Below are 54,932 nucleotides of genomic sequence, written 5' to 3' on the forward strand. Positions count from 1 at the left end.
AGGCCGTGGTCAAGATCGGCGACAAGACCATCGAGGCGCCGGTCGGCAATGTGGCCAACCACAAGTTCGACGAGGCTTCGAGCAAGGAGATCGCCGCCTTCAAGAAGGGCGTCGCCGACGACCTGAAGGCCGCGGGCTATCCCGCCAAGGCCGATCCCGCCAAGATGAACAAGCTGATGGTGGTGCTGCTGCTGACCTACCTAGTGATCCTGGTCACCATGGTCTACGGCCCGATCGCGGCCATGCTGGTCGAGCTGTTCCCGACGCGTATCCGCTACACCTCGATGAGCCTGCCCTACCACATCGGCAACGGCTGGTTCGGCGGCCTGCTGCCGACCACCGCGTTCGCGATCGTCGCCTCCACCGGCAACATGTACAACGGCCTCTGGTACCCGGTCGTCATTGCGGCCATGACCCTCGTGGTGGGCACGCTGTTCATCCGCGAAACCAAGGACGTGGACATCTACGCGAACGACTAGGCTCGCCAGCCGAGCCTGAACCGGACAAAGGGCCTCGCCCCTTCTCCGGGCAAGGAGGCCTCGCGCCGTGACCGCGGCGCGAGGCCTCAGCGTTTGAACATCCCGTCGCTGATGATCGAAAGGTCGGCGAAATCGATGCCCGAGTGGTCCTGCGGCGAGTAATTCACCTCCAGCCCGCCGCCGAGATCGAAGTTGCGCAGGCCTTCCAGCGCCGCCAGCACCCGGGCCCGCGTCGGCTTCGGGCCGGCGCGGCGCAGGGCCTCGACCAGGACCTTGGCCGAGGCGTAGCCTTCGAGCGCGGCCGGCGACAGCGCCTGCTGGCCCTTGGCGCGCGCCAGCGCCAATGCCTCCTTGACCATCGGATGGCCGATCGAACGCTCGCTCGGAAAGACCTGCGCCACGATCACGCCGCGGCTCTGATCGCCCAGCTGCTTGATGAAGCCCGAGGACGCGTTGTTGGACAGCGTGACCACCTGGGCCGACGAACCCGCCGCGCGCAGCGCCTTGACGCCGTCGGCCACGGCAGTGCTGGAGGCGATCCACACCACGGCCTGGACCCGCGCGGCCGCGAGCTGCGGCACGATGGCCGCGTAGTCGGGCTTGTCGCGGTCGGTCGGCACCACCAGCGCCGGCTTGACCCTGGCCTTGCCGAAGCCGGTCATCGCCCCTTCCAGGCCGTCCTTGCCGAAGGAGTCGGACACATGCACCACCGCGATCCGCTCGAGGCCGATGGTCAGCAGGTGGGCCACGGCCTTCTCGGCCTCGCGCTGGTAGGTGGAGCGCACGTTGAACACATGCTTTTGCAACGGCCGGTGCAGCACCATGGCGCCGGTGGAAGGGCCGATGAGCGCCACGCCGTATTTGTCGAGCCACGGGATGATGGCCTGCGAGTGCGGCGTGCCGCGGCTCATGAAGAGCGCCACCACCTTCTTGTCCTCGATCAGCACGCGTGCGTTCTCGCCGGCGCGCTTGACGTCGAAGCCGTCGTCCAAGCGCAGCATCTCGATCTTCTCGCCGTGGACCCCGCCCTGCGCGTTGGCCGCATCGATCGCCAACTGCGCACCGAAGATGGTTTCGTTGACGCCGGTTGCGGCCGAGCCGGTGATGCCGGCGGTCTGCCCGACCAGGACCTGGGCGGCGGCATGGACGCTGGCCAGTGCCAACAGGGCGGCCACGCAGAGCGCGCGCATGTGCATGAGAATTTCTCCTGAGTACGATCAATAGGGGCGAAGGTGCCGCTGATTGAGTCACGTCCGGCATCCGGTTTTCTCCAGGTAAACCCCTGCCGAACGGCCGGCCATGTGAACCTTTGCACGTTGTCGGCCGCCGGTTTCTAGAATGTCTGCCCCACCCCAAGGCACGCATGACACAGGGCTTCATCCGGATACGCGGTGCACGTCAGCACAATCTCCAGAATCTCGACCTCGACATCCGCACCGGCGAGATGACCGTGGTCACCGGCCCGAGCGGTTCGGGCAAGTCGAGCCTCGTGTTCGACACGCTCTATGCCGAAGGCCAGCGGCGCTATGTCGAAACCTTCTCGGCCTATGCGCGGCAGTTCCTCGATCGCATGGACAAGCCGGCCGTCGACAAGGTGGAAGGCGTACCGCCCGCCATCGCCATCGACCAGACCAACCCGGTGCGCTCCTCGCGCTCGACCGTCGGCACGATGACCGAGCTCAACGACCACCTGAAGCTGCTGTACGCGCGCGCCGCCCAGCTCTTCGACCGCGAGACGGCGCTGCCGGTGCGGCACGATTCCCCGGACTCCATCTATGCCGAGCTGATGTCTCGTGCCGCCTCGGCGGGCGATCTGCGGCTGGTGCTGACCTTCCCGGTCGAGCTGCCGGCCGGCACCAGCGCCGACGAGGTGCAGCAATGGTTGTCGGCCAGCGGCTTCACGCGGGTGCAGGGCGAGCGCGAGGTCGCCACGCCCACCGGGCCGCGCAAGGTGCTGGACGTGGTGGCCGACCGCTTCCGCATCGCGAACACCGAGCGCGTGCGGGTGATCGAGGCAATCGAGGTGGCCCTGAAGCGCGGCAGCGGGCGGCTCACCGTGCATGCGTTGCCTTCCGAAGAGGGCGGCGAGCCGGAAGCCTGGAAATTCTCGACCGGCCTGCATTGCCCCGACACCGACATCCGCTACGGGGACCCGATCCCCTCGATGTTCTCCTTCAACTCGGCGGTGGGCGCCTGCGAGACCTGCCGCGGGTTCGGCCGAGTGATCGGCGTCGATCTCGGTCTGGTGATCCCCAACGACAGGCTCACGCTGCGCGCCGGCGCCATCAAGACCATCCAGACGCCGGCCTGGAAGGAAGCGCAGGACGACCTGATGCGCCATGCCGAAGCGGCAGGCATTCCGCGCGACACGCCCTGGAACAAGCTCACCGCCGAGCAGCAAGCCTGGGTGATCGAGGGCTCGCCGCACTGGAACGGCAAGTGGAACCAGCAGTGGTATGGCGTGCGCCGCTTCTTCGGCTACCTGGAGAGCAAGGCCTACAAGATGCACATCCGCGTGCTCTTGTCGAAGTACCGCAGTTACACGCCCTGCCCGGCCTGCGGGGGAGCGCGGCTCAAGCTGGAGAGTCTGCTGTGGCGCATCGGAAGCAAGCAGGACGCGGATGCGGTGCTGGCACCGTCGAAGCGCTTCATGCCGGTAGGCGTGAAGTGGTCGCGCGAGCAGCTGGAGGCGCTGCCGGGGCTGTGCCTGCATGACTTGATGATGTTGCCGATCGAAAGATTGAGGCAGTTCTTCGATGGGCAGCAGCCTTCGCCCCAACCCTTTCCCGCCAGCGGGAGCGGGGGGCCACAGCCGGGCGCAGGGGATGTGCGCCCGCTCCCGCCTGGAGAAGCCCGGGGCGATGGCGAGACCCAGGCGCTCAAGCTTCTCTTCGATGAGATCACCACCCGCCTGCGCTATCTCCACGACGTGGGCATCGGCTATCTCACGCTCGACCGCCAGAGCCGCACCCTGAGCGGCGGCGAGGTGCAGCGCATCAACCTCACGACGGCGCTCGGCACCTCGCTGGTCAACACGCTGTTCGTGCTCGACGAGCCCAGCATCGGCCTGCATCCGCGCGACATGAACCGCATCACCGAGGCCATGCTGCGCCTGCGCGACGCCGGCAACACGCTGGTGGTGGTGGAGCACGACCCGGCCGTGATGCTGGCGGCCGACCGTGTGATCGACATGGGCCCCGGGCCTGGCGCGCGCGGCGGGCAGATCGTGTTCGATGGCAGCACCGCCGAGCTGCGCCACGCCGACACGCTGACCGGCCAGTACCTGGGCGGGCGCAAGCAGATCGGGATGGGCTTCAAGCGCATGGTGAGCGACAACACGCCGCGGCTCATCCTCGAAGGCGTGCGCGAGCACAACCTGCGCGACATCACCGTCGAGTTCCCGCTCGCGCGGCTGGTCTGCGTCACCGGTGTCAGCGGCTCGGGCAAGTCGACGCTGATCCAGGACGTGCTGGCCCCCGCGCTGATGCGCCATTTCGGCAAGGCCACCGAGACCCCCGGCGCGCACGACCGGATGCTGGGCGCCGATCATCTGAGCGAGGTCGTGTTCGTCGACCAGTCGCCGATCGGCAAGACGGCGCGCTCCAACCCCGCGAGCTACGTGGGCGCCTGGGACGCCATCCGCGAGATCTTCGCCACCGCGACGCTGTCGCGGCAGCGTGGCTACACCGCGTCGAAGTTCAGCTTCAACAGCGGCGACGGGCGTTGCCCGACCTGCGGCGGCTCGGGCTTCGAGCACGTGGAGATGCAGTTTCTCTCCGACGTCTACCTGCGCTGCCCCGACTGCGACGGCAAGCGCTATCGTCCCGAAATCCTGGAAGTGAAGATCGAGCGCGGCGGCCGCAGCCACAACGTCGCCGGCATCCTCGAACTCACGGTGGCCGAGGCCGCGGCGCTGTTCGCGGGCGACCGCGAGGTGCTGCGTGCGCTGCAGCCCATCGTCGATGTCGGCCTGGACTACGTGAAGCTGGGCCAGCCCGTGCCGACCTTGTCGGGCGGCGAGGCGCAGCGCCTCAAGCTCGCAGGCTTCCTGGCCGAGGCGGCGAAGAACGCCAGCGCCAGCAAGCAGCCGCTGGCGCGCAAGGGCACGCTGTTCCTGTTCGACGAGCCGACCACCGGCCTGCACTTCGACGACATCGCGCGCCTCATGCGCGCGCTGCGCAAGCTGCTCGATGCCGGCCACTCGCTGGTGGTGATCGAGCACAACCTCGACGTGATCCGCGCCAGCGACTGGCTGATCGACCTCGGCCCCGAAGGCGGCGAGGGCGGGGGGCAGGTGGTGGCCGTGGGCACGCCCGAGCAGGTGCGCGAGAACCGCGCCTCGCTGACCGGGGCCGCCCTGATCGACTACGAGCGCGCCATCGGCCCCGGCGCCTACAAGCTCGCGGAGCGCGCCGCGCGCTCGTACGCGGCACGCACGCAGCAGCAGGTCGGCCGCGATGCGATCCAGATCGTTCATGCGCGCGAGCACAACCTCAAGAACCTGTCGGTCGACATCCCGCGCGGCAAGTTCAGCGTGGTGACCGGCGTCAGCGGTTCGGGCAAGTCCACGCTGGCCTTCGACATCCTGTTCAACGAGGGACAGCGTCGCTACCTCGAATCGCTCAACGCCTACGCACGCAGCATCGTGCAGCCGGCGGGGCGGCCGGAGGTGGACGCGGTCTATGGCATCCCGCCCACGGTCGCGATCGAGCAGCGGCTGTCGCGCGGCGGTCGCAAGAGCACGGTGGGCACCACCACCGAGGTCTGGCACTTCCTGCGCCTGCTCTACGTCAAGCTGGGCATCCAGCATTGCATCCACGACGGCGCGGCGGTGCAGCCGCAGACGCCCGACAGCATCGCGGCGCAGCTGCTGAAGAATTTCAGGGGCCAGCACATCGGCCTGCTGGCGCCGCTGGTGAGCAACCGCAAGGGCGTCTATACCGAGCTGGCCGACTGGGCGCGGCCACGTGGCTTCACGCACCTGCGGGTCGATGGCGAGTTCCTGCCGACCACCGGCTTCCCGCGTCTCGATCGCTTCAAGGAACACAGCATCGAGCTGCCGGTGGCCAGCCTCGACGTGGAGCCGGCGAAGGAGGCCGAGCTGCGCGAGGCGCTGGCCCGCGCGCTGGAACACGGCAAGGGCGTGGTGCACGTGCTGAGCGAGCTCACCGGCCTGCGCGGCGCCATGATGGCGGCGGCGCCCACCGTGGGCATCGGCCGCGTGCAGGTGTTCTCGACGCTGCGCGCCTGCCCGGTATGCAGCACCAGCTATGCCGAGCTGGACCCGCGGCTGTTCTCGTACAACAGCAAGCACGGCTGGTGCCCGGACTGCGTGGGCACCGGCGTCAAGCTCACGAAGGAGCAGCGCAAGGTCTACGACGATTCGACGATGGCGGAGGACAACCGCGGCAGGGAGCAGACCTTCGCGGAGCCCGAGGTGGAGGACGTGGGCGATGTGGCGTGCCCGGCCTGCCAGGGCACGCGGCTGAATCCCACGGCGCGGGCGGTGGTGTTCGGCGGCGACATCGCTCGCCCCGGCCCGTTGCCCGCAGAGGAGGGAAAGCCGATCCTCGGGGCGGATGCCGGCCCGGCGGCGGACGCCGATCTGCCCTCACACGAGTCCCCCGCCACCGCGACGGACCCTGATCTGCTCCCTCTCCCCCCCGCAGGAAAGGGCTGGGGCGAGGGCGGCATCGCCATCACGCAACTCGCCCGCATGAGCGTCACCGACATTCGCATCTGGTTCGACCACATCGCGCTCACCGGCCGGCAAGCCGAGATCGCGCGCGACCTGGTCCCCGAGATCCGCAGCCGCCTCGAGTTCCTCGAGGAGGTCGGCCTCGGCTACCTCACCCTGGACCGCGGCGCCCCGACGCTCTCGGGCGGCGAGGCGCAGCGCATCCGTCTGGCGGCGCAGCTGGGCAGCAACCTGCAGGGCGTGTGCTACGTGCTGGACGAACCCACCATCGGCCTGCACGCGCGCGACAACCAGATCCTGCTGGACGCGCTGCACAAGCTGGGCGAGAAGGGCAACACGCTGGTGGTGGTGGAGCACGACGAGGACACCATCCGCCGCGCCGATCACATCATCGACATCGGCCCGAGCGCGGGCAAGCGCGGCGGGCGGCTGGTGGCCGAGGGCAGCGTGGCCGATCTGGAGCGCGCGAGCGATTCGCAGACCGGGCGTTACCTGCGCGATGCCATTCGACATCCTCTTCAGCCCAGGCGGGCTGTCTTCCTGCCTCCCGCCCCCGCGGAGACCGGGGCCGTGGCCACGGCGCCTCCAAAGCCGCAGCGCAACAAGGCCGCCGCGCGCCCCCACGCCAACCCTTCCCCGGAGGCGGAGGGAGCGCTGCGCTGGCTGACCGTGCGCGGCGCGAACCTGCACAACCTGCAGCAGGTCACGGTGACCCTGCCGCTCAACCGCCTGGTCGCGGTCACCGGCGTCAGCGGCTCCGGCAAGTCCACCCTCGCGCGCGACGTGCTGCTCGCCAACGTCCATGCCATCGTCGCGCAGCGCATGACCAAGGCCGGCCGCGACGCCGACGCCGCGGGCAAGCGCCCCGCATGGACCGGCTGCGCCGCCGTCGACGGCTACGAGCCCATCGACCGGGTGCTCGAAGTCGATCAGACGCCCATCGGCAAGACCCCGCGCAGCTGCCCCGCCACCTACATCGGCTTCTGGGACACCATCCGCAAGCTCTTCGCCGACACGCTGGAGGCCAAGGCACGCGGCTATGGTCCGGGCCGCTTCAGCTTCAACACCGGCGAGGGCCGCTGCCCCGGCTGCGAGGGCGCCGGCGTGCGGACCATCGAGATGAGCTTCCTGCCCGACGTCAAGGTCCCTTGCGAGGTCTGCCATGGCGCGCGCTTCAATCCCGAGACGCTGGCCGTGAGCTGGCGCGGCAAGAGCATCGGCGACGTGCTGCAGATGGAGGTGGACGAGGCCGTCGAGTTCTTCGCCTCCATGCCCCACATCAGCCATCCGCTGCAGCTGCTCAAGGACGTGGGACTGGGCTACCTCACATTGGGCCAGCCCTCGCCGACGCTCTCGGGCGGCGAGGCGCAGCGCATCAAGCTGGTGACCGAGCTCAGCAAGGTGCGCGACGACGTCACGCGGCGCGGCAACAAATCGCCGCACACGCTCTACGTGCTCGACGAGCCGACGGTGGGCCTGCACATGGCCGATGTCGAAAAGCTGATCCACGTGCTGCACCGGCTGGTGAACGGCGGGCACAGCGTGGTGGTGATCGAGCACGACCTCGACGTCATCGCCGAGGCCGACTGGCTGATCGACCTCGGCCCCGAGGGCGGCGACGGCGGCGGCCGCGTGGTGGCGTCCGCGCCGCCGGAAGAGGTGGTGCGCCTGCGCACGCACACCGGCGTCGCGCTGGCGCCGGTGCTGGCGCGCGGAGCCGGCCGGCACGAGGTGGTGCAGCTGCCGGTCACGGCGACGCCGGTGCCGATGCGGCGCGAGGCCTGATCACTTCTGCAACGCCCCTGACGCTCCCGCGACAGGCCGGGGGTCAGCCCCGATTGCCGGGATTGCCGCCGCGCGGCCAAATGGCGGCCTTTCGCAGTCCTGGAGCCCTCTCATGTTTCGCCGATCCTTCCTGTGCGCCGCCCTCGGCCTCGCGGCCGTCGCTGCCCATGCCCAGACGTTTCCCGCCAAGCCGATCAAGCTGGTGATCGCTTTCCCGGCCGGTGGGCCGACCGACATCACGATGCGGCAACTGGCCGACAACGCCTCGAAGATCATCGGCCAGCCGGTCGTGGTGGAGAACAAGCCCGGTGCCGGCGGCACGCTGCCCGCGCAGGCCCTGCAAACCGCACCCGCCGACGGCTACACCATCGCCCAGATCCCGCTGGGCGTGTTCCGCCTGCCCTACACGACCAAGATCAACTGGGACCCGGTGAAGGACATCAGCTACGTGATCAACGTCACCGGCTATGCCTTCGGCATCGTCGTGCCGGCCAACAGCCCGTTCAAGACCTGGCAGGACTTCGTGGCCTATGCCAAGGCCAACCCAGGCCGGCTGACCTATGGCTCGACCGGCAACCTGACCAGCCCCCACCTCACCACCGAGCTGATCGCGCAGAAGGCCGGCATCGAGCTGCAGCACGTGCCCTACAAGGGCAGCGCCGACCTGATGCTGGCGGTGATCAGCGGCCAGCTCATGGCCGCGGCCGACAGCACCGGCTTCGCGCCGCAGGTGGAGGCCGGCAAGCTGCGCGTGCTCAACACCTGGGGCGAGAAGCGGCTGGCCAAGTTCCCGGACGCGCCGACGCTGAAGGAGCTGGGCTACGACATCGTGCAGAACTCGCCCTTCGGCATCGGCGCACCCAAGGGCACGCCGCCTGAGGTGGTGAAGAAGCTGCACGATGCCTTCAAGCAGGCGATGGAAGAGCCGAGCTACGTGGCGGCGCTGGGCCGCTACGACATGCTGCCCAACTACATGAGCTCGGCCGACTACACGAAGTTCGCGCAGGCGACCTTCACGCGCGAGAAGGCGCTCATCGAGAAGCTGGGGCTGGCCAAGCCGCAGTGAGGGCCCGGGCGACTATCCGAGTTCGAAGCTCGTGATGCCATAGACCCGCTGCAGCTCGCAGGCCGGGGCCGGCCCGGCGTACATCCTCGCGGTCTCGAAGACGCACTGCAGGCCGAGGGCCTGCGTCAGCGCGGCGGCGGCGGCGTTGGGCAGCGGCACGTCGAGGTACACCGTGTCCCCGGCCGGCACCTGGGCACACAACGCGGCGTACAAGGCGCTCGCGATTTCGGGCGTGTCGGCGACCAGCGGGCCGATCTTGTGGCCCTCGCGACAGCGCCGGATCAGCCCCCAGCCGGCGACGGCTCCGTCGGCGACCCACGCCCGGCCGGTGGCGTCGGGCATCGCGGTCCAGCAGCGCAGGAAAGCGTCGCGCGGCGCGGGGAAGACGCGGCGGTCGTCGGCGCACAGTGACTCGAAGGGAACGCCGGCGAGCGGCACGATCGAGGGGGTCGGGGCCTGCGCCGCGCGGCCGGCCGGACCGGCGAAGCGGGCGTTGTTCCAGGCCAGCGCAAAGCCGCTCCTGCGGTAGTTGTCCTGCTGCGCGGGCACGCCGTCGAGGCCCACCACGTGGTCCTTCAGTCGGCGCATGCCGGCGGTCCATAGCCGAAGGCCGATGCCGCGCCCCCGCCATTCGGGCCGCACGATGTACAGGCCGATGAAGCCGAAGCGGCCGGCGTAGGACACGGCGGAGATGCAGCCCACCGGCTCGTCGCCGCATTCGGCGAGCAGGAAGCCCCCGGGGTCGGCGGCGTGGAAGCAGGCGGCATCGTGCAGGCCGGGATTCCAGCCCTCGTTCGCGGCCCATTCGATCGCGAGCGCGACTTCGGCCTCGCGCATGGGGCGGATGGTGCATTTCATGTGCGGCATTGTGGCGCGGCATGACCGGCTTGCATTCGCCGCGCCCGGCCCCAGTTCCGGGGGAATGACCGCGCCGGAGTCCCCCATGAACGAATCGTTGCACGTCGTCTGCCCCCATTGCCACACCACCAACCGCGTGCGCCAGGCGCAACTGGGCAGCGCGCCCGACTGCGGCAGTTGCCACCGCGCGCTCTTCACCGGCCATTCGACCGCGCTCGACCAGGCGGCCTTCGAGCGCCACATCGGCCGCAACGAGATACCGGTGCTGGTGGATTTCTGGGCGCCCTGGTGCGGCCCCTGCCGGCAGATGGCGCCCGGCTTCGAGCAGGCCGCGGCGCAGCTCGAGCCGCAGGTGCGGCTGGCAAAGGTCGACACCGAGGCCGTGCCGGCGCTGGGCGCGCGCTTCAACATCCGAAGCATCCCGACCTTGGCCTTGTTCCGCGGCGGCCGCGAGATCGCGCGTCAGGCCGGCGCCATGGGCGCGGCCGACATCGTGCGCTGGGCCCGCGCGCAGCTGGGCTGAGCCGTCGTTCCCCGACGCTGGCGCTGCGCGCGCCGGTGGGCGTCACCGCGCGATGAACGAGATGAGGGTGCCCGCGGGCCTCAGGCGCGGCGCGCCTGGAGGATGGCCGCCGCCACTTCGGCGAAGCCCGCGCCGCGCTCGCTGGGCGCCACGTAGCGCGGCAGATGCTGCAGCGCGGCCTCGAAGCGGCGGACGTTGGCCACGCCCACACTGTGCGCGAAGTGCTCGAACATCAGCGCGTCGTTGGTCGAGTCGCCGACGTAGGCCCAGCGCTGCATCTCGTGGTCGAGCGAACGGGCCCAGAGTTCGCGCACGATCCAGCGTGCGCCTTCCAGCTTGTTGTGATCGCCGTACCAGCCGTTGATGTGGATGCTGCTGACGGTGGCGTGCATGCCCTCGCTGCGCATCAGGCCAGCCACCCGCGCGATGGTTGCATCGTCGAGCCGGGTGAACTCGCTGTGGTCGATGGCGATGTCGCATTCGCGCCCGGCCGAATCGGTGGCGCGCCGGGCCGCGGGGATCTCGCGCTCGATGCGCGCGAGCACCGCCTGCATGCGCTCGAAGTTGCGCGCACGCGTGGCGGCGTCCTGCTGGTAGCGCTTCTCGACCCGGCCCGCCCCCGTGCGCACCAGCGCGACGGCACCGTTCTCCGCCACGATCGCATCGACCGGCCACACGCGCGCGAAGGGCTCGCTCCAGCCGACCGGCCGGCCGGTGATGGCGACCAGGTTCAGCCCTGCGGCGTGAAGTTCGTGCATGGCCTGGAGCGCATCGGGCGTGATGGCGCCGTCGGTGGTCAGCGTGTCGTCGATGTCGGTGAACACGCCGATGAGCGCGCGGCGCGCCCCCGCGCTCCAGCGGTCGAGGCAGAGCAGAGGGGGCGGCAAGTCAGGCGGCGTGGACATGGACGGTATCGAGAAGGGACTGCCCTGCACGGGCCGGGCCGATCAACCGGCGTTCTGCAGCGCCAGGCCCGCGTGCTCGCGCAGCGGATGGAAGTGGATCTTCGGAAAGCGCTCCTGCGCCAGCCGCACGTCGTACGGCGAGGTGCACAGGTAGGCCAGCGTGTCGGCCGCGTCCTTGGCCATGCGCGCCGGGTAGGCGTTGACGAACTCGCGCAGCTCGGCCGGCGTGTCGGCCGTGATCCATCGCGCGCCGGTGTACTGGCAGCCCTCGAGCCGCACGTCGGCGTCGTATTCGGCCTTCAAGCGGTGCTGCACCACTTCGAACTGCAGCTGGCCGACGGCACCCAGCAGCATCGGGCCGCCCACTTCGGGGCGAAACACCTGGATGGCACCTTCCTCGCCGAGCTGGGCCAGGCCCTGCTGCAGCTGCTTGGTGCGCAGCGGGTTCTTCAGGATCACGGTCATGAAGAGCTCGGGCGCGAAGAAGGGCAGACCGGTGAACTGCAGGCTCGCGCCGTCGGTGATGGTGTCGCCCAGCTGTACGCCGCCGTGCGTGGTGAAGCCGACGATGTCGCCCGCATAGGCCTCTTCCACCGCCTCGCGCCGCTGGCTCATGAAGGTCACGACGCTGGTGGGGCGCAGCTCCTTCGACGTGCGCTGCACCTTGAGCTTCATGCCCGGCGTGTACTTGCCCGAGGCCATGCGCACGAAGGCGATGCGGTCCCGGTGGTTGGCGTCCATGTTGGCCTGCACCTTGAACACCACGCCGGCGAAGTCTTTGTCCTCGGGCCGGATTTCCTTCACCACCGGCTGGCGGTTGACCACGACGGTGCTGGTGCGCGAGCGCGGCGAGGGCGCCAGGTCGACCAGCGCATCGAGCACTTCCATCACGCCGAAGTTGTTCACGCCGGAACCGAAGAACACGGGCGTCTGCTTGCCGGCCAGAAAGGCCTCGCGGTCCCAGGCGGGCGAAGCGCCGGTGGCCAATTCCATGCTTTCCATGGCGCCGTCGAAGTCAGCGCCGAAGCGCCTGGCCAGTGCGTCGCGCTCGCTCAGGGCAAGAGTTTCGAAGTCCTGCGGCAGACGTTCGCTGCCCGATTCGAACACCGTCATCGCCTGCGTGCGCAGGTTCATGATCCCGCGAAAGGTCTTGCCCTGACCCACGGGCCAGGTCATCGGCACGCAAGGCATGCCGAGTTCGCGCTCCACCTCGTCGAGGATGTCGAGCGGTTCGCGCACCTCACGGTCCATCTTGTTGACGAAGGTGATGATGGGCGTGTCGCGCTGGCGGCAGACCTCGATCAGGCGCCGCGTCTGCGCCTCGACGCCGTTGGCCGCGTCGATCACCATCAAGGCCGAGTCGACGGCAGTCAGCACGCGGTAGGTGTCTTCGGAGAAGTCCTTGTGGCCGGGCGTGTCGAGCAGGTTGATCACGTGCTCGCGGTAGACCATCTGCATCACCGAGCTGGCCACCGAGATGCCGCGTTGCTTCTCGATCTCCATCCAGTCGGAGGTGGCATGGCGCGAGGCCTTGCGCGCCTTGACCGAGCCGGCGATCTGGATCGCGCCGGAGAAGAGCAGCAGCTTCTCGGTCAGCGTGGTCTTGCCGGCGTCGGGGTGGGAAATGATCGCGAAGGTGCGGCGGCGGCGGGTTTCGGAGGCGAAGGACATGAGGAGGCAGGAATCGAAAGCGGCCGCTGATGCCGGCCGAACCCGCAATTATCGATGCCGGTGGCGTCCGGGCGTCGCTCGGGTAAAATCCGCCGCTTCCGAGGAGCGTTGCAGCGCCGCCAGGCGTGAGGCTCGGACCCTATCGCAACCACGCTCAACCGCTGTTCTCGCGGTGAGTTCTTCCCCGACCGCAGCGGCATCATTCAAACTTGTTTGGAGTCCACATGAGCGCCGTTCTCAAGCCCACCGCCGACCAGGCGATCGCCGACCTGTCCCTTGCCGCCTGGGGCCGCAAGGAAATCCGGATTGCCGAAACCGAGATGCCCGGCCTGATGGCCATCCGCGACGAGTTCGCCAAGACCCAGCCGCTGAAGGGCGCGCGCATCACCGGCTCGCTGCACATGACCATCCAGACCGCGGTGCTGATCGAAACCCTGCAGGCCCTGGGCGCCACCGTGCGCTGGGCCTCGTGCAACATCTTCTCGACCCAGGACCACGCGGCCGCAGCCATCGCGGCCAGCGGCACGCCGGTGTTCGCCATCAAGGGCGAATCGCTGGAGGACTACTGGGACTACACGCACCGCATCTTCGACTTCGGCCCCAAGGGCGCCGCCGGCGAAGGCCCGAACATGATCCTGGACGACGGCGGCGACGCCACGCTGCTGATGCACCTCGGCCAGAAGGCCGAGAAAGACCCGGGCGTGCTGGCCAACCCGACCAGCGACGAGGAGCGCATCCTCTACGCCGCGATCAAGGCCAAGCTGGCCGTCGATCCCACCTGGTACACGCGCAAGTCGGCCGAGATCATCGGCGTGACCGAGGAGACCACCACCGGCGTGCACCGCCTCAACGAAATGAGCGCCAAGGGCACGCTGCTGTTCCGCGCGATCAACGTGAACGACTCGGTCACCAAGAGCAAGTTCGACAACCTCTACGGCTGCCGCGAGTCGCTGGTGGACGGCATCAAGCGCGCCACCGACGTGATGATCGCCGGCAAGGTGGCGCTGGTGGCGGGCTATGGCGACGTGGGCAAGGGCTCGGCCCAGGCCCTGCGCGCGCTGAGCGCCCAGGTGTGGGTGACCGAGATCGACCCGATCAACGCGCTGCAGGCCGCGATGGAAGGCTACCGCGTCGTGACCATGGACTACGCGGCCGACAAGGCCGACATCTTCGTCACCACCACCGGCAACAAGGACGTCATCACGCATGGCCACATGGCCGCAATGAAGGACCAGGCGATCGTCTGCAACATCGGCCATTTCGACAACGAGATCGAGGTCGCCTCGCTCGAGCAGTACGAGTGGGAAGAGATCAAGCCGCAGGTCGACCACGTGATCTTCCCCGACGGCAAGCGCATCATCCTGCTGGCCAAGGGCCGGCTGGTGAACCTGGGTTGCGGCACGGGCCATCCGAGCTACGTGATGAGCTCCTCCTTCGCCAACCAGACCATCGCCCAGATCGAGCTCTTCACCAAGCCCGACGCCTACCAGGCGGGCAAGGTCTACGTGCTGCCGAAACACCTGGACGAGAAGGTCGCGCGCCTGCAGCTGTCCAAGCTCGGTGCCCAGCTCACGGTGCTGACGGATGCGCAGGCCGCCTACATCGGCGTCGACAAGAACGGTCCGTACAAGCCGGACACCTACCGCTACTGAGCGCGGAGCCGCGCCGCATCGTGCGCGCTGACCAGTTGCTCGTCGAACGCGGCCTGGCTGCCTCGCGCTCGCAGGCCGTGAGATTGATCGCGGCCGGCCTGCGCTGGCGCGACGGTGCGCGCTGGCGCACGGTGGTCAAGAACGGCGAGCAGTTGCCCGAGGACGCCGAGCTCGAACTGCTCGACGCGGCCGAGGCGCGCTATGTCTCGCGCGGCGGCCTCAAGCTCGAAGGCGCGCTGGCCTCGGCCGGCATCGATGCGAGCGGCAGGCGCTGTCTCGATGTCGGCCAGTCGACCGGCGGCTTCACCGATTGCCTGCTGCAGCAAGGTGCTGCGCATGTGGTGGGCGTCGACGTCGGGCATGGCCAGCTGCATCCGCGCCTGCGCGCCGATGCGCGCGTCACGGCGGTCGAGGGCATCAATGCGCGGGCGCTCGATGCCTCGGCGTGGGCAGCGGACGCGCCGGCGGACACGCAGTTCGGCCTGATCGTCGGCGACTTGTCCTTCATCTCGCTCACGCTGGTATTGCCGGCTCTGTTACCTTTGCTCGCCCCGACGGGCGAACTTCTGATGCTGGTCAAGCCTCAGTTCGAATTGCAGCCGGCGCAGATCGGCAAGGGCGGCATCGTGCGCGATGCCTCGCTCTACCCAGTGGTCGAGCAGCGCCTGCGTGCGGCCTGCGAGGCGCTCGGCCTGCAGGTGCGGGGCTGGTTCGACAGTCCCATCGCGGGTGGCGACGGCAACCGCGAATTCTTCATCCATGCCGCTTTCGCGAGCGGCCCACCAGGAGCCGGCCGTGCGCCTTCCGTTGAGCTTTGAGTTCTTTCCGCCCAAGACGCCCGAGGGCGTGGCCAAGCTGCGCGCCGTGCGCCAGCAGCTCTATTCGCGCCGGCCCGAGTTCTGCTCGGTGACCTATGGTGCCGGTGGCTCCACGCATGAGGGCACGTTCGGCACCGTGCGCCAGATCCTTGAAGAAGGCGTCGACGCCGCCTGCCACTTCTCCTGCATCGGCGCGACCCGCGCGACGGTGCGCGAACAACTGAAGGAACTCAAGGCCATGGGCGTCAAGCGGCTCGTGGCCCTGCGCGGCGATCTGCCCAGCGGCTACGGCATGGGCGGCGAGTTCCATTACGCGAGCGACCTGGTCGCCTTCATCCGCGAAGAGAGCGGCCGCGACTTCCACATCGAGGTCGCCTGCTATCCCGAGGTGCATCCGCAGGCACGCTCGCCCGAGGCCGACCTGCAAGCCTTCGCGGCGAAGGTGCGCGCCGGCGCCGACTCGGCCATCACGCAGTACTTCTACAGCCCCGAGGCCTACTTCCGCTTCGTGGAGGAAGCTCGAAGGCTGGGACTCGACACGCCGATCGTGCCCGGCGTCATGCCGATCATCAGTTCCACCCAGCTGATGCGCTTCTCCGACGCCTGCGGCGCCGAGATCCCGCGCTGGATCCGGTTGCGGCTGCAGGGCTTCGGCGACGACACGACGTCGATCAAGGCCTTCGGCCTCGACGTGGTCACCGAGCTCTGCGAGCGCCTGGCCAGCGGCGGCGCGCCGGCCCTGCATTTCTACACCATGAACCAGTCTGTGGCGACGCTCGCGTTGCTGGAGCGGCTGGGCTGGGAAGGATGAGCGGGCGCTGGATCGCGACACGGGTCGCTCTGGTCCTGGTCGCCGCCGCACTTGCCGCCTGCACCACCCCGCCCGCTTCGCCTCCTGCGACCACGGAAAGCGGCACCGGCCTGCGCCCGCTGTCGCGCCAGCCCGCGCTGCCGCCCGGCGCACCGGCGCGCTCGCAAGTGCCCTCGGTGCGCTACGACCTCGCGGTGTCGGGCACGGCGGAAGACGATGGCGTGCCAGGCGACGAGGGGCCGCGCGAGATCTTCGAGCGTGGCGGCGCGTCCTGGTACGGCATCCAGTTCCATCAGCGCAAGACCGCCAACGGAGAGCGCTTCGACATGACGGCGCTGACCGCCGCCCACAAGACGCTGCCCTTCAACACGCGCGTTTGCGTGCGCAGCCTGGTGAATGGGCGCGAGGTGCTGGTGCGCATCAACGACCGCGGGCCCTATTCGGCCGGGCGCATCATCGACCTCAGCCGCGCAGCGGCGGATGCGCTGGGCATGCTGGGGCTGGGGATCAAGCAGGTGGCGCTGTCGATCGTGGACAAGAACACGACACACTGCGGCGACACGGCGATCGACCCCGCAGCGATCGACGCGCCGCCACCGGAAGCCGAGGTCGCGAAACCCGCCGGCAACCCGGCGCCCCGGCGTACCCGCTTGGTGCCACTGCGCCTGCGGCGCTGAAGATCACCGCTCAGCCGCCGCTGTCGAGCGAGAAGGCGGCGTGGCGGTCCTGCGCGAGGCGCTGCGCCATCTGCGGCAGGGCGGCCTCGAGCTGGGCCTTGAGGGTGTAGGGCGGGTTGATCAGGAACATGCCGCTCGCGGGCAGCCCGGGCCGGTGCGTGGTGCCGGACGCATCGGTCAGGATCTTGCTCGACTTGACCGTCAGCGTCGCATGCAGCCAGGGCTTGCCCGCCTTGGCGGCCAGGGTCTTGAGGCGGCGCGGAAGGTCGTGCGCTTCGGGCCGCGGAATGATCGGGTGCCAGATCGCGTAGCTGCCGGTCGCGAAGCGCTTGAGCGCCTCGGCCGTGAAGTCGAGCACGCGCGTGTAGTCGCTCTTGATCTCGTAGCTCGGGTCGCACAGCACCAGCGCGCGGCGCGACGGCGGCGGCAGGAACTTGGTGGCGCTGCCGAAGCCGTCCTCGCGCAGCACGGTGATCCGGCGGCCGGCCTCCAGCTGGGCGATGTTGGCGTCCAGCGTGCGTGCGTCGGTCGGATGCAGCTCGAACAGCTTGAGCTTGTCGTGGTCGCGCAGCAAGTGCTGCGCGATGAAGGGCGAGCCGGGATAGATGCGCGCGCCGCCCTTGGGATTGAAGTCGTGCACTACCGCGAGGTAGCGCGCCAGAGCGTCGGCGAGCGGCGGCTGGGCGGTGCCGGGCTGGGTCTCGGAGACCAGCCGCAGCACCCCTTGGGCCGCTTCGCCGCTGGTGCCGGCATAGTCGCCGTCGAGCCGGTAGAGCCCGGCGCCGGCGTGGGTGTCGACCACGGTGAGCGCCGCGTCCTTCTCGAGCAGGTGCTCGAGCGTGGCGATCAGCACCGTGTGCTTGAGCACGTCGGCGTGGTTGCCGGCATGGAAGGCGTGGCGGTAGCTGAACATGAGAAATGGTGCCTGGAAAAAGAACGTGTGAGGGCGAGGCTCCCGCGCCGTTACAAGCAATCACAGCGGGATCGAGGAAGGCGAGGAGCAACTGGCGATTCTCGGGCATGTGCGCATGCGCGGGTGTGCCGTTGATTCCGACGGGCTGCGCCCCGCGTTGCCGAACGCCATTGGCGGACTGCGTTCCTCCGGTGGCGCAGCCGGCGCCCGAGCCCACGCCCATCTCCGGAGCAGGCTGGTCGCCGCGGGGCCGGAGGTTCCATCAAAGGTGGCAATCGATCTCGCCCGCGTGTGCGCCAGCGACCGCGGGCGGATTTGCCTGCAGCCGCGCTTGTTTCATATAATCGAGGGCTTCGCAGCGTTTTAGTGGCCCCGCGGCGGAGTATTTCACCCACCTAAGAGATTCCCGTCAGAGGAACACCGACCGTGGAAAAGGGCCCGCCAAACCAATTTCCCTCCAAGGAAAGCTCATGACCAAAACGTTCAGCGCCAAGCCCGCTGACGTGAAGCACGAGTGGTTTGTGATTGACGCGACCGACAAGGTCCTCGGACGAGTAGCCAGCGAAGTTGCTCTCCGTTTGCGCGGCAAACACAAGGCCATTTACACGCCTCACGTCGATACCGGTGACTTCATCGTCATCATCAACGCAGCACAGCTGCGCGTCACCGGCGCCAAGCCGCTTGACAAGGTGTACTACCGCCACTCGGGCTATCCGGGCGGCATCACGGCCACCAACTTCCGCGACATGCAAGCCAAGCATCCGGGGCGCGCCCTCGAAAAGGCCGTCAAGGGCATGCTGCCCAAGGGTCCGCTGGGCTACGCCATGATCAAGAAACTCAAGGTGTACGGCGGTGCAGAGCATCCGCACACCGCCCAACAGCCCAAAGTGCTGGAACTCTAAGGAGCCTTGAGAATGATTGGTGAATGGAACAATGGCACCGGCCGTCGCAAATCCAGCGTCGCCCGCGTGTTTCTGAAAAAAGGCTCCGGCAAGATCACGGTCAACGGCAAGGACATCACTGAGTTCTTCGGCCGCGAGACCTCGATCATGATTGCCAAGCAACCGCTTTACCTGACCGACAACGTCGAGAGCTTCGACATCATGGTCAACGTGGCGGGCGGCGGCGAATCGGGCCAGGCCGGCGCGACGCGCCACGGCATCACCCGCGCGCTGATCGATTACGACGCATCGCTCAAGCCGGTGCTGAGCCAGGCCGGCTTTGTGACCCGCGACGCCCGCGAAGTGGAGCGCAAGAAGGTCGGCCTGCATTCCGCACGCCGCCGCAAGCAGTTCTCGAAGCGCTGATCGGTCCGCCGATTGGGCTTATTGCCCGAACTGTCAAAAAGCCGCCTTCGGGCGGTTTTTTGGTTATTGCAGTAGCATCTTTCAGTTGGCCGCTTCGTTCGGCCTCTCCACAGGAGTTCCCCTTCCATGAGTGCCGTTGCCGAAAACGTTCAAACCCAGATGCCCGACCCGATCGTCTTCACGGACAGCGCGGCCGCCAAGGTGGCCGACCTGATCGCCGAAGAGGGCAATCCCGACCTCAAGCTGCGCGTCTTCGTGCAGGGCGGCGGTTGCTCCGGCTTCCAGTACGGGTTCACCTTCGACGAGATCGTCAATGAAGACGACACGACCATGACCAAGAACGGCGTGTCCCTGTTGATCGATGCCATGAGCTACCAGTACCTGGTCGGCGCCGAGATCGACTACAAGGAAGACCTGCAAGGCGCCCAGTTCGTGATCAAGAACCCCAACGCCACCAGCACCTGCGGCTGCGGCTCCAGCTTCTCGGCCTGATCGCATCGACCGTCGCGTCCAAAGCCGCCCCCGGGCGGCTTTTTTATTGAGTGCCGCATTGGCACCTGCCTCACAGCCCTCGCATGCACGGGCAGCGGCCTGTGTGGCCGAGTCTCGGGGCCAGCGCCGGGGGGCGAGACGGTTCAGGCCGGGTAGATCGCGCCCAGAACGCGCGCCCCGCGCGCTCCCGTGACGCTCGCGAGATTGCCGGACTCGCGGCGCATGGTGCTGCGCGCCAGCCAGGCGAAAGCGGCGGCCTCGACCTGCTGGGGCGGCAGGCCGCGCTCGGCGGAAGAGAGCACCTGCACGGCGGGCAGCAAGGCTCGCAGGCGCGTCATCAGGTGGTCGTTGAGTGCGCCGCCGCCGCAGACGATCAGCAGGTGGATGCCCTCGCCGTGGCGTTGCAGCTCCGTGGCGCAGACCATGGCCGTGAGCTCGGCCAGCGTGGCTTGCACGTCGGCCGGCTGCGCGGCGGCGCCATCCAGGAGGCGCGCGGCCAGCCAGTCTGGATTGAACAGGTCCCGGCCGGTGCTCTTGGGCGGCGACTTTGCGAAGTAGGCGTCGGCGAGGCAGCGCGAGAGCAGGTCAGGCAGCACGCGGCCGGTGGCGGCCCAGCGGCCGCCGGTGTCGAAAGGCTGGCCGATGTGGCTCTGGCACCAGTGGTCGAGCAGCGCATTGCCGGGACCGCAGTCGAAGCCCAGCACCGTGCCGCTGCCGGCCGGCAGCAGGCTCAGGTTGGAGATCCCGCCGATGTTGAGCACCGCCACCGGCTGTTCGTCGCGGGCGAACAGCGCCCGGTGGAAGCCCGGGACCAGGGGCGCGCCCTGGCCGCCGGCCGCGAGGTCGCGGCTGCGGAAATCCGCGACCACGCAGATGCCGGTGAGCTCCGCGACCAGCGAGGGGTTGTTGATCTGCAAGGTGTAGCCGACGTCGTCGAACTCGCCGGGCCGGTGTCGCACCGTTTGCCCGTGCGCGCCGATAGCGGTGATGGCAGCGGCGGAAGTGCCGGTATCGGCAAGCAGTTGCTCGACCACGCCCGCATACACCCGCGCGAGCCCGTTGCCGGCCAGTGCGGCGCGGTGCAATTCGTTGTCGCCGCCGAGGGTGTTGAGCGCCAACAGCTCAGCGCGCAGCGAGACCGGGAAGGTCGCGGTCGCATGGGCACGCACCGCGAGGCGCTCGCCGGAGAAGTCGGCCAGGACGCCGTCGACGCCGTCGAGCGAGGTGCCGGACATCAGGCCGATGAAGAGTTCTTCAGCCATGCCGGAACGATGCGGACACGCCTAGTCGGCGCTGGCCTGGACGACGGAAAAGGCCGCCGCCAGCTCGGTGCGCGTGGCCAGTGCCAAGCGCTCGAAGGCCGGGCGCGCGGCCGCCGAAATCGGTGCCCCGCCGTCCTGCTGGGCGATGGTCGACGGGTCGTGGTACTCGCCGTTGATCCGGAACTCGAAGTGCAGGTGCGGCCCGGTGGCCCAGCCCGTCGAACCGACGGCACCCAGGGTCTGGCCCTGCGTCACGGTCTGGCCGGCCTTGACGTCGATGCGGCTGAGATGCGCATAGGCCGTCTGCTGGTTGTTGCGGTGGTTCACGATCACGATGTTCCCGTACCCGTTCTGCGTGCCCGCGAACTCCACCGTGCCGTCGCCGACCGTGCGCACGGCGGTGCCGGTAGGCGCCGCGTAGTCGATGCCGTTGTGCTGGCGCCAGCTGTTGAGGATCGGGTGCATGCGCATCGCGAAGCCGCTCGACACGCGCGTGAACTCGACCGGGAAGTTCAGGTAGGCGCGCCGCAGGCTGTCGCCGCTGGGGCGGTAGTACCCGCCTTTTTGGCCGGGCTCTTGGAACCACAAAGCCTGGTGAAGCTTGCCGTTGCTTTCGAACTCTGCCGACAGCACGCGGCCGGTGCGCAGCGTCTGGCCATCCGCGTCGAAGGTCTCGTAGACCACCGCGAAGCGATCGCCCTTGCGCAGCGCACGGAAGTCGACGTCGCCGGAGAAGATGTCCGCCAGCTGGCTGGCCACCGCATCGGGGATGCGGGCGTCGTCCGTTGCGGCGAACAGCGAGCTGCGGACGATGCCGCTGGCCAGCCGGGTGCCGGGGGTCAGGGCGTCGGCCTCGGTGCGGGCGCTGAAGCTGCCGCCGACCTTCTCGATGACCAGGCGCTTGAAGCCGCCATCGCCATCGGGCATCCAGCGGGCGCTGAGCTTTTGCAGGGCGTTGTGTTCCGTGGCCTCGGCGGTAACGGTGCGCCCGGCGCGGCCGAGCAGCGCCATGCGCGCCTCGGCATTGCCGCGCACGAAGGCGGCCGCGGCATCGTCAGCGATGCCCAGGCGACGCAGCAGCGCCTCGGCGGTGTCGCTCGAACGCGTGATCTCGGTGCGAAAGAGGGTGAAGCCATGGGTGTCGAGCGCTTCCACCTGGTCGGCGAAGGCGAGCGGCTTGACGGCCTCGAACACCTGCTGGACGGGAAGCTCGGACGCATCGGGCCCAAGCGAGGCGACGGCGAAGGCGCCGCCGCCGGCTGACAGCAGCAGGGCGGCAATGGCGGCCGTGATCTGCCGCGGGTATGTCCGAAATGTATGTGCCACCCGGGAAGCAAGCGCTTCCTCGGCGGCCAGAATGCCCTTGATCAAACTACGAATCCCAGCTCAGGTTCTGCAAATCCGCGCTGCAAAGGGCCGTGTCGGAACGGGCGGCAGGACGGTGCGAGGAAAAGCGCCGCTTAGAATCCGGCGCTTGAAAAAGTCGGGCCGAGTATAGCTTCTGACATACGGAAAACTGCCGCATTACTTCATGAAAACGGGTTTTGTTACATCCACAGCTCTGTCCGACGGTGTAGGACGAGCCCTCGAAATTTCGCTTCGTGGAACCGATGAATTGCTGCCCCAGGACGAGTGGGTGAAGAAGCTCCAGCGCTCGGAGTCCACCGGCCGGCCGCTGCGCATCAAGCTGGGCCTCGACCCCACCGCCCCGGACATCCATATCGGCCACACGGTGGTGCTCAACAAGATGCGCCAGCTGCAAGATCTGGGCCATACCGTCATCTTCCTGATCGGCGACTTCACCACGACCATCGGCGACCCCTCCGGCCGCAACAGCACCCGGCCGCCGCTCTCGCGCGAGCAGATCGAGGCCAACGCCCAGACCTACTACCGCCAGGCCAGCCTGGTGCTCGACCCCTCCAAGACCGAGATCCGCTACAACTCCGAATGGAGCGATCCGCTCGGCGCGCGCGGCATGATCCAGCTGGCGGCCAAGTACACGGTCGCGCGCATGATGGAGCGTGACGACTTCAGCAAGCGATTCAAGGCCGGGCAGTCGATCTCGGTGCACGAGTTCCTCTATCCGCTGATGCAGGGCTACGACTCCGTGGCGCTCCGATCCGACCTCGAACTGGGCGGCACCGACCAGAAGTTCAACCTGCTGGTCGGCCGCCATCTCCAGCAGGAGTACGGCCAGGAGCCGCAGTGCATCCTCACGATGCCGCTGCTCGAGGGTCTGGACGGCGTCGAGAAGATGTCGAAGAGCAAGAACAACTACATCGGCATCAGCGAGGACCCCAACACCATGTTCGCCAAGGTGCTGTCGATCTCGGACACGCTCATGTGGCGCTGGTATACGCTGCTGTCCTTCCGCTCGCTGGCCGAGATCGAAGCGCTGAGGACCGAGGTCGAAGGCGGGCGCAACCCGAAGGACGCCAAGGTCGCCCTGGCCAAGGAGATCACCGCGCGCTTCCACAGCCCGGCCGCTGCCGAGGCGGCGGAGCAGGACTTCATCAACCGCAGCAAGGGCGGCGTGCCGGATGAGATCCCAGAGCTCTCGCTGACAGGCGCACCGCTGGGCATCGCGCAGCTGCTCAAGCAAGCCGGCCTGGCGCCCTCGACTTCGGAGGGCAACCGGCTGATCGAGGGCGGCGGCGTGCGCGTCGATTCCTCGGTGATCAGCGACAAGGGGCTCAAGCTGGACGCCGGTACCTACGTCGTGCAGGTCGGCAAGCGCAAGTTCGCGCGCGTGACGCTCGGCTGAGCTGGCAGGCCTCAGCGGACCTCGATGGTCACGCGGCGGTTCCGGGGCTCTTCAACCTCGTCCGACGTCGGAATGGCCAGATCGCGCTCGCCGCGCCCCACCACCTCGATCCTGTGCGCCGGGAAGCCGCGCGCCAGCAACAACTGCCTGACCTGCTCGGCCCTTCGCCGCGACAGCTCGTCGTTGCGGGCCGCGGAGCCGATCGTGTCGGTATGTCCCGTCACCACGATCTCGCCGCCGCTGCGTGCCAGCGCCGTCTTGAGCGACTCGCTCAGTGCCATCTGCGAGGAGGCGGTGAGCACCGAGCCGGCCGCGTCGAAGTACACGGTGTACCTGAGCACCGGCGGGGGCAGCAGCTCGAAGAGCGCCGGGTTGTCGGCCCGCAACCGGTCCGGATCGGCTCGGTCGACGACGGGGGCGCCGCGGGCCTTGGCGGTCGCGCGCTCGTAGGGCATGGACAGCGTCCGCTCGTCATCGTTGTTGGCGCGCACGACCACCGCCGAAGGCGCGCCGTCCGCCGGCGGCAGCAGCACCACGCGCGTGCCGGGTGGCGTGGCGCATCCCGCGAGCAACGCGGCCGACAGGGTTGCCGCGAGAAGTACGAATCGGGGGCGCTGCTCCATCATTGCGCGGTATCCGTTTGCACGATGAAGTCCGCACCCCGGATCGCAATGGTGGCCGTCTGGGTCTCGACGCGCACCGCATCCGGCTGCGTCTTGCCGATCAAGCCGGTGACCATGCGCAGCGATCCGCGCAGCAGCGAGACCAGCAGACCGCCGTCGCGCGTGGTCGCGTCGAAATGGAACTGCTTGAGATCGAGCCGGGACGAAGGCCCCACCACCATCGTCGTGCCGTCGCGCAGCACGAGGCTGGCGGCGGAGCCGGCTTCGGTCTGGAGGCGATCGATGGGCGCGATGGGATCGCCGGCCTGCGCCTGGCGCGTGCTGCCGTCGGCGCCCAGCAGCAGTACCTTGCCGCGGACCGACTTGAGGATGCCCGCATGGTCCGCGCCGACGGGCGGCGTGGCCGGCGCGCCGGCGGCAGGCGCTGTCTGCGCCAGCGCACCGGCCGCGGACAGGAGGAGGCCACAAGCGATCGTGGCAAGGCGTGTCTGGTTCATGGTGTGTGCAGCAGAATTTCTCGATCTGCCGGCGGATGGTACGCGCGACGGGGAGCCGCAGGGCCTGGCCCCGATAATCGGCCTCCCGCTGCGGCGTCCTCTCTCCGATTCCTCTTGTCCTCCCTGCTGCCTTCTCCGTCCTCCGGGGCACTGAGCCCGAAGCTGCTGCTGCGCCTCTCGATCGCGGTCGCGCTGACGACCATCGTGTTGAAGGGTGCGGCCGGCTGGCTGACCCATTCCATGGGTCTGATCTCCGACGCGATGGAGTCCTTCGTGAACCTGGCAAGCGCGATGTTCGCGCTCGCGATGGTCACGATCGCCGCGCGGCCGGCCGACGAGGACCATCCTTACGGCCATCACAAGGCCGAGTACTTCTCCTCGGGCTTCGAAGGCATCCTGATCTTCGCCGCGGCGGCCGCCATCGTGTGGGCGGCGGTCGTGCGCTTGCGTTCGCCGGAGCCCCTTCAGCAGCTGGGCTGGGGCCTGGCGCTGTCGGTGCTGAGCTCCGCCCTGAATGCAGGGCTGGCGCTGGCGCTTTTCCGCGCCGCGGGCTCGCATCGCTCCATCGCGCTCGAGGCCGACGCGAAGCACCTCATGGCCGACGTCTGGACTTCGGCCGCGGTGGTGGTGGGCATCGTCGCAGTGGCGCTGACGGGCTGGCTGTGGCTCGATCCGCTGCTCGCGATCGGGGTGGCGCTCAACATCGCGCGCGAGGGCGTCAAGCTGGTCTGGCGCTCGTCGCAGGGCTTGATGGACGAGGCGCTGGACCCCGAGTCTCAGGCCATGCTCCATGCCGCGCTCGAACATTTCGCCGCCAGCGTGCCCGAGGGCCGGCAGCTTCGCTTCGACGACATCGCCACGCGCCGGGCCGGACAACGCCGCTTCGCCGACCTGCACATGCATGTGCCCGGCGACTGGACACTGCAGCGTGCCGCCGGTTTGCGCGACGCCCTGGAGCAGTCGCTGATGGATGCGGTGCCCGGGCTGCGCGTGACCATTCAGCTGCTGCCGCTGGGCATGGAGGCGCGCTCGACGCAGATCGAGGAGACGCCTTCGTGAAGGCGCTGCTCCAGCGCGTCGCCGAAGCACGGGTCGACATCGCGGAACGGACCGTCGGCGCCGTCGGCCCTGGTCTGCTGGTGCTGCTGTGCGCCGAGCGCGGCGACGCCGAGGCGCAGGCGGACCGGATGCTGGCGAAGATCCTGAAGCTGCGCATCTTCTCCGACGAGGCCGGCAAGATGAACCGCAGCGTGCAGGACATCGGCGGCGGCCTGCTCGTGGTGAGCCAGTTCACGCTGGCGGCCGATGCCAGCGGTGGTAACCGGCCGAGCTTCACCCAGGCCGCGCCGCCCGACGAAGGGCGCCGGCTCTACGAGTACTTCGTCGCCCAGGCGCGCCGGGCGCATGCCGAGGTCGCCACCGGCGAATTCGGTGCGGACATGCAGGTCAGGCTGGTGAACGACGGGCCGGTCACGATCCCGCTGCAGATTCAATAGGGGTTCTTGATCCCGAGGCCCGCGAGGATCTCGATCTCGCGCGCCTCCATCGCCTCGGCCTCGGCCGCGCCGGTCTCATGGTCCCAGCCCTGCGCATGCAGCGTGCCGTGCACCAGCAGGTGGGCGTAGTGGGCAGCGAGGGTCTTGCGCTGCTCCTTCGCCTCGCGCGCGACCACCGGCGCGCACAGCACCAGGTCGGCCATCACGACGGGGCTCTGCGCGTAGTCGAAGGTCAGCACGTTGGTCGCGTAGTCCTTGCCGCGGAACTCGCGGTTGAGCTGCTGGCCTTCTTCGGCGTCGACGATGCGCACGGTGATCTCGCCGTCGGCCGCGAGCGCATGGCGAATCCAGCGGGCGACCCGGTGCCGTGGCAGCGCCGCGCGATGGCGGGCGACCTCGCGAAAGCGCGCGAATTGCAGCGACAGAGACAGATCCTTGAGGGCCATCTCAGTCCCGGCTGGACGCGCGTTTGCGCGCGCCGTCGTACGCATCGATGATGCGGGCCACGAGCGGGTGCCGCACCACATCGGCACTGGTGAAATGCGTGATGGCGATGCCCTTGACCCGCCTGAGCACCCGCTCGGCATCGATCAGGCCGCTCAGCTGCTGCTTGGGCAGGTCGATCTGGCTCACGTCGCCGGTCACCACCGCCTTGGCGCCGAAGCCGATGCGCGTGAGGAACATCTTCATCTGCTCGGGCGTCGTGTTCTGCGCTTCGTCGAGGATCACGAAGGCGTTGTTGAGCGTGCGCCCGCGCATGAAGGCCAGCGGGGCGATCTCCAGCGTATTGCGCTCGAAGGCCTTCTGCACGCGGTCGAAGCCCATCAGGTCGTAGAGCGCGTCGTACAGCGGTCGCAGGTAGGGATCGACCTTCTGCGTCAGGTCGCCCGGGAGGAAGCCGAGCCGCTCGCCGGCCTCGACGGCCGGGCGCGTGAGCACGATGCGCTGCACGGCGCTGCGCTCCAGCGCATCGACCGCGCTGGCCACGGCCAGGTAGGTCTTGCCGGTGCCGGCGGGGCCGATCCCGAGGGTGATGTCGTGCTCGGCGATGTTGTGCAGGTAGACGCTCTGATTGGGCGTGCGCGCGCGCAGATCCGTTCGGCGCGTGGCCAGCGTGATCGCGCCGTCCTCGGCCTCGCCCAGGGTGCTGTCGCCGGCGAGCGTGAGCTGCACCACGGCTGCATCGATGGGGCGCTGGGCGATTTCGTAGAGGGCCTGGAGCACGTCCATGGCGCGCTGCGCATTGGCCTTGTGGCCTTCGACCTTGAACTGCTCGTGCCGGTGCGCGACCTTGACGTCCAGTGCTTCCTCGATGCGACGCAGGTGGCCGTCCAGCGGCCCGCAGAGGTGGCTCAGGCGGGTGTTGTTGGGCGGGGCGAAGGTGTGTCGCAGAATCACGCGGATTTCATTTTCAAAAGCGAAAAGGGCACCCATGATAGGCAAACTCACCGGCATCCTGGCCGAGCGCAATCCGCCGCAGGTGGTGGTGGACTGCAACGGCGTCGGCTACGAAGTCGATGTGCCGATGAGCACCTTCTACAACCTGCCCTCGGCGGGTGAGCGCGTGTCGCTGCTCACGCACTTCGTGGTGCGCGAGGACGCGCAGATCCTCTACGGCTTCGGCACGGCCGAGGAGCGTGCCGCCTTCCGCCAGCTGATCAAGATCTCCGGCGTGGGTCCGCGCACGGCGCTGGGCCTGCTGAGCGGCATGAGCGTCGGGGAGCTGTCGCAGGCGGTCACGCTGCAGGAGGCGGGACGGCTGGTGAAGATCCCGGGCATCGGCAAGAAGACGGCCGAGCGGCTCTTGCTCGAGCTCAAGGGCAAGCTGGGCGCCGAGATCGGCGCACCAGCGCATGCCGCCACCGATGCGCAGGCCGACATCCTGCAGGCGCTGCTCGCGCTGGGTTACAGCGACCGCGAGGCGGCGGCCGCGCTCAAGGCGCTGCCGAAGGACGTGGCGGTGGGCGAGGGCATCAAGCTCGCGTTGAAGGCGCTGGCAAAGTAGGAGCGCGCCGATCTTGGGTTCGCAGGCCTGTGGCTGGTGTGGTTGGCGAAGCAGAGGGTCTGCGCGACCTTGGTGGCGGTGCCGCTCCAGACGGCGCTTCGCCGGTCAGCAGCCTGGCGAAGCGCACGATCAGCCAAGCCGAGACAATGGCGGCCGCCTGGCGAGGCAGGCCGGGGGCCGGGAGAACTCATGAACGGAGCTCCCAGCGATCCATGGTTCAGCGAGCATCCTGCATCGCGAGCGCCATGGCGAAGATGACCGTTTGCGCGATCACCGCAATGCCGTGGCGCTGCATCAGCTGGCGGGCGCCGAGCACGCGGTGGGCCAGTGGGCGCGTGCCGTCCGCACCGCGGCGCAGGCCGAGCGCCGCGAGCGCGCGGTCCATGGCGGACTCCGACGCGATCGTGCTGCGAGCCAGTCCGTCGAACAGCGCCGCATCGAGCTGCACACGCATTGCCAGGTAGCGCTCGGGCAGGCCGATCAGCGCAACGACGGCGAAGGCAGCCCAGGTGGCCGAAGGGAGGGAGCGCCCAGTCAGCGCCAGCACCAGGCCCGAGAGGAGGGAGAGCGCGAGGCCCCACAGGGCGAGCGCGCCGCCGGCCCGCAGCAGCCCGGCAGTGGCGGCGCAAAGGGCGCGGTCGTCGTCATTCATGGCGTACCTTTCCGGAAGTCATCCGATCCAGCAGGGCGAGCCGGCTCGCGCGCGTGCGCCAGCATGCCGTCGATGGCGTTGAAGGCCATGCGCAGGAACATCCATAGCGGTATCAGCACGAAGACCGCCGGGGAAGGCGCCGCGAAAAGAGCCACAGGCCGAGCGCGACAGAGAGGGCGCAGGCCGCGACGGTGCCCTGGTTGGCCGTCACGCCCACGGCATGCAGACGCCGGACCAGCGGCCGCAGCAAGGCCTGGAATCGCGGCTTCAGCTCGTAGATGGACACGCGCACTCCTCGTCGGTGGCGCATTCTGCCGCAGGGGCGTCCGGCCGAGGCCTGTGCCGAACCTCGGCCGGCCGTTCGGCCGACTAAACTGTCCGTCCAGCCAACGCCATGACCATCCAGACCGACGACTTCGCCCCGGCCCCGCAACGCGTGGTCTCCGCCGCACCGGCCTCGCCCAACGAAGAAGCGATCGAGCGGGCCCTGCGCCCCAAGCTGCTCGACGAATACGTGGGACAGGCCAAGGTGCGCGAGCAGCTGGAGATCTTCATCGGCGCGGCGCGGCACCGCGGCGAGGCGCTCGACCACGTGCTGCTCTTCGGGCCGCCCGGCCTGGGCAAGACCACGCTGTCGCACATCATTGCCGCCGAGCTGGGCGTCAACCTGCGCCAGACCTCGGGCCCGGTGCTCGAGAAGCCGAAGGACCTGGCCGCGCTGCTGACCAATCTCGAGCGCAACGACGTGCTCTTCATCGACGAGATCCATCGCCTCTCGCCGGTGGTGGAGGAGATCCTCTATCCCGCGCTGGAGGACTACCAGATCGACATCATGATCGGCGAAGGCCCGGCCGCGCGCAGCATCAAGCTGGACCTGCAGCCCTTCACCCTGGTCGGCGCCACCACGCGCGCCGGCATGCTGACCAACCCGCTGCGCGACCGCTTCGGCATCGTGGCGCGGCTCGAGTTCTATACGGCCGAGGAGCTGGCGCGCATCGTGCATCGCAGCGCCGGCCTGCTCTCGGTGCCGACGGACGCCGCCGGCGGCCTCGAGATCGCACGCCGCTCGCGCGGCACGCCGCGCATCGCCAACCGCCTGTTGCGCCGGGTGCGCGACTACGCGCAGGTCAAGGGCGACGGCCGCATCACCGAGGCGTTGGCGCACAAGGCGCTGGCCATGCTCGACGTCGATCCCCAGGGCTTCGACCTGATGGACCGCAAGCTGCTGGAGGCGGTGATCCACCGCTTCGACGGCGGCCCGGTCGGGCTCGACAACATCGCGGCCAGCATCGGCGAGGAGCCGGGCACCATCGAGGACGTGATCGAGCCCTACCTCATCCAGCAGGGTTACCTGCAGCGCACGCCGCGCGGGCGCATCGCCACGCTGGCGGCCTACCGGCACCTGGGCGTCGCCGCGCCGCAGCGCGAAGGCGACATGTTCGGACCCTGAGGGCGCTTCGTCATGCATACCCACGACCTCAGCGGCTGGCGGCACGAGCACCGCTTCCAGGAAGACAGCCGGGCGGCCGAGCGCAGCACGCGGCTGGTGATGTGGATCACCGCCGTCGCGATGCTGCTGGAAATCGGTGCCGGCTGGTGGTTCAACTCGATGGCGCTGCTGGCCGATGGCTGGCACATGAGTTCGCACGCGGTGGCGATCGGGCTCAGCGCCTTCGCCTATGCGGCGGCACGGCGTTACGCCGGCGATCGGCGCTTCGCCTTCGGCACCTGGAAGATCGAGGTGCTGGGCGGCTTCGCGAGCGCACTGTTCCTGCTCGGGATCGCACTGCTGATGGTGGTGGGGTCGCTCGAGCGGCTGTGGACGCCGGTGGCGATCCACTATCAGGAGGCGATGGTGGTGGCGGTGCTGGGGCTGGCCGTCAATCTGCTTTGCGCCTGGCTGCTCGGAAGGACGCGTCACCACGATGGGCACGACCATGACCATCACCAGGACCGTGAGCACGGGCACGGGCACGGGCACGCGCACGCGCACGCGCATGGCCATGACCTGAACCTGCGCTCCGCCTACCTCCACGTCCTGGCCGACGCCGCTACCTCGGTGCTCGCCATTCTGGCGCTGGCCGGCGGCTGGCTCTACGGTTGGGGTTGGCTCGACCCCTTGATGGGCATCGTCGGCGCGGTGCTGGTCGCGAGCTGGGCGCGCGGCCTGCTGGTGGACACGGGCAAGGTGCTGCTCGACCGCGAGATGGACCATCCGGTGGTCGAGGAGATCCGAGAGGGCGTCGAGCAGGGCCTGGCGGATTCGGAGACGCGCATTGCCGACCTGCATGTGTGGCGCGTGGGGCCGGGCGCCTACGCGTGCGCGCTCAGCGTCGTCACGCACTCGTCGACGCTGACGCCCGACGAGGTGCGGGCCACCTTCACGATCCACGAGGAAATCAGGCACTCGACCATCGAGATCCATCGCTGCCGCGCGACTGCGTGAAGCGTCGCCGCGACGCCGGCGGCCCTGTCACCGAAGCTTCACCGCGGCGCCATGGCGGGGTCATCCGTCCTGGCGACGATGAGCCCCCATGCAACGCGATGACGCTTTTCTTCGTGCATGGCGCGACACGGCAGAGGCCTTTGCGGGTGCGGAGGCGGACGAGGTCTCGCGTCCAGCCCAGCGCTATCGAACCCTCTGGATCTCCGACCTGCACCTGGGCACGCCCGGCTGCCAGGCGAAGGCGCTGCTGGATTTCCTGAAGCACACCGAATGCGAGACGCTGTTCCTGGTCGGCGACATCATCGACGGCTGGCAGCTGCGCCGCCACTGGTACTGGCCGCAGCCGCACAACGACGTCATCCAGAAGCTGCTGCGCAAGGCGCGCAAAGGCACGCGCGTGATCTTCATCCCGGGCAACCACGACGAGTTCGCCCGCAAGTACCTGCACCACAACTTCGGCGGCATCGACGTGGCCGAGGAGTGGATCCACGAGACCGCCGACGGCCGCAAGCTCTGGGTCATGCACGGCGACCTGTTCGACGGCGTGATCCAGTGCGCCAAATGGCTGGCCTACGTGGGCGATTCGCTGTACGAGTTCACGCTCAAGCTCAATCGCCACCTCAATTCGCTGCGTGCGCGCCTGGGGCTGCCCTACTGGTCGCTGTCGAAGTACCTGAAGCTCAAGGTCAAGCGGGCGGTCAGCTACGTGGGCGACTTCGAGGGGGCCGTGGCGCGCGAGGCGCGCAAGCGCGGCGTGCAGGGCGTGGTCTGCGGGCACATCCACCACGCCGAACTGCGCGACATCGACGGCATCCTCTACGCCAACGACGGCGACTGGGTCGAAAGCCTCACGGCACTGGCCGAGCACGCCGACGGCTCGCTCGAGATCCTGCACTGGGGCGAGCACATGCCGGTCACGGCGCGGGCCGGCCGCGCGGCTCCGCGGCAGGTGACGGCACACGCATGATGGGAGCGCCTTCCGCGACCCACCGGACCGTCGACCTGGTGTACTTCAACGCCGGCGGCGGGCACCTCGCGTCCGCGCTGGCGCTCGAGGCGGCGATCCAGCGGGCCGGCCTGCCCTGGGCCGTGCGGCTGGTCAACCTGCGGGAAGTGCTCGATCCGAATGACGGCTTCCGCAAGTTGACCGGCATGGACCCGGAGGACGTCTACAACAAGCGGCTCGCCCGCGGCTGGACCCTGGGGCTGACGCACGAGCTCAAGGTTCTGCAGGCCGTGATCCGGTGGGCCAGGCCGAAGCTGGTGCGGCCGCTCCAGCAGCACTGGCTGGCGACGGAGCCCGACATGGTGGTCTCGCTGATCCCGAACTTCAACCGCTCGCTGTACGAGTCGGTCGCCACCGCCCTGCCGGGCGTGCCCTATGTGACGGTGCTGACCGACCTGGCCGACCACCCGCCGCATTTCTGGATCGAGAAGGGGCAGGACCAGTACTTCGTCTGCGGCTCGCCCAAGGCCGTGCAGCAGGCACGCGAGGCGGGCTATGCGCAAGACCGCATCCATGCAACCTCGGGGATGTTGATCCGTTCGACCTTCTACGAGACCACGCCGATCGATCGCGCCGAGGAGCGCCGCCGCCTCGGCCTGGACCCGGACCGCCCGACCGGCCTGGTGCTGTTCGGCGGGCAGGGCTCCAAGGCCATGCTCGGCATCGCCCGGCGCCTGCCCCGGATGCAGATGATCCTCGCCTGCGGCCACAACGAATCGTTGGCCGAGGCCTTGCGCGCGCTGCCGGCGCAGGCGCCGCGGGTGGTGTTGGGCTTCACGCCCGACGTCGCCCGCTACATGCAGCTGGCCGATTTTTTCATCGGCAAGCCGGGCCCCGGCAGCGTCAGCGAGGCGGTGCAGTTGCGCCTGCCGGTGATCGTCGTGTGCAACAGCTGGACCTTGCCCCAGGAACGCTACAACGCCCGGTGGGTGCGCGAGCAGGGCGTAGGACTGGTGCGCTCGAGCTATGCCAAGGTGCCCGGCGCGGTCCAGGAACTGGTGCGCGACCTCGACCGCTACCGCGCCGCCACGCACAAGGTGCACAACCGGGCCGTGTTCGAGGTGCCGGGCATTTTGCAGAGCATCCTGGCGCAGGCCGAGTCGCGGGTGGCGGGCGAGGCGCTGATCCCGGACCTGGCCGCGCCGCCGCTCGAGTAATACTGACTTCTGACTTTTATCTAAAAAAAGAGTACTTAGGTTCAAATATTTGATTTAGCATCGGCGCCCGGATGCAGCCCGCGCGGTGGGCGGAACGAGGGACTCGACGATGAAGAAGACAGCGTGGATGGGGATGGCGAGCCTGGCCCTCGCCCTGGGCTTGAGCGCCTGCAAGAGCGATGGCACGGCGACGGCGGCGCAGGCGAGCGCTTCCGGCGTTGCCGCCCCGGTCACGGTGACCTGGCGCCCGGCGGACAAGACCGCCGAATTCCTCAGCGCGTTTCGTCCCCAGGAGTAGCAGGGCGTCCCTGTCCCGCCCCATCCTCGGCCAGCCCGCTTCCAGCGGACCTTCTGCATGGGGCCGCTCAGTGCGCGCCGTGAATTCTGCGGGCGGCCGGACCGTGACGGTGCCTGCCGGCCATCGGCGCGCGCCGCGCCTTCGGCGGCCGGGTCGGTGCGTGCTCCGCTGCCATCCAGTTGATGTGATCCTGCCGCTTGAGGGCCAGCTCCAATGAAGCCCGAGCCCGGGCCTTCCGCCTATCCAGCCACGCCAAAGGAGCGGCCACGATCAGGCCGGCGAGCGACACGAAGGCAGCGATCAATGCCGCCACGGTCAGCAGAAGTCGGAGTTCATGCAGGTCGAACTCGCCGGCGGGCGCGGCCGGCAAGGTCGTGGGCGGCGGCGCTGGCGATGGCGGGAACGCGAGCTCGATCCAGACGAGCCCGACCGCCAGCGCGATCGCAAGCACGAAAGTCCAGGCAAAGAATCGCTGATAGCTCTTGTGCACGGCTGCAGGGGAATCCATCGCGCCCTCCGGCGAATGACGGTGCTCGATGGTGCGGAGCGGCGCGCGACGGGGTGTCGGACAAGGCGCACGGCGCCTGCCGGACCATGGCGAAGTTACCCGGCGCAATACTTTCCCGGCTTCCCAAGAAAAAAGCCTGCTATCGATCTGATAGCAGGCTTTCCTTTGGGTGGTGGCTCTTCACGGACTCGAACCGCGGACCTGTGGATTATGATTCCATCGCTCTAACCGACTGAGCTAAAGAGCCGAGCCCAAAATTATAACCCGGCTTCCCAAAGCCTCAACCGGCCTTCGGCAGTTTCCCCAGCTCCTCGCTCACCAGCCGCACGATCAGGCGGTGAAGCGGAGCGCTCCTTCGGCTTCGGCGATCGGCGCCTCCTTCGCGGCTGGCGGCGAACTGGCGGGAGCCGGCATCGCGGCCGCGGCATCGTCCGACGCCTCGGATGCAGGCTGATACGGCCGGGGCCGGCGCGGGGGCTGGCGCGGCGCCTTTTTCGAGCTATCGCTGACCGCGGGGCGCTACCGCCGTCCGTAGAACGAGAGGTGAAAATCTGCCGATGCATGCGCCACCCCCCGCGAACCCGTCGCTCCACGACACCATGCCGGACGACCAGCTGATGCTCGCCTACGCCGACGGCGACACGAACGCCTTCGACGTGCTCTATGCGCGCCACGAGAGCGCGCTGTTCCGATTCGTGCGGCGCCTCATGGGCATTCGTCTCGCCGCCGAGGTCGACGAGGTGTTCCAGGAGACCTGGATGCGCATCGTCGCTGCGCGCGGGAGCTTCTCGCCGCAGGGCGCGAGCTGGCGTAGCTGGGCCTTCACGATCGCGCACAACCTGGCCATGGACCGGCTGCGGCTGAGCGGGCGCGAAGTCGCCTTCTATGCCCATGACGAGGACGGCGACGGCCTCGAGGCCGCTCGCCTGTTCAGCCGCGGCCTGCTGAGCGAGGGTGGGGCGTCTTCGAACGCCGCCCATCCCTCGGCCGAGGAGCTGGCGTTCTGGCGCGCCGCCGGCCGGCGCCTGCTGGCCTGCCTGGACGAGCTGCCCGACGATCAGCGTTCGGTCTTCCTGCTGCACCAGGAGGAGGGCTTCACGGTGGCGCTGATGGCGCAGACGCTCGACGTCAATTTCGAGACGGTGCGCAGCCGACTGCGCTATGGGCTCAGGAAGCTGCGCGGCTGCATGGAGCGCTACCTGGTGGTGCTGGAGCGCCGGGCATGAGCAGCACGATGAACGAGGACAACGGCGATCTGCGCGACGAGGCGCTGCATCGCGCGCTCCTGAACGCGCCGGATCACACCGCGGTGCCGAACTGGCGCCTGCGCAAGGCCATCCTGGACCACGCGCATGAGGCGGTCGAGCCCTTTGCGGCGGCGGTGCCGGAGGCAGCGGCGCATCCGTGGTGGCGGCGCCTCCTGGGCGGCCCGGGCGGTGGCACGCGCATGCCATGGATTGCCGCCTTCGCGACCCTGGTGGTCGGTGTGCTGGTGGCCGTGCTGTGGCAGCGCGAGCCGGTGCCCGGCGCGCGTCCGGACGGCGAGGTACGGTCCGGCGCCCCCGCACATCGCGGCGGCACGCCCGAAGCGCCGGCAAGCCCGCCGCCGGCCGCGCCTGCGCCTGCCCCCGCGTCCCCATCGCAGGCGGCCAAGCGGGCGCTGCCATCGAGCCAGGACATCGCCAGCAGCCAGCTTCCCGCGCCGGAGGTGCCGGCGGAACCTGCCACCGATGCGGCCGCGGCGAAGGGCGCGGGCCCCCAGCGCCCAGCCGAACGCCCTGCAGCGGCGACCGCACCTTCCGAGCTGCCGCGCCGGCAAGCCGATGAGGCCAGGCGCTCCGGCTCGGCCGCAACGGCGGCTCCGCCTGCGCCGGCCCTCGCCGCGCCCCGCGGCTCGTTGTCCGAGCGGATGCGCAGTGAGGAAGAAAGCGCTTCGAGACAGCGCTCTGCCGCGCCGCCCGGTCCTGCGCCGGGCGCCGGTGCCGCCCGCGATGCCGCCGATCTCGCCCGCGAGGGGCGCGCCGCCGCGCCGTCGGTCGCCGCGCCACCCGCGCCCGCCGGAGCCCCCGAGCCACCCAGCTTCTCCGCGCTCTCGCAATGGAGCCGCATCACCATCACGCAGCGCGGCGGCGCCAGCCGCACCCTGTCGCGTTCGGAGGCGCAGGACCTCAACGCGCTGCTGGGATCGGCCGCGATCTCGGCCGCCGGCACTCAGCCGCTGGCCGGCGCGCCCGAGTGGCGCGTCACGCTCGAGCGCAGCAACGGCGATGTGATGGCGACCTTCGAGCTGGGCAGCAGCCAGGTGCGCTGGCGCGAGGGCCGGAGGGGGGCGGCGACCGGCACGCCTTCGGCAGCGTCGCTGGCCGCCTTGCGCGAGGCCTTGCGGCACGCCGTCGAACCGCCGGCGCAGCCATCGCCGCCGCCCCAGCTGCAGTTCAAACCGCAGCAGCCCGCCGAGGCCGGGGCGGAGCCGCCCGCGGTGCAGCGCTAGCTGTGCTTGAAGGCCGGCTTGCGCTTGTTGACGAAGGCGTCCATGCCTTCCTTCTGGTCGGTGGTCGCGAACAGCGCGTGGAACAGACGGCGCTCGAACATCACGCCATCCGACAGGCCGCTCTCGAAGGCGCGGTTGACCGATTCCTTGGCCGCCATGACCGCCACCTGCGAGAAGTCGGCGATGACCAGGGCGGCGCCCAGTGCTTCGTCCATCAGCTTGTCGTAGGGCACCACGCGGCTCACCAGGCCCGCGCGCTCGGCTTCGGCGGCGTCCATCATGCGGCCGGTCAGCGCCATGTCCATCGCCTTGCTCTTGCCCACCGCGCGCGGCAGGCGCTGCGTGCCGCCGGCGCCCGGGATCACGCCGAGCTTGATTTCGGGCTGGCCGAAGCGGGCGTTGTCGGCCGCGATGATGAAGTCGCACATCATCGCCAGCTCGCAGCCGCCGCCGAGCGCGAAGCCGCTCACCGCCGCGATCACCGGCTTGCGCACGCTTCGGATGGTCTCCCAGTTGCGCGTGATGTAGTCGCCCTTGTAGACGTCGACGAAGCTGTAGCTGGCCATGGCGCCGATGTCCGCACCGGCGGCAAACGCGCGTTCGCTGCCGGTGAGGATGATGCAGCCGATGGCGGGGTCGGCGTCGAAGGCCTTGAGCGCGTCTCCGAGTTCGGTCATCAGCGCATCGTTGAGCGCGTTCAGGGCCTTGGGCCGGTTCAGCGTGACGATGCCGACCTTGCCGGCTTCGGTGCGGACTTCGATGTTCTCGTAGCTCATGGGGATCTCCTTGGAAGGAACAATGCGGAACAGCTCGGCGCTGTTTTACTGCGGCACCAGCCAGCGCGCGATCTTCGCGGGATCCTGCGCGGCCAGCCGCCAGGTGGTGACGCCGGTCGGCAGCGTGAGCGGCAGCCGCAGCAGCCGCCGATCGCGCGCCACCAGCGCGGTGATCTTCTTGAGGGGCCCGAGGTAGAGCCCGAGGTCGTCGAGCCGAACGATGCGCCAGCCCTGGGCCGGACGGCCCTTCGCGGCGGCCAGCTCGATGCCGATCCACTCGTCGTTTGCCGCGAAGCCCGCCTGCTCGGCGGCACCGCCGCGCAACACCATCTTGACCTGCACGCTGCCGCTGGACTCCGCCACGCGCAGGCCGAGCGCCTGGGCGCGTTGCGCCGGGTCCTCGTTCGCGGCCACGCCGTGCCGGCCCAGCAGCTCTGCCAGCGGCAGCTCCTCGGTCGAATGCACCCAGCGTGCGATCTCGTCCGAGAACGAGCGGCCCCCGATGGCTTCGAGCGCTGCGCTGAAGTCGGCCTCGCTCACCGGCCCGCCGCCGCTCTGCTTCCACATCAGCCGCATCACGTCATCGAGCGAGCCCTGGCCTTCGCCGCGCAGCGTCAGGTCGAAGCACAGCGCGACCAGCGCGCCTTTGGTGTAGTAGCTGATGGTGGTGTTGGCCGTCTGTTCGTCCTGCCGGTAGTACTTGACCCAGGCGTCGAAGCTGGCCTGCGCCACCGACTGCACATGGCGGCCCGGCGCCTGCAGCACCTGGTTGACGGTCTTGTTGACGAGGCGCAGATAGCCTGCGTCGTCCAGGCGGCCGGCGCGACGCAGCAGCAGGTCGTCGTAGTAGCTCGTGAAGCCCTCGAACAGCCACAGGAGCTGCGTGTAGTTTTCCCGCTCGTAGTCGTAGTGCTCGAATTCGGCGGGCCGCAGGCGCTTCACGTTCCAGGTATGGAAGTACTCGTGGCTGACCAGGCCCAGCAGCGTGGTGTAGCCCTCGGGCTGCTTCTTGAGGCCGAGCTGCGGCAGGTCGCGCCGCGTGCAGATCAGCGCGGTCGAATGGCGATGCTCGAGGCCGCCGTAGCCCTCGTCCACGGCGTTCAGCATGAAGACGTAGCGGTCGTGCGGCGGCTTCGGACCGCCGCGCTTGCCGACCTTGGCGCCGTGCCAGAAGCGAATCTGCGTCTCGCAGATGGCCCGCGTGTCGGCGATCAGCCGCTCGCCGTCGAAGGAGGGCGGTGCGCCGGCGACCACGAAGCGGTGCGGCACGCCGCAGGCGTCGAACTCGGCGCTCCAGAAGGCGCCCATCTCGACCGGGCTATCGGCCAGCTCGTCGTAGCTGGCGGCGAGATAGCTGCCGAAGCCCTGGCGATCGGTCTTGACCGGCTTCAAGGCGGTCGCACAGGACCAGCGCTCCTCGTCCTTCGAGAGCGCGGGCGCGACGATCTCGATCGCATGCGGCTCGTCGGCCTGGCCTTCGACGCGCAAGCACAGGCTCGTGCCGTTGAAGAAGGCGCGCGACGAATCCAGCCAGGCGGTGCGCACCGAGTTGTCGTAAGCGCAGACCTGGTAGCGGAGTTCCATCGGCTTGCCGGGGGTGCCGTCGACCTGCCAGCTGCACTTGTCGAGCTGCTGCACGGCGAGCTTGCGCCGGCCCTGGCTCGCCTGCAGCTGCTGCAGGTTCTTGGAGAACTCGCGCACCAGGTAGCTGCCGGGAATCCACACCGGCAGCGTGAAGCGCTGCCGCGCAGCGGGCTGCTCGAGGCGCAGCGTGATGACGAACAGGTGCGCGTTGCGATCCGCGCATTCGACGCGGTAGTGGATGGCCGCCGCGACCATCAGTGGGTCGCGGCGAGTTGCTTCTCGACCTGCGCCGCCGGGATCGCTCCGGGTGCGCGCGTGCCGTCGCTGAAGATCAGCGTGGGCGTGCCGGTGATGTTGTATTTCTGGCCGAACTCGCGGTTGCGGGTGAGCGCGGCGGTGTCGCATTCGGCCGTCTCGGCCGCGACGCCGCGCTGCATCCAGTCGGTCCAGGCCTTGGCCTTGTCCTTGGAGCACCAGATGTTGCGCGCCTTCACGACGGAGTCCGGTCCCAGCACCGGATAGAGGAAGAGATGGATGGTCACGTTGTCGACCTTGGTCAGGTCGCGCTCGAACTGCTTGCAGTAGCCGCAGTTCGGATCCTCGAAGACCGCGAGCTTGCGCTTGCCGTTGCCGCGCACGATCTTGAAAGCGTCCTGCACCGGCAGCTTGTCGAAGGCCACCTCGCTGAGCTTCTCGACCCGCTCCTCGGTGAGGTTGCGGCGCGCCTTGACGTCGATCAGGTTGCCCTGCAGCAGGTAGTTGCCCTGCTCATCGGTGTAGAAGATCTCGAAGCCGTTGATGCGCACTTCGTAGAGTCCCGGCACCGGCGCCTTGCGGATCTCGTCGATCTTGGCGAACTGCGGAATGCGCGTGCCCAGGTTCTGGCGGATCTCGGCCTCGCCGGCCGTTGCGCCCAGGCTGCAGCCGAATGCGATTGCGGCAAGAAGAGCGGATGCGGTTTTCATGATGGTGGTCTTGCTTGCGGAATTCATGGGAGCACCTTCGGGCGGCCGTGCGCTGCTCATGTCAGACCCATGGCCTGCTTCGCGACCCATTGCTTGATGAGCCGCGTGCGGTCGAAGCCACGCATGCCCCAGTTGCGAAGGGCCGGCAGCGGGTCGGCGTTGTGCGCGAAGAGCTGCTGCAGGCCGTCGGTGGCCAGGCTCATGGCCAGGACTTCGGCGCGGCGCGAGCGTTCGTAGGCGCGCAGCAGCCGGGCGTCGCCCACGCTGCGCCAGTAGTCGCGGTCCTTGATGACCTTGGCCAGCGCCGCGGCGTCGGCCAGGCCGAGGTTGAGGCCCTGCCCGGCCAGCGGATGCACGGTGTGTGCGGCGTCGCCGGCCAGTGCCCAGGCACTGCCGTCGGCAAGCCGGCCGGTCCAGCGGTCGGCGATGGCGCGCTGCAACGGCCATGACGCGCGCTCGCTCACCAGGCGCAGCGCGCCCAGCGCGCCGTGGCTGGCTTCGTGCAAGGCGGCATTGAATTGATCGGCCGTCAGTGCGAGCAGCTCGGGCGCGCGCAGCTGGTCGACCGACCAGACGAGCGCGAGCTGCTTGTCGAGCATCGGCAGCAGCGCGAACACCTCGCCCCGGTCATTGAACCACTGGCGCGCGGCGCCGTCGTGCGGCTCGTCGGCGACCAGGCGGGCGGCGATCGCGTGCTGCGGATAGCGCGTGACCTCATAGCGCACGCCGAGCGTCTCGCGGGTGGCGCTGATGCGGCCTTCGCAGACCACCGTGAGCGGCGCCTGCACGGGCTCGGGCACCAGTTCGATGCGCGACTGGAAGCGCACGGCGTCGGTGAGCTGCTGCTCCAGCGCGGGGACGTCGACGATCCAGGCCAGCGCCTCCACCTTCTGCCGCGCCGCGTGGAACTGCACGCGGCCCCCTTCGTCGCCATGGACCAGCATCTCGCGCACCGGCGTGGCATGCGGCGCGTCGGGCCAGCCGCGCAGCGACTCGAGCAGCGTCTTCGAGGCGGCGTTGAGCGCATAGGCGCGGACGTCCTGCTTCTCGGCCGCGGCGGCAGGCGCCACCAGCGCCACGCGCACGCGCTCGCGCGCCAGCAGCAGCGCCAGCGTCCGGCCGACGATGCCGGCGCCGCGAATGCAAACCTCGGGAGGAAGAGCCATCGGGGCATTGTAGGAGGCCGATGTGCCCGGCGTGCGGGACAATCGCCCGCTTCAGCCAAGGACTCCCGCCGTGACCGCTCCCGCCGATTTCGACCTCCAGGCCACCATCGCCCGCCTCTTCGTCTATCCGATCAAGTCCTGCGCCGGGGTCGACCTGCCCGAGGCGCTGCTGACCGAGACCGGGCTGGAATTCGACCGCGCCTGGATGGTGGTCGACGCCGCGGGCGAGTTCGTCACCCAGCGCCAGCTGCCGCGCATGGCACTGATCCGCCCGCAGATGAAGCATTCCGAGATGGTGCTGCGAGCACCCGGCATGCTGGCGCTGCACATCGCCTTCGACCGGGTCGAGCAGCCGGTTCGCGTGCGGGTCTGGAAAGACGAGGTGGCCGCTTACGACATGGGCGACATCGCGGCCCAGTGGTTCAGCGATTTCCTGGCCCAGCCCGGCCGCCCGCTGAAGCTGCGCCTGGTGCGCTTCGATCCCGAGCAGAAGCGGCTGTCGAACATGAAGTGGACCGGCGGCATCGAGGCGCAGAACCAGTTTTCGGATGGGTACCCTCTGCTGGTGGCGAGCGAGGGCTCGCTGGCCGAGCTCAATGCGCGGCTCGCCGCGCAGGGGCATGCGCCGGTCGGCATCGAGCGCTTCCGCCCGAACATCGTGCTGGCCGGCATCGAGGCGCACGATGAGGATCGCGTGGAGATGCTGCACGTGGGCGCCGGCGAGACCGAGGCGCAGCTGCAGCCGGTGAAGCCCTGCACGCGCTGCCCGATCCCCGACATCGACCCGGCGACGGCCGAATCCAGCGCCGAGGTCGGCAACGCGCTGCGCACCTACCGCCAGGACGCGCGCGTGGACGGCGCGATCACCTTCGGCATGAACTGCATCGTGCGCGAAGGCGTGGAGCAGTGGTTGAAGGTGGGCCAGCCGGTGGCGGCGAACTACCGCTTCGACTGAAGTCCTAGAACACCACGCCCGACACCAGGATCACGTTCGCGTAGGGCGTGCATTCCCCGGTACGGACGATGGCGCGGGCCTGCGCGCTCAGGCGTTTGAATTCCGCGTGCGACACCGTCTGCGGCGCGAGGGCAAGCTGTTGCGCGTACCAGGCAGGCAGGGCGCGGCCGGCACCCAGCGCTTCTTCGGCGAGCACGCTGCGTTCCACCTGCATCTCCGTCAGCACCGCGCGCAGCACCTCGGCGATGCGCGGCACGCCGGGTGTCAGCGCGAGATCGATGCGGCGCGGGCCGTCCGGGATCGGCAGGCCGGCGTCGCCGATCACGAGCATGTCGCCGTGCCCGAGGCAGGCGATCACGTGGGAAAGCTCGGCATGCAGGAGCGGCGTTCGCTTCACAGTGAGATCCAGTCGGGCGGCAGGGGGCTGCGCAGCACCTCGGCGCGGCGCGGGATGGAAGGCTGCGCGCCGGGCCGTGCCACGCATAGGGCGGCAGCGCGGATGCCGAGCTGCACCGCCGCCTCGAAGGGCGTCCCTCGGGCGAGCGCCACGGCGAACGCGCCCAGGAAGGTATCGCCGGCCGCCGTGGTGTCGACGGCTTCCACGCCAGGCGCCGGATGATGGCGGCAGCCTTGCCCATCGACGGCCACGGCGCCCTGCGCACCCAGCGTGACCACCACGCGCTCGGGGCCCCTGGCGCCCAGCGCGCGGGCGGCCACGGCTGCCTCGGCCGGGCCGTGGACCGGAAGCCCGCCGAGCGCCTGGGCCTCGACCTCGTTGACCACCAGCGTGTCGACTTGCGACCAGAAGGCCGCGGGCATGGCCGCGACCGGCGAGGGATTGAGCAGCACCCGGCAGCCCACCCGCGCCGCCACCTCGAGCGCGCGCGCCACCTGCGCCAATGGTGTTTCGAACTGCACCAGCAGGAAGGCGGCGCCGTGCAATTGCTGCGCGAGCGCGGCATCTTCGACCTGCACGCCGGCATTGGCGCCCGGGATCACGACGATGCGGTTCTGGGCACTGTCGTCGACCATGACCAGTGCGACGCCGGTGGGTGCCTGCGCGTCGGTCTGCACGCCCGCGGTGTCGATGCCGTCCTGCGCGAGCGCGTCGCGCAGCGCCCGGCCGTGCGCATCGTCGCCCACGCAGCCGAGCATGCGCACGCGGGCCCCCTGGCGGGCGCAGCCCACGGCCTGGTTGCCGCCCTTGCCGCCGGGCAGGTGGTCGATCGAGTGGCCGTGCAAGGTCTCGCCGGCGGCGGGCGCATGCGGCACGCGCAGCAGCAGGTCCATGTTGAGGCTGCCGAGCACGACGATGCAGGGGGCGGGGTCGGAAGAGGTCGGATGCATCGCAGGCGGAAGATCAGGCGGCGCTCCGGCGCGCCGCGGGTTCGGAGAAGCCGGCATGCCGCGCGGTGGAGCCGCGCACATGCAGCTCGGGCTGCAGCATCACCTTGCGTGGCTCGTGCCGCCGGCCGTCGATGCGTTCGAGCAGCATGTCGACCGCGAGCGCGCCGATGCGCGCTTTAGGCTGGGCCACGGTGGTGAGGGGCGGGCTGGTGAAGCTCGACAGCTCGATGTCGTCGAAGCCGACCACGGAGAGCCCGTCCGGCACGCGCAGTCCGCTCTCGTGGGCCGCGCGCAACGCGCCTATCGCCATCAGGTCGTTGCAGACGAAGACGGCCGAAGGCGGCGAGCTGGTGCGCGCGATGGCATGCATCGCCTCGTAGCCGCCCTGGCTGGTGAAGCCGCCGTGCCACAGCAGCTCGCCTGCGCCGGCGGCCGGCGACAGCCCCGCTTCGGCCAGCGCCATGCGCCAGCCTTCGATGCGCTGCGCGCTCGGCGCCAGCCCGGCCGGGCCGCCGATGCAGGCGATGCGCGTGTGGCCCAGCGACACCAGGTGCCGCGTCGCCAGCAGGCCGCCGTGCATGTGGGCGCTTTCCACCAGGTCGCAGGCCGGATCGTCGATCTCGCGGTCGACCAGCACCACCGGCATCCGGAGGCCGCGCAGCAGCGTGGCGAGCGAGGCGTCGTCGCCGGTCGAGACCACGATCAGGCCGTCGATGCGGCGCTCCGACAGCACCTGGAGGTACACGCTCTGGCGCCGCGGCTCGTCGTCGGTGTTGCACAGCACCAGCGTGTAGCCGGCGCCGAAGCAGCGGTCCTCCACCACCCGCACGATTTCCGCGAAGTAGGGGTTGGAACTGTTGGGGATCAGCATGCCCACGGTGCGCGTCGTGTTGCTCTTGAGGCTGCGCGCCACGGCGCTGGGGACGTAGCCCAGCTCGCGGATCGCCTCTTCGACGCGCTCGCGCACCTTGGCGCTGACGTGTCGCGTGTCGTTCACCACGTGCGACACCGTGGTGACCGACACGCCGGCGCGCAGCGCCACATCCTTGATCGTTGCCATGCGTTCCTCAGGCCGTGCCTGCGCGGCGCTGGCGCAGGGTGTCGATGATCACGGCGGCCACGATCACCGCGCCGGTGATGATGCGCTTGCTGGGCTCGCTGGCGCCGACCTGCGCCAGCCCGGCTTCGAGCACCGCGATGATGAGCACGCCGAAGAAGGTGTTGACGACGGAGCCGCGCCCGCCCATCAGGCTGGTCCCGCCGATCACGACGGCCGCGATCACCTGCAGCTCGATCCCGACGCCGGAGTTGGGATCGGCGGCCTCCAGCCGTGCCGCCTGCATCAGGCCGGCGAGGCCCGCAAGCAGGCCGGTGGCGGCGAAGACGATCACGCGGATCGGGCGCGGGTCCACGCCGGCCAGCCGCATCGCCTCTTCGTTCGTCCCGATGCCCACCACGTAGCGGCCGAACACGGTGCGCGTGAGCAGCAGCTGCCCGACGGCGACGATCGCCAGCGCCAACACGAAGGCGGCCGAGATCCCGCCGACCCAGGGCGCCGCCAGGCCGGCGATCGCGTCGCCCACGTACTGCGTGCGCGACTCGGTCACCAGGTAGGCGCCGCCGCGCACCGCTTCCAGCATGCCGAGCGAGACGATGAAGGTAGGCAGCCGCCAGGCCACCGCGACCGCGCCGGTGATGGCACCGCAGAGAAGGCCCGTGGCCAGGCCGAGCGCTGCCGCCAGCGGCACCGCGAGCTTCCATTGCACGATGGCGGCGGCCGTCACGGCCGCGCTCAGGGCCAGCACCGAGCCCACCGACAGATCGATGCCCGCGATGATCAGCACGAAGGTCATGCCCACCGCCATCACCGCCAGCGCGGGGATCTCGTTGGCGATGGTGACGAAGGTTTCGACCGTGAGGAAGTAGTCGCTCAGGCTGCTGAAGAGCGCGACCATGCCGCACAGCACCAGCGCCAGTCCGATGTAGGTGCCGAGCTGGCTGCGCAGGTTGATGCTCGCGGCCGCGGGTGCGGACGCCGCCGGCGGCGTCGCGTCGGGCGCTTGGGAGGGCGTGGAGACGGGGGATGTCATGAAAGGAGTCATGGGTCCGGAGAAGAAGTCCTCGGGTCGCCGAACGCGGCCGCCAGCAGCGACTGCTCGCTCCATGCGCCGCGCTCGAAGGTCGCCACCAGCCGGCCGGCGCGCATGACGCCGATGCGGTCGCACATCGCCATCAGCTCGCGCAGATCGCTGGAAACCATCAACAGCGCCTTGCCGGCGTCGGCCATCCGGTCGAGCTCGGCATACAGGTCGGCGCGCGCGCCGACGTCGACGCCGCGCGTGGGCTCGTCCAGGAGCAGCACATCGCATTCGCGGTGCAACCAGCGCGCGAACACCACCTTCTGCTGGTTGCCGCCGCTGAGCGTGGCGACCGGCTGTTCCTCGCTGCGCGAACGGATCCGCAGCGTCTGCACCAGCCGGCGCGCGATGCCGCGCTCCTTGCCGGCGCGCAGCCAGCCGCCGCGTGCAACGGCACCGAGATCGCTCAGGGTCGCGTTCACGCGAATCGACTGCGGCAGCAGCAGGCCCTGCGACTTGCGGTCCTCGGTGACCAGGCCGATGCCGGCGCGGATGGCCTGCATCGGCGAGCGGAAGCGCCGTGCCTTGCCGGAGAGCGTGATCTCGCCGCGGTCCGCGGGGTCGGCGCCGAAGAGCAGCCGCACGAGCTCCGTGCGCCCCGAGCCCACCAGCCCGGCCAGGCCCATCACCTCGCCGGCGTGCAGCGAGAGATCGACATCGCGCACCGCCTGGGCACGGCCCAGGCCGCGGGCGCTCAGCAGCACCGGCCCTGCGGGGCGGCGCGGGCGGCCCTCGTGCTCGTGCACGGCGCGACCGACCATGCGCTCGACCAGTTCGGATTCGCGCACGCCCGCCATCGCCCGCACATCGACCAGGCGGCCGTCGCGCAGCACAGCGACGCGGTCGGCGATGCGCTGCAGTTCCTCGAGGCGGTGCGACACGTAGACGATGCCCACGCCGCGAGCCTTGAGCAGCGCGATCTGCTCGAACAGGTGCGCGGTCTCGCGCGGCGTGAGCATGGCGGTGGGTTCATCCAGCACCAGCACGCGCGTGTGGTCCTGCAGGTTGCGCGCGATCTCCACCATCTGCTGCTGGCCGATGCCCAGGCGCGCGACCGGCGTGGCCGGGTCGATGTGCTGCATGCCGATCTTCTCGAGTTGGCGCGTGGCGAGCGCATGCAGCTCGCCGCGGCGCAGCCAGCCGGCACGCTGCGGCAGGCGATCCAGCAGCAGGTTCTCGGCCACCGAGAGCGTGGGCACCAGGCCGAGCTCCTGCATCACCATGCGAACGCCCTGGCGTTCGGCCTCGCGGCGCGAGCCCGGCCCAAAGGGCGCGCCCGCCAAGGTCATGCGCCCGCGCGTGGGGACCACGAGGCCGCAGACGATCTTCGACAGCGTGCTCTTGCCGGCGCCGTTCTCGCCGGTGAGCGCGAGCACCTCGCCCGGGCGCAGCGCGAGGGATACGCCATCGAGCACGGGCGCCGCGTAGTCCTTGCCGATGTCCTGCAGGGACAGCAGCTCGGCGCCGGCAGGCGCATCGGCGGCGGTGTCGGCCATGCGCGGGCTTTCTGTCGTTTTCGATTACTTGGAAGTCTTGGTGACCAGCACCACGTCCGTCTTGATCACGGCGGGCATCGAAGCCTGCGGCGTCTTGTCGGCCAGCGCCGTCAACGCGGTCTCGATGCCGAACACCGCCTGCTTGGCCGCGAACTGGTCGGCCGTGGCAAGCACGCGGCCATCGGCCAGCATGGGCTTGATGGCGCCGATGTTGTCGTAGCCCACCACCTGCACCTTCCCGGTCTTGCCGGCGGCCTTGACCGCGGCGACCGCGCCCAGCGCCATGCTGTCGTTACCGGCGAGCAGAGCCTTGAGGTCGGGATGCTCGCGCAGCATGCCGGCGGCGACCGTGTTGCCCTTGTCGATTTCCCATTGGCCCGACTGCACGCCGACCACCGTCACGCCCGCGGCCTTCATCGCGTCCTGGAAGCCCAGCGTGCGCTGCTGCGCATTGAAGGTGGTCGAGACGCCTTCGATGATGCCGACCTTGTCGCCGGCCTTCAGCGTCCTGGCCAGCTCGTCGCCCACCAGCCGGGCGCCGGCGCGATTGTCGGGGCCGACGAAGGGGACGGTGATGTTCTTTTCCTTGAGCGCCGCGGCATCGAGCTGGTTGTCGATGTTGACCACCAGGATGCCCTTGTCGATGGCCGCCTTGACCACCGGCACCAGCGCCTTGGAATCGGCCGGCGCGATCACCAGGGCATTGATCTTCTGCGCCACCATCTGCTCGACCATCTTGATCTGGGCCGCGGTGTCGGTCTCGTCCTTGATGCCGTTGGCGATCAGCGTGTACTGCGAGGCATGCGCCTTCTGGTGGGCCTTGGCCCCGTCTTCCATGGTGCGGAAGAATTCGTTGGCCAGCGACTTCATCACCAACGCGACCTTGGGCTTGTCCTGCGCGAAAGCGGAAGTGGCCGGAAAGGCGCCGAGCAGGGCGACGGCGGCGGCGATTTGAATCGAGCGGCGGGTGAGCTTCATGGGTTTGTCTCCGGAGATGATGGATCGGGTGGCTTGGCCCCGAGGCGCGATCTTAAGCAAAACCGGCAGGGGGAAACGTTTGCGCAAACGTTTTCGTCTCAGGTTTTTCCCGGGTGCCGCTGCCCATCCGCGGCCCCGGAAGCCTGCCTCGGAGTGCACCGCCTAGAATCTCGGGTTCCCCCAAGCAATCCTGAAAGTCCCGCCATGAGTCTCCAGTGCGGCATCGTCGGCCTGCCCAACGTCGGCAAGTCCACCCTCTTCAACGCCCTGACCAAGGCTGGCATCGCGGCCGAGAACTATCCCTTCTGCACCATCGAGCCGAACGTCGGCGTGGTCGAAGTGCCCGACGCGCGGCTGGGCCAGCTGGCCGAGATCGTGAAGCCGGAGCGCATCGTGCCGGCGATCGTCGAGTTCGTCGACATCGCGGGCCTGGTGGCCGGCGCGAGCAAGGGCGAAGGCCTGGGCAACCAGTTCCTCGCGCACATCCGCGAGACCGATGCCATCGTCAATGTGGTGCGCTGTTTCGAGGACGACAACGTGGTTCACGTGGCGGGCAAGGTCGACCCGATCTCCGACATCGAGGTGATCCAGACCGAGCTGTGCCTGGCCGACCTCGCCACCGTGGACAAGGCGCTGCAGCGCCACACCAAGACTGCGCGCTCGGGCGACAAGGAGGCGATCAAGCTGGTCGCGCTGCTCGAGAAATGCCAGGCGGCGCTCAACGACAACAAGCCGGTGCGCACCATCGAGTTCAGCAAGGAAGACAAGCCGCTGATCAAGCAGTTCTCGCTGATCACCGCCAAGCCCGCGATGTTCGTCGGGAACGTGGCGGAGGACGGCTTCGAGAACAACCCCTTCCTCGATCGTCTGCGCGAGTACGCGGCGGCGCAGAACGCACCGGTGGTGGCCATCAGCGCCAAGATCGAGTCGGAGCTGGCCGACATGGACGAGGAGGACAAGAAGATGTTCCTCGCCGAGATCGGGCAGGAGGAGCCGGGCCTCAACCGGCTGATCCGCGCGGCCTACAGCCTGCTGGGCCTGCAGACCTACTTCACCGCCGGCGTGAAGGAAGTGCGCGCCTGGACCATTCACATCGGCGACACGGGCCCGCAGGCGGCCGGCGTGATCCACACCGATTTCGAAAAGGGCTACATCCGCGCCCAGACCATCTCTTTCGCCGACTACATCGCCTACAAGGGCGAACAGGGTGCGAAGGATGCCGGCAAGATGCGGGCGGAAGGCAAGGAGTACGTCGTCAAGGATGGGGACGTGATGAACTTCCTGTTCAGCGCCTGAGCGCGTTCTTGTCACCCGGCCCGCGATACACATGATCACCGTCCACCACCTCAACAACTCCCGCTCGCAGCGCGTGCTGTGGCTGCTCGAAGAGCTCGGGCTTCCCTACGAGATCGTCTACTACCAGCGCGATTCCAAGACCATGCTCGCGCCTTCCAGCTTGCGCGCGATGCATCCGCTGGGCAAGTCGCCGGTGGTGACCACCGACGACGGGCTGGCGCTCGCGGAGTCCGGTGCGATTCTCGAATCGTTGGTCGAGCGCTACGGCAACGGCCGCCTCGCGCCCGCGGCGGGCACACCCGAGGCGCTGCGCTACCGCTACTGGATGCACTACGCCGAGGGCTCGGCCATGCCGCCGCTGCTGTTGAAGCTGATGTTCGACCAGATCGAGAAGGCGAAGATGCCCTTCTTTGCCAAGCCGATCGCCAAGGGCATCGCAGCCAAGGCGAAGGCGGCCTTCATCATGCCCAACATCACGAACCATCTGAACTTCATGGAAGGCGAGCTCGGCAAGAGTGAATGGTTTGCTGGCGCTGACTTCACCGGGGCCGATATCCAGATGAGCTTTCCAGTCGAGGCGGCGCTGGCGCGGGGCGGGCTCGATGCCCAGCGTCCGAAGCTGATGGCCTACCTCGAACGCATCCACGCACGGCCTGCCTACCAGCGCGCACTGGAGCGCGGCGGCCCTTATGGCCTGTTGAGCTGAACCGCGCGCGCCGGTGCGTCAGTTCGGCCAGATGTGGAGCAGCGCTATTGTCATGGTGATATAGCGCGCGAACTTGCCGATCGCCATATAGATGACGCACGGAAAGAAGGAAAGCTTCAGCCAGCCCGCGACGGCGCACAGCGGATCGCCCACGAGGGGGAGCCAGGCCAGCAGACAGGCCTTGGGCCCCAGCTTCTCGAGCCAGGCCAGCACGCGCATGTGGTGCTTGGAGTGCGAGTACTTGTCCGCGACCTGGTGCGCGGCATAGCCCATCCACCAGTCGACCATGCCGCCCAGGGTGTTGCCCGCCGTCGCGACACCGATGGCCGACCAGAACAATTCGGGATTGAGCTTCAGCAGTCCGAAGAGCGCCGGCTCGGAGCCGACCGGCACCAAGGTGGCCGAGACGAAGGCTGCGATGAACAGGGTACTGAGCCCGAATTGAGGGAGCGCCAGAAGCGCAAGTAGAGATTCGAGCCAGGCTTGCATGTGCGCCGGAGTATAGAAAGATGCGGCGATATGTGGCGTGGACTTATAGATCGTCAAGCTCGGAAGCCCGCCGATAAATCTGCAAATCGTTGCAGCGGCGGCCTTGCGGCACCGCTACAATCGTGCCTCATTTTTCAGCAGCATCCGGCGCTCGCCACTTTCCTCCATGACCCTGCAGATCGGCAACATCGTGCTGGAGAACCGTCTGTTCGTCGCCCCCATGGCGGGCGTGACCGACCGGCCTTTCCGCATGCTTTGCCGCGAGCTCGGCGCGGGCTACGCAGTGAGCGAGATGGTCACGTCGCGCAAGGAGCTGTGGGGCTCGCTCAAGACCTCGCGCCGTGCCGATCACGAGGGCGAGCCGGGCCCCATTGCAGTGCAGATCGCCGGCACCGATGCGGCCATGATGGCGGAGGCGGCGCATTACAACATCGAGCGTGGCGCGCAGATCATCGACATCAACATGGGCTGTCCGGCCAAGAAGGTCTGCAACAAGTGGGCCGGCTCGGCGTTGATGCGCGACGAGCCGCTGGCGCTGCAGATCGTCGAGGCGGTGGTGAGTGCCGCGGCGCCGCACGACGTGCCGGTCACGCTCAAGATGCGCACCGGCTGGAGCGAGGACCATCGCAACGCGGTGGCACTGGCGCGCCGCTTCGAGGACGCGGGCGTGCGCATGCTCACCGTGCATGGCCGCACGCGCGAACAGGGCTACAAGGGCGAGGCCGAGTACGAGACCATCGCGGCCGTCAAGTCCGCGGTGCGCGTGCCGGTGGTCGCCAACGGCGACATCGACTCGCCCGCGAAGGCGCGCGAAGTGCTGGCGCTCACCGGTGCCGATGCGCTGATGGTGGGTCGCGCCGCGCAGGGGCGGCCGTGGATCTTTCGCGAGATCGCGCATTTCCTCGCAACCGGCACGCAGCTCGCGCCGCCGCTGGTGGCCGAGGTGCGGCGCCTGCTGCTCGAGCATCTGCAGCAGCACTACGCGCTCTACGGCGACTACAGCGGCGTTCGGACCGCGCGCAAGCACATCGGCTGGTACGTGCGCACCCTGCCGGGCGGCGAGCGGTTCCGCAGCGAGATGAACGCCATCGAAGATTGCGACGCGCAGTGGCGCGCGGTCGCGGACTTCTTCGATGTGCTGGCGGCACACATGGACCGCATTCCGCCCGACGATGGCGGCGGCGAGCGAACGCCCAGCGATGAGCAGGCCGACGCGTTGGCATGACGTGAACAAGATAAGAAGAGCAGAGGGCCATGAGCAAAAAACACATTGAAGACTGCGTGCGAAGCAGCCTGGACAGCTACTTCCGCGATCTGCGAGGCACCGAGCCCGACGGCATGTACGACATGCTGGTGCGCGTGGTCGAGAAACCCTTGCTCGATGTCGTCATGGCGCGGGCCGAGGGCAACCAGTCCAGGGCCGCCCAATGGCTGGGCCTGAACCGCAACACGCTGCGCAAGAAGCTGGTCGAACACAAACTCTTGAAATAGGCCCCATGGCACTGACTGCACTCATCTCCGTCTCCGACAAGACCGGCATCCTCGAATTCGCGCAAGCCCTGCATGGCCTCGGCGTCCGTTTGCTGTCCACCGGCGGCACCGCCAAGCTGCTGGCCGATGCCGGCCTGCCGGTGACCGAGGTGGCCGAGCTCACGGGCTTTCCCGAAATGCTCGATGGCCGGGTGAAGACCCTGCATCCCAAGGTTCACGGCGGCCTGCTGGCGCGGCGCGATGTGCCGGCGCACATGGCCGCGCTCGCGCAGCACGGCATCGGCACCATCGACCTTCTGGTGGTCAATCTCTATCCCTTCGAGGCCACGGTCGCCAAGCCCGGTTGCACCCTGGAGGATGCGATCGAGAACATCGACATCGGCGGGCCGGCCATGGTCCGCAGCGCCGCCAAGAACTGGAAGGACGTGGGCGTGCTGACCGACGCCTCGCAGTACGGGGAGGCGCTGGCCGAGCTGAAGGCCGAGGGCCAACTCAGCCGCAAGACGAAGTTCGCCTTCTCGGTGGCTGCCTTCAATCGCATCAGCCAGTACGACGGCGCGATCAGCGACTATCTCTCCGGCTTGCAGGAAGACGGCACGCACGCGCTGTTCCCGGCGCAAAGCAACGGACGCTTCGTCAAGCTGCAGGATTTGCGCTATGGCGAGAACCCGCACCAGCAGGCTGCCTTCTACCGCGACCTGTACCCGGCGCCAGGCTCGCTGGTGAGCGCGAAGCAGCTGCAAGGCAAGGAGCTCAGCTACAACAACATCGCCGACGCCGACGCTGCCTGGGAATGCGTGAAGGGCTTCGACACGCCCGCCTGCGTGATCGTGAAGCATGCGAACCCTTGCGGCGTGGCGATCGGCAAGGACGCCCACGAGGCCTACTCCAAGGCCTTCAAGACCGACCCGACCTCGGCCTTCGGCGGCATCATCGCCTTCAACCGGCCCCTGGACCGCGCCGCTGCCGAGGCTATCTCCAGGCAGTTCGTCGAGGTGCTGATGGCGCCGGGCTATGCGCCCGAGGCGCTCGAGGTGTTCAAGAGCAGGGTCAACGTGCGCGTCCTCGAGATCGCGCTGCCGCCGGGCGGCAAGAGCGCCTGGGAGCAGGGCCGCAACGCGGTGGACGTCAAGCGCGTCGGCTCGGGGCTGCTGATGCAGACGGCGGACAACCGCGAGCTGACGCTCGACGAGCTCAAGGTGGTGACGAAGAAGCAGCCGACGCCGCAGCAGCTGCAGGACCTGCTCTTCGCCTGGAAGGTCGCGAAGTACGTCAAGAGCAACGCCATCGTGTTCTGCGCCGACGGCATGACCATGGGTGTGGGCGCGGGCCAGATGAGCCGGCTCGATTCGGCCCGCATCGCGAGCATCAAGGCACAGCATGCCAACCTGTCGCTGCAAGGCACGGCGGTAGCGAGCGATGCCTTCTTCCCGTTCCGCGACGGGTTGGATGTGGTGGTCGATGCCGGCGCAAGCTGCGTCATCCAGCCCGGCGGCTCGATGCGCGACCAGGAGGTGATCGACGCCGCGGACGAGCGCGGCGTCGCGATGGTCTTCTCAGGCGTTCGCCACTTCAGGCATTGAGGCGCCGCGGCGCGGCTGGTGCTGGCCCTCTGCCAGCCGTCGAAGCCCCACCGCGGCATCCACTTCAGCCGGGGCAGGAGCTTTCGCGGGGGCCTTATGCGTGCCGCTGGAACCCTTTGAAGACCTCGCGTGCGGCCTCGATGGTGGCCGAGAGGTCCTCGTCGCTGTGGGCCGCGCTGACGAAACCTGCCTCGTAGAGCGCCGGCGCGATGTAGACGCCACGTGCCAGCAGGCCATGGAAGAGGGTGTTGAATCTCGCGCTCTCGGTAGCCATGACTTGGGTGTAGTTCTGCGGCAATTGCGCGAGCAGGAAGAACCCGAACATGCCCCCTTCGCTGTCGGCGCTGAAGGGCACGCCTTCTGCCTGCGCGGCCGCCTTCAGGCCGTCGATAAGCGTACGCGTCTTTCGTGACAGCGCATCGAAGAAGCCGGGTTTCGCCACTTCCTTCAGTGTGGCGAGGCCACAGGCCGTGGCCACGGGGTTACCCGACAGCGTGCCGGCTTGGTACACCGGGCCAAGAGGGGCCAGCTGCTCCATGATGTCGCGCGGCCCGCCGAAGGCCGCCAGCGGCATGCCGCCGCCGATCACCTTGCCCAGCACCGTGAGGTCAGGCCGGATGCCCAGCACGCCTTGAGCGCCGTGCAGGCCGACGCGAAAGCCGGTCATGACTTCGTCGAACACCAGCAGCGCGCCATGCTGCGTGCAGAGTTCGCGGCAGCGCTGCGCGAAGGGGCCGCTCGCGCGGACGAAATTCATGTTGCCGGCGATGGCCTCGATCATCAGGCCGGCGATCTCGTGACCGTGCAGCGTGAAGGCTTCCTCCAGCTGCGCGGTGTTGTTGTACTCGAGCACCAGCGTGTGCTGCACCACCTCGGGCGGCACGCCGGCCGAGGTCGGGTTGCCGAAGGTCGCGAGGCCCGAGCCCGCCTTGACCAGCAGCGCGTCGGCATGGCCGTGGTAGCAGCCTTCGAACTTGATGATGTACTTGCGGCCGGTGGCGCCGCGCGCCAGACGCAGTGCGCTCATCGCGGCCTCGGTGCCCGAGCTCACGAGGCGCACCATCTCCATCGAGGGCACGAGCGCGAGGATGGCCTCGGCCAG

53 protein-coding genes, 1 tRNA gene, 1 pseudogene and 1 riboswitch (2 of these 56 running past the window's edge) are annotated in these 54,932 nt (G+C 68.9%); of the genes and pseudogenes, 28 read left to right on the plus strand and 27 right to left on the minus strand.

Annotated features, from left to right (window positions below; genetic code table 11):
• Positions 1 to 479, plus strand: the final stretch of a protein-coding gene (locus J2739_RS22615) for an MFS transporter (RefSeq protein WP_309905839.1). 1,216 nt of this gene lie to the left of the window's left edge; only the last 479 of its 1,695 coding nucleotides appear in the window; its start codon lies beyond the left edge, outside the window; the stop codon is at positions 477 to 479.
• Between the two features lie 86 nt (positions 480 to 565).
• On the opposite strand, the gene J2739_RS22620 is transcribed toward J2739_RS22615, so the two are convergent.
• Positions 566 to 1,675, minus strand: a complete 1,110-nt coding sequence (locus J2739_RS22620) for an ABC transporter substrate-binding protein (protein ID WP_309905841.1) — start codon at positions 1,673 to 1,675, stop codon at positions 566 to 568.
• Positions 1,676 to 1,842: 167 nt separating this feature from the next.
• Between J2739_RS22620 and uvrA the strand changes: the two genes are divergently transcribed.
• Positions 1,843 to 7,962 (plus strand): excinuclease ABC subunit UvrA, encoded by a 6,120-nt coding sequence (uvrA, locus tag J2739_RS22625; protein ID WP_309905843.1) that lies wholly within the window; start codon positions 1,843 to 1,845, stop codon positions 7,960 to 7,962.
• Between the two features lie 112 nt (positions 7,963 to 8,074).
• Positions 8,075 to 9,028, plus strand: a complete 954-nt coding sequence (locus J2739_RS22630; protein WP_309905845.1) for a tripartite tricarboxylate transporter substrate binding protein — start codon at positions 8,075 to 8,077, stop codon at positions 9,026 to 9,028.
• A 12-nt stretch (positions 9,029 to 9,040) separates the two neighbouring features.
• On the opposite strand, the gene J2739_RS22635 is transcribed toward J2739_RS22630, so the two are convergent.
• Entirely contained in the window at positions 9,041 to 9,886 is an 846-nt protein-coding gene (locus J2739_RS22635) for a GNAT family N-acetyltransferase (RefSeq protein ID WP_309905847.1), read from the minus strand.
• An 85-nt stretch (positions 9,887 to 9,971) separates the two neighbouring features.
• On the opposite strand from J2739_RS22635, the gene trxC reads away from it, so the two are divergent.
• A complete protein-coding gene (trxC, locus tag J2739_RS22640) occupies positions 9,972 to 10,409 on the plus strand; it encodes a thioredoxin TrxC (protein WP_309905848.1) in 438 nt (145 codons plus the stop codon).
• Positions 10,410 to 10,489: 80 nt separating this feature from the next.
• Here the strand turns inward: trxC and J2739_RS22645 are convergent, their stop codons facing one another.
• Complete coding sequence (locus J2739_RS22645) at positions 10,490 to 11,314, minus strand: HAD-IIB family hydrolase (protein WP_405053932.1); 825 nt, start codon at positions 11,312 to 11,314, stop codon at positions 10,490 to 10,492.
• A gap of 42 nt (positions 11,315 to 11,356) precedes the next feature.
• Complete coding sequence (locus J2739_RS22650; protein ID WP_309905851.1) at positions 11,357 to 12,985, minus strand: peptide chain release factor 3; 1,629 nt, start codon at positions 12,983 to 12,985, stop codon at positions 11,357 to 11,359.
• Positions 12,986 to 13,080: 95 nt separating this feature from the next.
• Positions 13,081 to 13,148: riboswitch (S-adenosyl-L-homocysteine riboswitch) on the plus strand.
• A gap of 61 nt (positions 13,149 to 13,209) precedes the next feature.
• On the opposite strand from J2739_RS22650, the gene ahcY reads away from it, so the two are divergent.
• From ahcY to J2739_RS22670, 4 genes are read left to right on the plus strand one after another with little or no spacing between them, the layout of a single operon-like run.
• Positions 13,210 to 14,637, plus strand: coding sequence for an adenosylhomocysteinase (gene ahcY / locus J2739_RS22655; protein WP_309905853.1), 1,428 nt, complete (start codon positions 13,210 to 13,212; stop codon positions 14,635 to 14,637).
• A gap of 20 nt (positions 14,638 to 14,657) precedes the next feature.
• The gene (locus J2739_RS22660; RefSeq protein WP_309905855.1) at positions 14,658 to 15,455 is read left to right on the plus strand and encodes a TlyA family RNA methyltransferase; all 798 of its coding nucleotides are present in this window, start codon (positions 14,658 to 14,660) and stop codon (positions 15,453 to 15,455) included.
• The gene (metF, locus tag J2739_RS22665; RefSeq protein WP_309905857.1) at positions 15,433 to 16,266 is read left to right on the plus strand and encodes a methylenetetrahydrofolate reductase [NAD(P)H]; all 834 of its coding nucleotides are present in this window, start codon (positions 15,433 to 15,435) and stop codon (positions 16,264 to 16,266) included. The genes J2739_RS22660 and metF overlap by 23 nt, the downstream gene beginning before the upstream one ends.
• Positions 16,263 to 16,943 carry a septal ring lytic transglycosylase RlpA family protein gene (locus J2739_RS22670; protein WP_309905859.1) on the plus strand — a complete coding sequence of 227 codons (681 nt, stop codon included), beginning with the start codon at positions 16,263 to 16,265 and terminating at the stop codon, positions 16,941 to 16,943. The genes metF and J2739_RS22670 overlap by 4 nt, the downstream gene beginning before the upstream one ends.
• Before the next feature lie 10 nt (positions 16,944 to 16,953).
• Here J2739_RS22670 and J2739_RS22675 read toward each other — a convergent pair whose 3' ends face one another.
• Complete coding sequence (locus tag J2739_RS22675) at positions 16,954 to 17,856, minus strand: 23S rRNA (adenine(2030)-N(6))-methyltransferase RlmJ (protein ID WP_309905862.1); 903 nt, start codon at positions 17,854 to 17,856, stop codon at positions 16,954 to 16,956.
• Positions 17,857 to 18,326: 470 nt separating this feature from the next.
• On the opposite strand from J2739_RS22675, the gene rplM reads away from it, so the two are divergent.
• The 3 genes from rplM (at position 18,327) to erpA (ending at position 19,655) form a co-directional block, all read left to right on the plus strand.
• Positions 18,327 to 18,758: a 50S ribosomal protein L13 gene (rplM, locus tag J2739_RS22680; RefSeq protein ID WP_309905864.1), complete on the plus strand. Its 432-nt coding sequence runs from the start codon at positions 18,327 to 18,329 to the stop codon at positions 18,756 to 18,758.
• Between the two features lie 12 nt (positions 18,759 to 18,770).
• The gene (rpsI, locus tag J2739_RS22685) at positions 18,771 to 19,163 is read left to right on the plus strand and encodes a 30S ribosomal protein S9 (protein ID WP_309905866.1); all 393 of its coding nucleotides are present in this window, start codon (positions 18,771 to 18,773) and stop codon (positions 19,161 to 19,163) included.
• Between the two features lie 126 nt (positions 19,164 to 19,289).
• Positions 19,290 to 19,655, plus strand: coding sequence for an iron-sulfur cluster insertion protein ErpA (erpA, locus tag J2739_RS22690; RefSeq protein WP_106557718.1), 366 nt, complete (start codon positions 19,290 to 19,292; stop codon positions 19,653 to 19,655).
• Positions 19,656 to 19,798: 143 nt separating this feature from the next.
• On the opposite strand, the gene J2739_RS22695 is transcribed toward erpA, so the two are convergent.
• The gene (locus tag J2739_RS22695) at positions 19,799 to 20,917 is read right to left on the minus strand and encodes an anhydro-N-acetylmuramic acid kinase (RefSeq protein ID WP_309905868.1); all 1,119 of its coding nucleotides are present in this window, start codon (positions 20,915 to 20,917) and stop codon (positions 19,799 to 19,801) included.
• Between the two features lie 21 nt (positions 20,918 to 20,938).
• Complete coding sequence (locus J2739_RS22700; RefSeq protein ID WP_309905869.1) at positions 20,939 to 22,288, minus strand: peptidoglycan DD-metalloendopeptidase family protein; 1,350 nt, start codon at positions 22,286 to 22,288, stop codon at positions 20,939 to 20,941.
• Positions 22,289 to 22,448: 160 nt separating this feature from the next.
• Between J2739_RS22700 and tyrS the strand changes: the two genes are divergently transcribed.
• On the plus strand, positions 22,449 to 23,681 hold the full coding sequence (gene tyrS / locus J2739_RS22705) for a tyrosine--tRNA ligase (protein ID WP_309905871.1): 1,233 nt from the start codon (positions 22,449 to 22,451) through the stop codon (positions 23,679 to 23,681).
• A gap of 11 nt (positions 23,682 to 23,692) precedes the next feature.
• On the opposite strand, the gene J2739_RS22710 is transcribed toward tyrS, so the two are convergent.
• Both J2739_RS22710 and J2739_RS22715 read right to left on the minus strand, forming a co-directional pair.
• Positions 23,693 to 24,307 carry an OmpA family protein gene (locus J2739_RS22710; protein WP_309905873.1) on the minus strand — a complete coding sequence of 205 codons (615 nt, stop codon included), beginning with the start codon at positions 24,305 to 24,307 and terminating at the stop codon, positions 23,693 to 23,695.
• Positions 24,304 to 24,801, minus strand: a complete 498-nt coding sequence (locus tag J2739_RS22715; protein ID WP_309905875.1) for a FecR family protein — start codon at positions 24,799 to 24,801, stop codon at positions 24,304 to 24,306. The genes J2739_RS22710 and J2739_RS22715 overlap by 4 nt, the downstream gene beginning before the upstream one ends.
• Positions 24,802 to 24,924: 123 nt before the next feature.
• Between J2739_RS22715 and J2739_RS22720 the strand changes: the two genes are divergently transcribed.
• Positions 24,925 to 25,860 (plus strand): cation diffusion facilitator family transporter, encoded by a 936-nt coding sequence (locus J2739_RS22720; RefSeq protein ID WP_405053939.1) that lies wholly within the window; start codon positions 24,925 to 24,927, stop codon positions 25,858 to 25,860.
• A complete protein-coding gene (dtd, locus tag J2739_RS22725) occupies positions 25,857 to 26,297 on the plus strand; it encodes a D-aminoacyl-tRNA deacylase (protein ID WP_309905879.1) in 441 nt (146 codons plus the stop codon). The genes J2739_RS22720 and dtd overlap by 4 nt, the downstream gene beginning before the upstream one ends.
• Here the strand turns inward: dtd and ybeY are convergent.
• Entirely contained in the window at positions 26,291 to 26,743 is a 453-nt protein-coding gene (gene ybeY / locus J2739_RS22730) for an rRNA maturation RNase YbeY (protein ID WP_309905881.1), read from the minus strand. The two genes, dtd and ybeY, sit on opposite strands and share 7 nt — an antisense overlap.
• A 1-nt stretch (position 26,744) precedes the next feature.
• Positions 26,745 to 27,695 (minus strand): PhoH family protein, encoded by a 951-nt coding sequence (locus J2739_RS22735; protein ID WP_309905883.1) that lies wholly within the window; start codon positions 27,693 to 27,695, stop codon positions 26,745 to 26,747.
• Positions 27,696 to 27,729: 34 nt separating this feature from the next.
• Here J2739_RS22735 and ruvA point away from each other — a divergent pair, with 34 nt between their 5' ends.
• Entirely contained in the window at positions 27,730 to 28,302 is a 573-nt protein-coding gene (gene ruvA, locus J2739_RS22740) for a Holliday junction branch migration protein RuvA (RefSeq protein WP_309905885.1), read from the plus strand.
• A gap of 217 nt (positions 28,303 to 28,519) precedes the next feature.
• Here the strand turns inward: ruvA and J2739_RS22745 are convergent, their stop codons facing one another.
• Complete coding sequence (locus J2739_RS22745) at positions 28,520 to 28,954, minus strand: hypothetical protein (protein WP_309905887.1); 435 nt, start codon at positions 28,952 to 28,954, stop codon at positions 28,520 to 28,522.
• Between the two features lie 56 nt (positions 28,955 to 29,010).
• Positions 29,011 to 29,240: pseudogene (locus tag J2739_RS22750) on the minus strand (CDP-alcohol phosphatidyltransferase family protein); the annotation flags it as partial.
• Positions 29,241 to 29,348: 108 nt separating this feature from the next.
• Here J2739_RS22750 and ruvB point away from each other — a divergent pair.
• From ruvB to J2739_RS22775, 5 genes are all read left to right on the plus strand, one after another.
• Positions 29,349 to 30,404, plus strand: a complete 1,056-nt coding sequence (ruvB, locus tag J2739_RS22755; RefSeq protein ID WP_309905888.1) for a Holliday junction branch migration DNA helicase RuvB — start codon at positions 29,349 to 29,351, stop codon at positions 30,402 to 30,404.
• 12 nt (positions 30,405 to 30,416) lie between these two features.
• The gene (gene dmeF, locus J2739_RS22760) at positions 30,417 to 31,400 is read left to right on the plus strand and encodes a CDF family Co(II)/Ni(II) efflux transporter DmeF (RefSeq protein ID WP_309905890.1); all 984 of its coding nucleotides are present in this window, start codon (positions 30,417 to 30,419) and stop codon (positions 31,398 to 31,400) included.
• Positions 31,401 to 31,488: 88 nt separating this feature from the next.
• Entirely contained in the window at positions 31,489 to 32,367 is an 879-nt protein-coding gene (locus J2739_RS22765) for a UDP-2,3-diacylglucosamine diphosphatase (RefSeq protein ID WP_309905892.1), read from the plus strand.
• Positions 32,367 to 33,563: a glycosyltransferase gene (locus tag J2739_RS22770; RefSeq protein ID WP_309905893.1), complete on the plus strand. Its 1,197-nt coding sequence runs from the start codon at positions 32,367 to 32,369 to the stop codon at positions 33,561 to 33,563. The genes J2739_RS22765 and J2739_RS22770 overlap by 1 nt, the downstream gene beginning before the upstream one ends.
• 109 nt (positions 33,564 to 33,672) lie before the next feature.
• Positions 33,673 to 33,861, plus strand: coding sequence for a hypothetical protein (locus tag J2739_RS22775; protein ID WP_309905895.1), 189 nt, complete (start codon positions 33,673 to 33,675; stop codon positions 33,859 to 33,861).
• Positions 33,862 to 33,928: 67 nt separating this feature from the next.
• Here the strand turns inward: J2739_RS22775 and J2739_RS22780 are convergent, their stop codons facing one another.
• The gene (locus tag J2739_RS22780) at positions 33,929 to 34,351 is read right to left on the minus strand and encodes a hypothetical protein (RefSeq protein ID WP_309905897.1); all 423 of its coding nucleotides are present in this window, start codon (positions 34,349 to 34,351) and stop codon (positions 33,929 to 33,931) included.
• A gap of 188 nt (positions 34,352 to 34,539) precedes the next feature.
• Positions 34,540 to 34,616 (minus strand) — tRNA-Met (locus J2739_RS22785).
• 310 nt (positions 34,617 to 34,926) lie between these two features.
• On the opposite strand from J2739_RS22785, the gene J2739_RS22790 reads away from it, so the two are divergent.
• Both J2739_RS22790 and J2739_RS22795 read left to right on the plus strand, forming a co-directional pair.
• Positions 34,927 to 35,595, plus strand: coding sequence for a sigma-70 family RNA polymerase sigma factor (locus J2739_RS22790; RefSeq protein WP_309905899.1), 669 nt, complete (start codon positions 34,927 to 34,929; stop codon positions 35,593 to 35,595).
• Positions 35,592 to 36,860 carry a hypothetical protein gene (locus J2739_RS22795; protein ID WP_309905902.1) on the plus strand — a complete coding sequence of 423 codons (1,269 nt, stop codon included), beginning with the start codon at positions 35,592 to 35,594 and terminating at the stop codon, positions 36,858 to 36,860. The genes J2739_RS22790 and J2739_RS22795 overlap by 4 nt, the downstream gene beginning before the upstream one ends.
• On the opposite strand, the gene J2739_RS22800 is transcribed toward J2739_RS22795, so the two are convergent.
• Genes J2739_RS22800 through J2739_RS22815 form a run of 4 tightly spaced genes read right to left on the minus strand, consistent with a single transcriptional unit; the run spans position 36,857 to position 41,351 of the window.
• Entirely contained in the window at positions 36,857 to 37,636 is a 780-nt protein-coding gene (locus J2739_RS22800) for an enoyl-CoA hydratase (RefSeq protein WP_309905904.1), read from the minus strand. The two genes, J2739_RS22795 and J2739_RS22800, sit on opposite strands and share 4 nt — an antisense overlap.
• 45 nt (positions 37,637 to 37,681) lie before the next feature.
• Positions 37,682 to 39,475: a M61 family metallopeptidase gene (locus J2739_RS22805; protein ID WP_309905906.1), complete on the minus strand. Its 1,794-nt coding sequence runs from the start codon at positions 39,473 to 39,475 to the stop codon at positions 37,682 to 37,684.
• Positions 39,475 to 40,185 carry a DsbC family protein gene (locus J2739_RS22810; RefSeq protein ID WP_309906129.1) on the minus strand — a complete coding sequence of 237 codons (711 nt, stop codon included), beginning with the start codon at positions 40,183 to 40,185 and terminating at the stop codon, positions 39,475 to 39,477. The genes J2739_RS22805 and J2739_RS22810 overlap by 1 nt, the downstream gene beginning before the upstream one ends.
• Before the next feature lie 56 nt (positions 40,186 to 40,241).
• Complete coding sequence (locus tag J2739_RS22815; RefSeq protein WP_309905908.1) at positions 40,242 to 41,351, minus strand: FAD-dependent monooxygenase; 1,110 nt, start codon at positions 41,349 to 41,351, stop codon at positions 40,242 to 40,244.
• Between the two features lie 70 nt (positions 41,352 to 41,421).
• On the opposite strand from J2739_RS22815, the gene J2739_RS22820 reads away from it, so the two are divergent.
• Positions 41,422 to 42,306: an MOSC domain-containing protein gene (locus J2739_RS22820; RefSeq protein ID WP_309905909.1), complete on the plus strand. Its 885-nt coding sequence runs from the start codon at positions 41,422 to 41,424 to the stop codon at positions 42,304 to 42,306.
• Positions 42,307 to 42,310: 4 nt separating this feature from the next.
• On the opposite strand, the gene rbsD is transcribed toward J2739_RS22820, so the two are convergent.
• The 6 genes from rbsD to J2739_RS22850 are packed head-to-tail and all read right to left on the minus strand — an operon-like array spanning position 42,311 to position 48,265.
• Positions 42,311 to 42,703: a D-ribose pyranase gene (gene rbsD / locus J2739_RS22825; RefSeq protein ID WP_309905911.1), complete on the minus strand. Its 393-nt coding sequence runs from the start codon at positions 42,701 to 42,703 to the stop codon at positions 42,311 to 42,313.
• Positions 42,700 to 43,653 carry a ribokinase gene (gene rbsK / locus J2739_RS22830; protein WP_309905913.1) on the minus strand — a complete coding sequence of 318 codons (954 nt, stop codon included), beginning with the start codon at positions 43,651 to 43,653 and terminating at the stop codon, positions 42,700 to 42,702. Before rbsK ends, rbsD begins: the two co-directional genes overlap by 4 nt.
• 13 nt (positions 43,654 to 43,666) lie before the next feature.
• Entirely contained in the window at positions 43,667 to 44,713 is a 1,047-nt protein-coding gene (locus tag J2739_RS22835; protein ID WP_309905915.1) for a LacI family DNA-binding transcriptional regulator, read from the minus strand.
• A gap of 7 nt (positions 44,714 to 44,720) precedes the next feature.
• Positions 44,721 to 45,743, minus strand: a complete 1,023-nt coding sequence (locus J2739_RS22840; RefSeq protein WP_309905917.1) for an ABC transporter permease — start codon at positions 45,741 to 45,743, stop codon at positions 44,721 to 44,723.
• Between the two features lie 8 nt (positions 45,744 to 45,751).
• A complete protein-coding gene (locus J2739_RS22845; protein WP_309905919.1) occupies positions 45,752 to 47,287 on the minus strand; it encodes a sugar ABC transporter ATP-binding protein in 1,536 nt (511 codons plus the stop codon).
• A gap of 24 nt (positions 47,288 to 47,311) precedes the next feature.
• Positions 47,312 to 48,265: a sugar ABC transporter substrate-binding protein gene (locus tag J2739_RS22850; protein ID WP_309905921.1), complete on the minus strand. Its 954-nt coding sequence runs from the start codon at positions 48,263 to 48,265 to the stop codon at positions 47,312 to 47,314.
• A 204-nt stretch (positions 48,266 to 48,469) separates the two neighbouring features.
• Between J2739_RS22850 and ychF the strand changes: the two genes are divergently transcribed.
• Complete coding sequence (gene ychF / locus J2739_RS22855; protein WP_309905923.1) at positions 48,470 to 49,561, plus strand: redox-regulated ATPase YchF; 1,092 nt, start codon at positions 48,470 to 48,472, stop codon at positions 49,559 to 49,561.
• 31 nt (positions 49,562 to 49,592) lie between these two features.
• Positions 49,593 to 50,267 (plus strand): glutathione S-transferase family protein, encoded by a 675-nt coding sequence (locus tag J2739_RS22860; protein ID WP_309905925.1) that lies wholly within the window; start codon positions 49,593 to 49,595, stop codon positions 50,265 to 50,267.
• A gap of 18 nt (positions 50,268 to 50,285) precedes the next feature.
• Here J2739_RS22860 and J2739_RS22865 read toward each other — a convergent pair whose 3' ends face one another.
• On the minus strand, positions 50,286 to 50,756 hold the full coding sequence (locus J2739_RS22865) for a YqaA family protein (protein WP_309906132.1): 471 nt from the start codon (positions 50,754 to 50,756) through the stop codon (positions 50,286 to 50,288).
• A gap of 166 nt (positions 50,757 to 50,922) precedes the next feature.
• On the opposite strand from J2739_RS22865, the gene dusB reads away from it, so the two are divergent.
• Genes dusB through purH form a run of 3 tightly spaced genes read left to right on the plus strand, consistent with a single transcriptional unit; the run spans position 50,923 to position 53,830 of the window.
• Complete coding sequence (gene dusB / locus J2739_RS22870) at positions 50,923 to 51,981, plus strand: tRNA dihydrouridine synthase DusB (protein WP_309905927.1); 1,059 nt, start codon at positions 50,923 to 50,925, stop codon at positions 51,979 to 51,981.
• A gap of 29 nt (positions 51,982 to 52,010) precedes the next feature.
• Positions 52,011 to 52,247: a Fis family transcriptional regulator gene (locus J2739_RS22875; RefSeq protein WP_309905929.1), complete on the plus strand. Its 237-nt coding sequence runs from the start codon at positions 52,011 to 52,013 to the stop codon at positions 52,245 to 52,247.
• 5 nt (positions 52,248 to 52,252) lie between these two features.
• Positions 52,253 to 53,830, plus strand: a complete 1,578-nt coding sequence (gene purH, locus J2739_RS22880) for a bifunctional phosphoribosylaminoimidazolecarboxamide formyltransferase/IMP cyclohydrolase (protein ID WP_309905931.1) — start codon at positions 52,253 to 52,255, stop codon at positions 53,828 to 53,830.
• 94 nt (positions 53,831 to 53,924) lie between these two features.
• Here the strand turns inward: purH and hemL are convergent, their stop codons facing one another.
• Positions 53,925 to 54,932 carry the 3' portion of a glutamate-1-semialdehyde 2,1-aminomutase gene (gene hemL / locus J2739_RS22885; RefSeq protein ID WP_309905933.1) on the minus strand. 291 nt of this gene lie beyond the right edge of the window, so only the last 1,008 of its 1,299 coding nucleotides appear in the window; its start codon lies off the right edge, out of view — the gene reads right to left on this strand; its stop codon occupies positions 53,925 to 53,927.

Origin of the sequence: Variovorax soli (assembly GCF_031454625.1) — a bacterium.
Taxonomy (GTDB): Bacteria; Pseudomonadota; Gammaproteobacteria; order Burkholderiales; family Burkholderiaceae_C; genus Variovorax; species Variovorax soli_A.

Excerpts from the sequence above, each read along its gene's own strand:
- J2739_RS22835 (WP_309905915.1), bottom strand. The coding sequence starts at position 44,713 with ATGGCAACGATCAAGGATGTGGCGCTGCGCGCCGGCGTGTCGGTCACC.
- rplM (WP_309905864.1), top strand. The coding sequence starts at position 18,327 with ATGACCAAAACGTTCAGCGCCAAGCCCGCTGACGTGAAGCACGAGTGG.
- J2739_RS22845 (WP_309905919.1), bottom strand. The coding sequence starts at position 47,287 with ATGGCCGACACCGCCGCCGATGCGCCTGCCGGCGCCGAGCTGCTGTCC.
- ahcY (WP_309905853.1), top strand. The coding sequence starts at position 13,210 with ATGAGCGCCGTTCTCAAGCCCACCGCCGACCAGGCGATCGCCGACCTG.
- J2739_RS22815 (WP_309905908.1), bottom strand. The coding sequence starts at position 41,351 with ATGGCTCTTCCTCCCGAGGTTTGCATTCGCGGCGCCGGCATCGTCGGC.
- J2739_RS22695 (WP_309905868.1), bottom strand. The coding sequence starts at position 20,917 with ATGGCTGAAGAACTCTTCATCGGCCTGATGTCCGGCACCTCGCTCGAC.
- dusB (WP_309905927.1), top strand. The coding sequence starts at position 50,923 with ATGACCCTGCAGATCGGCAACATCGTGCTGGAGAACCGTCTGTTCGTC.
- J2739_RS22675 (WP_309905862.1), bottom strand. The coding sequence starts at position 17,856 with ATGTTCAGCTACCGCCACGCCTTCCATGCCGGCAACCACGCCGACGTG.
- J2739_RS22850 (WP_309905921.1), bottom strand. The coding sequence starts at position 48,265 with ATGAAGCTCACCCGCCGCTCGATTCAAATCGCCGCCGCCGTCGCCCTG.
- J2739_RS22860 (WP_309905925.1), top strand. The coding sequence starts at position 49,593 with ATGATCACCGTCCACCACCTCAACAACTCCCGCTCGCAGCGCGTGCTG.
- J2739_RS22650 (WP_309905851.1), bottom strand. The coding sequence starts at position 12,985 with ATGTCCTTCGCCTCCGAAACCCGCCGCCGCCGCACCTTCGCGATCATT.
- rbsK (WP_309905913.1), bottom strand. The coding sequence starts at position 43,653 with ATGCATCCGACCTCTTCCGACCCCGCCCCCTGCATCGTCGTGCTCGGC.
- J2739_RS22710 (WP_309905873.1), bottom strand. The coding sequence starts at position 24,307 with ATGATGGAGCAGCGCCCCCGATTCGTACTTCTCGCGGCAACCCTGTCG.
- J2739_RS22770 (WP_309905893.1), top strand. The coding sequence starts at position 32,367 with ATGGGAGCGCCTTCCGCGACCCACCGGACCGTCGACCTGGTGTACTTC.
- J2739_RS22630 (WP_309905845.1), top strand. The coding sequence starts at position 8,075 with ATGTTTCGCCGATCCTTCCTGTGCGCCGCCCTCGGCCTCGCGGCCGTC.
- J2739_RS22790 (WP_309905899.1), top strand. The coding sequence starts at position 34,927 with ATGCATGCGCCACCCCCCGCGAACCCGTCGCTCCACGACACCATGCCG.
- erpA (WP_106557718.1), top strand. The coding sequence starts at position 19,290 with ATGAGTGCCGTTGCCGAAAACGTTCAAACCCAGATGCCCGACCCGATC.
- J2739_RS22715 (WP_309905875.1), bottom strand. The coding sequence starts at position 24,801 with ATGAACCAGACACGCCTTGCCACGATCGCTTGTGGCCTCCTCCTGTCC.
- J2739_RS22805 (WP_309905906.1), bottom strand. The coding sequence starts at position 39,475 with ATGGTCGCGGCGGCCATCCACTACCGCGTCGAATGCGCGGATCGCAAC.
- purH (WP_309905931.1), top strand. The coding sequence starts at position 52,253 with ATGGCACTGACTGCACTCATCTCCGTCTCCGACAAGACCGGCATCCTC.
- ruvB (WP_309905888.1), top strand. The coding sequence starts at position 29,349 with ATGACCATCCAGACCGACGACTTCGCCCCGGCCCCGCAACGCGTGGTC.
- J2739_RS22810 (WP_309906129.1), bottom strand. The coding sequence starts at position 40,185 with ATGAAAACCGCATCCGCTCTTCTTGCCGCAATCGCATTCGGCTGCAGC.
- J2739_RS22795 (WP_309905902.1), top strand. The coding sequence starts at position 35,592 with ATGAGCAGCACGATGAACGAGGACAACGGCGATCTGCGCGACGAGGCG.
- J2739_RS22875 (WP_309905929.1), top strand. The coding sequence starts at position 52,011 with ATGAGCAAAAAACACATTGAAGACTGCGTGCGAAGCAGCCTGGACAGC.
- rpsI (WP_309905866.1), top strand. The coding sequence starts at position 18,771 with ATGATTGGTGAATGGAACAATGGCACCGGCCGTCGCAAATCCAGCGTC.
- trxC (WP_309905848.1), top strand. The coding sequence starts at position 9,972 with ATGAACGAATCGTTGCACGTCGTCTGCCCCCATTGCCACACCACCAAC.
- uvrA (WP_309905843.1), top strand. The coding sequence starts at position 1,843 with ATGACACAGGGCTTCATCCGGATACGCGGTGCACGTCAGCACAATCTC.
- ychF (WP_309905923.1), top strand. The coding sequence starts at position 48,470 with ATGAGTCTCCAGTGCGGCATCGTCGGCCTGCCCAACGTCGGCAAGTCC.
- J2739_RS22670 (WP_309905859.1), top strand. The coding sequence starts at position 16,263 with ATGAGCGGGCGCTGGATCGCGACACGGGTCGCTCTGGTCCTGGTCGCC.
- J2739_RS22635 (WP_309905847.1), bottom strand. The coding sequence starts at position 9,886 with ATGAAATGCACCATCCGCCCCATGCGCGAGGCCGAAGTCGCGCTCGCG.
- J2739_RS22775 (WP_309905895.1), top strand. The coding sequence starts at position 33,673 with ATGAAGAAGACAGCGTGGATGGGGATGGCGAGCCTGGCCCTCGCCCTG.
- J2739_RS22865 (WP_309906132.1), bottom strand. The coding sequence starts at position 50,756 with ATGCAAGCCTGGCTCGAATCTCTACTTGCGCTTCTGGCGCTCCCTCAA.
- ruvA (WP_309905885.1), top strand. The coding sequence starts at position 27,730 with ATGATAGGCAAACTCACCGGCATCCTGGCCGAGCGCAATCCGCCGCAG.
- J2739_RS22765 (WP_309905892.1), top strand. The coding sequence starts at position 31,489 with ATGCAACGCGATGACGCTTTTCTTCGTGCATGGCGCGACACGGCAGAG.
- J2739_RS22620 (WP_309905841.1), bottom strand. The coding sequence starts at position 1,675 with ATGCACATGCGCGCGCTCTGCGTGGCCGCCCTGTTGGCACTGGCCAGC.
- ybeY (WP_309905881.1), bottom strand. The coding sequence starts at position 26,743 with ATGGCCCTCAAGGATCTGTCTCTGTCGCTGCAATTCGCGCGCTTTCGC.
- dmeF (WP_309905890.1), top strand. The coding sequence starts at position 30,417 with ATGCATACCCACGACCTCAGCGGCTGGCGGCACGAGCACCGCTTCCAG.
- J2739_RS22840 (WP_309905917.1), bottom strand. The coding sequence starts at position 45,743 with ATGACATCCCCCGTCTCCACGCCCTCCCAAGCGCCCGACGCGACGCCG.
- tyrS (WP_309905871.1), top strand. The coding sequence starts at position 22,449 with ATGAAAACGGGTTTTGTTACATCCACAGCTCTGTCCGACGGTGTAGGA.
- J2739_RS22800 (WP_309905904.1), bottom strand. The coding sequence starts at position 37,636 with ATGAGCTACGAGAACATCGAAGTCCGCACCGAAGCCGGCAAGGTCGGC.
- J2739_RS22645 (WP_405053932.1), bottom strand. The coding sequence starts at position 11,314 with ATGTCCACGCCGCCTGACTTGCCGCCCCCTCTGCTCTGCCTCGACCGC.
- J2739_RS22745 (WP_309905887.1), bottom strand. The coding sequence starts at position 28,954 with ATGAATGACGACGACCGCGCCCTTTGCGCCGCCACTGCCGGGCTGCTG.